The sequence below is a fragment of the Mucilaginibacter sp. UYP27 genome (assembly GCF_040547175.1).
Classification (GTDB): domain Bacteria; phylum Bacteroidota; class Bacteroidia; order Sphingobacteriales; family Sphingobacteriaceae; genus Mucilaginibacter.
Window position 1 is genome coordinate 115,344 of sequence record NZ_JBEPPE010000002.1, and the last position, 57,671, is coordinate 173,014.

The following is a 57,671-nucleotide window of genomic DNA, read 5'->3' on the forward strand; positions in this document are numbered from 1 at the left end:
GAGTTCCCTATCATAGGCTCTATTAAAGTAGGCGGCCTTACAACTTCTCAAGCCCGCGATACCATAAAAAACAGGCTTAAAGTTACCTATCTTAAAGAGCCTACAGTTACTGTAAGATTTTTGAATTATAAGATCTCCATTATGGGTGAAGTAGCCCGTCCGTCGGTATATGTTATACCCAATGAAAAAGTAACCCTGCCCGAAGCTTTATCGATGGCCGGCGACCTTACAATTTATGCTAAACGAGAAAATGTTTTAATAATAAGGGATAACAGCGACGGAAAAAAAGAATTTGGAAGGGTTAACCTTAATAACAGGGAAGTATTTAATTCGCCTTACTACTATCTTCACTCAGGGGATGTGATCTACGTTGAACAGGGTAAAGCAAAAGCCGCGCAAAGTGACCAAGCCTACAGAATTTTACCAATTATTTTGAGCGCGTTAACAGTAATCGGTTTTTTAATCTATCGCTTTAAATAGCATCTATCCTATAAAGAACATTCATTTTTATGGCAAACAATATTGATTTAAATAATCTGGACAATGACGAAGAAAAAGACTTTAGCCTTCGTGAAGCACTACATAAGTATATAAGTAACTGGGGTTGGTTTTTGTTCTCGATAGTGCTTGCCTCTGTTTTAGCATTTACATTTATAAAGCTTACCACTCCACTGTTTCAAATCGAGACAGACCTTTTAATAAAAGACAATAAAGGCAGTTTAGATGGCCAGGCCGATCTTTTAAAAGATCTTGATTTGTTTTCATCTGATAAGATCATTGATAATGAGATGCAGATCTTAAAGTCATACACTATTTTAGATAGGGTAGTGAGTGCTTTAGAATTGCAAACATCTTATTACATGACCGGGGGCGTAAGAAACAGGGCCATTTACGGTAATTTGCCCTATAAAGTACAATTATTAAAACCGGCTAATGCTTTAGATTACTCGCTTATTTATTCCATGCGTTTATTAAACGTAAACCAAGTAGAAATTAACGGCAAAAAGTACCCTGTAAATAAACCATTTAATTTTGAAGCTGGCTCTGCTATAGTAGTGGTTAAATCATTTAACCCGGCTGAAATAAACAATACGATGGATGTGGTATTTAATGATGCTACAAATGTTGTAGAAACCCTTAATAACAAAATTACCATAACACCTGTAAGTAAGCAGGGAACAGTATTAATAATAACACTTGAGGATGCCATACCTAAAAGGGGTAAGGATATATTAGACAGGCTTATTTACGAATATAATAAGGCGGCTGTTGATGATAAAAACAAAGTTACCTCAACTACATTAGCATTCATTGAAGGCCGATTACAAAAACTGCAAGAGGAGCTTGGTACGGCAGAAATGAAAGTGGAGAACTATAAATCAGGTAATAAGATCACTGACATTAGCGCGCAATCACAAATATTCTTACAAAGTGTACAAAGCAATGATGCCGAACTGAGTAAGGTAAATATTCAATTGGGTGTTTTAAGGAATATTGAAAGGTACCTTGCAGGTACAAGTACAGGGCAGGCTCAAATACCATCGATGCTGGGTATTGATGACCCAACCTTGTTAAGCCTTGTAAACCAAATAGGCGAAGCGCAATTGAAAAAAAATAGTCTGTTGCAGACTGTGCCGGCTACAAACCCTATTGTTACCTCTATCAGCGATCAAATAAATTCTTTAAAAGATGCCATAACTTTATCGGTAAAAAACCTGCGTGATGGTTTAGAAACTATAAAGCAGCAATTAGAAAGAAAAAACACAACCTTTCAATCGGTAATTAGCCAGGTTCCATCTAAAGAAAGGGGCTTGCTTGATGTAATGCGCCAGCAGGAGATCAAAAACAATTTATTTACTTACTTGCTGCAAAAAAGGGAAGAATCGGAAATATCATTGGCCTCTACGGCGGCAGACAGCCGTACGATTGATTCTGCAAGAAGTACAAAATCACCTGTTAAACCTGTTAAGCCGCTTATTTTTGGTATATTTTTGGTATTTGGGCTTATTATCCCGGCAGCTGTTATTTACTTGAAAGACATGCTTAACTTTAAAGTATTAAAGCGCCAGGATATTGAAAAAGTTACTAAAGCGCCAATTTTGGCCGAGGTATCTCACTCAACAGATTCATCTGCATTGCTTGTTGCTACCAAACCACGATCTATGGTTGCTGAGCAATTAAGAGCGTTACGTACGAACTTAAATTTTGTTATCCCCGGCAATGCACAGAAAACTTTATTGTTTACCTCAAGTATAAGTGGTGAAGGTAAATCGTTTATATCACTTAACCTGGGGGCAAGTTTAGCCATGTCTGGCAAAAAGGTGGTTATTTTAGAGCTCGATTTGCGTAAACCAAAACTTAGCGCCGGGTTAGAGATTGATAACTTCAAAGGTTTATCTAATTATTTAATAGGTGAAGTTGATTACAAAGATATTGTGACGAAAGTGCCGCAGCAGGAGAATTATTATATTATATCAAGCGGGCCTATACCCCCAAATCCTGCCGAATTGTTACTTAACGGTAAGATAAAAGAATTGATAGAAAAGCTAAGATTGGATTTTGATTACATACTATTAGATGCCCCCCCTATTGGCTTGGTTACTGACGCACAAATTTTAAGCGAATTCTCTGATGCAACAATGTTCATTGTTCGGCATAATTACACGGCAAAGAGTCATATTTATTCTATAGATAATTTCTACAGAACCAAAAAGTTTGCAAACCTTAATATTGTAATGAACTCTATTGATACAAAAGGAGGTTACGGTTACGGTTACGGCTATGGTTATGGCTATGGTTACGGCTATGGTGGTTATTATCAAGAGGGTGATGATTCAGAATCTAAAAAAGGATTGTTTAGTTTTTTAAAGAAGAAGAAATAAAATACGGTCTTTTTTAATAATTCATACTTTATCCAGTAATTAATGTTTGTGCCAACTGAAGATATTGATAGTACCAAACCACTAAAAATTGCCGTGATAGGGTTGGGTTATGTTGGCTTACCCCTGGCTATCGAATTTGGAAAAAAATATCAGGTTACTGGTTACGATATAAATGAGGCAAGGATCCGCGCATTAATTGGAGGGTATGATAGTACGTTAGAAGCCGAAGCTAATATTTTAAATATTATTAATGATAAAGGCTTTAATGAAGGTTTTAGATTAGCCTTTACCAATAACGTTAGTGACATACAGGATTGTAATGTGTTTATTATAACTGTCCCCACGCCATTAGATCAGTTTAAATCTCCGGATCTTACACAGCTAAAAGAGGCGTCAAAAATTGTTGGAAAGGCATTAAAAGCGAACGATCTGGTAATTTATGAATCTACGGTTTATCCGGGATGTACAGAAGATGATTGCGTACCTGTCTTAGTAGAAAATAGTGGTCTTATATATAATCGTGATTTTTTTTGCGGCTATTCGCCCGAGCGTATTAACCCTGGTGATAAGATAAATACTTTAACCAACATTAAAAAAGTGACATCGGGTTCAACGCCAGAGGCAGCAGACATTGTTGATAAGCTATATAACTCGATAATAACTGCCGGTACACATAAGGCCCCAAGTATAAAAGTTGCTGAAGCATCAAAGGCGATAGAAAATGCACAAAGAGATATCAATATATCGTTTATAAATGAGTTGGCACTGATATTTGACAGAATGGGAATTGATACCACTGATGTGCTGGAGGCAGCTGGTACTAAATGGAATTTTTTGAAATATAAGCCAGGTTTGGTTGGTGGGCATTGTATTGGGGTTGATCCCTATTATTTAGCTCACAAGGCAGAATCGTTAGGGTATCATCCACAGGTAATATTATCCGGGCGGCGTATAAATGATAATATGGGCGTATTTATAGCCAACAAGGTTATAAAGCTTTTGATCAAAAAAAATCATAATGTAAAGAACGCCAAAACATTAATATTGGGAATAACATTTAAAGAAAATTGCCCGGATATTAGAAATACCAGAGTTATTGATATATATAACGAGCTGATTCAATTAGGAATGTCTGTTGATGTTTTTGACCCATGGGCAAATGCGCAAGAGGTTAAAGAGCAGTACGATATAAAATTAATTGATAACATTAGCAAAACTTATGATGCCGTTATTTTGGCAGTTGCGCATACCCAGTTTACTAAAATTGATTTTAGTTCGATTAAAAACGCTAATGCTGTCATATTCGATATAAAATCAGTACTGCCCAGAGATATAATTGACGGGAGATTATAACACAGAGTTAAGATAAAAATATAATAACAGCTAAACACAATAAGGTGAAAATTACAAACATATGTTGTATTGGTGCAGGTTACGTTGGTGGCCCTACAATGGCCGTAATGGCTCATAAGTGCCCGCACATAAAAGTAACCGTAGTAGATCTTAATCAAGACAGGATTAATGCCTGGAACGATTCCGATACTAAAAACATCCCTATTTATGAACCTGGTTTAAGCGATATTGTTGCTGAGGCCCGGGGGCGTAATTTGTTTTTTTCAACCGAAGTTGATAAAGCAATTGATGAAGCACAGATGATATTTATATCTGTAAACACCCCAACTAAAACATATGGTTCTGGTAAAGGGATGGCTGCAGATTTGAAATATATAGAGCTTTGTGCAAGGCAAATTGCAAGCGTATCAAAAAATGATAAAATAGTTGTTGAAAAATCAACGCTGCCTGTGCGTACAGCAGAGGCCATAAAAAGTATACTTGATAATACAGGTAATGGTGTTCAGTTTCAGATATTATCAAACCCTGAATTTTTAGCAGAAGGTACCGCAGTTACAGATTTGCTTGATCCCGATCGGGTATTAATTGGTGGCGATACCAATGAGGCAGGCCAGGAAGCTGTAAAGGCTTTAGTTGAAATATATGCGAACTGGGTTAATCCTGAAAACATACTTACTACTAATGTTTGGTCTTCAGAATTGTCAAAACTTACAGCTAATGCGTTTCTTGCTCAACGTATATCATCAATTAACGCTTTGTCTGAACTTTGTGAAAAAACAGGTGCCGATATTAGCGAAGTTGCCAAGGCAATTGGGAAAGATAGCCGTATAGGGCCTAAATTTTTAAATGCGTCAGTAGGATTTGGCGGGTCATGTTTTCAAAAGGACATTCTTAATTTGGTTTACATAGCAGGGTCGTACGGTTTAACAGAGGTTGCGCATTACTGGGAACAGGTTATAACTATGAACGATCACCAAAAAAGAAGATTTAGTAATAAAATTGTTAAAATGCTTTATAATACTGTTTCGGGTAAACGTATAGCATTTTTGGGTTGGGCATTTAAAAAGGATACGAATGATACTCGCGAGTCGGCCGCTATATATGTAGCCGATCACTTGATCCAGGAGCAGGCTAATATTATAGTTTACGACCCGAAGGTAGAAGAAAATCAAATTTATGGCGATTTAAACTATCTGCAAACACGCAACGCCGAGGAAAATAAAAAGGCCGTTCAGATTAGTACAGACCCTTACGAGGCTTGTAAGGGTGCACACGCAGTAGCTATTTTAACAGAATGGGACGAATTTAAAAGCTATGATTGGCAAAAAATATATGACAGCATGCTTAAACCTGCATTTATTTTTGATGGCAGGAATCTTTTATCTGCAGAAACTATGATGGAAATAGGCTTTAATTACACAACAATAGGAAAATAAGGCTATGAAAATATTAGTTACAGGCGCGGCTGGCTTTATAGGGTTTCATTTGGCTAACCAGTTAATAAAGAATGGTGATGAAGTGATAGGGTTTGATAATATTAATGATTATTACGACGTAAATCTAAAATATGGCCGTTTAAATGAAAGCGGTATAGACATTAAATTAATTGAAGAAGGTAAGCTTATACAGAGTTCAAAGTTTAAGACTTACCACTTTATTAAAGCCGACCTTGAAGACAGCGAATTATTAACTAAACTTTTTAAGGAGCAAAACTTTGATGCAGTTGTTAATTTGGCAGCTCAGGCGGGTGTACGCTATTCTATAGAAAACCCTAAAGCCTATATTAAATCAAATATTGAAGGTTTCATAAATATTTTGGAAGCTTGCAGGTATTACCCTGTTAAGCATTTGGTATATGCATCTTCAAGTTCTGTTTATGGTGCAAATACAAAAATGCCATTCCATGTTCAAGATCCGGTAAACCACCCGGTTTCGGTATATGCGGCTACCAAACGGTCAAATGAATTGCTGGCGCATACTTATAGCCATTTGTTTAATATCAATACTACCGGCCTGCGTTTCTTTACCGTTTACGGCCCATGGGGGAGGCCGGATATGGCACCAATGTTATTTGCCGATGCTGTGCTTAATGGCAGGGCTATTAAGGTTTTTAATAACGGAAATATGCAGCGCGATTTTACTTACGTTACAGATATTGTTGACGGGGTTATTGCGGTGCTGGATAAACCTGCTGCACCTAACCCGGAGTGGAATGGCGACAGCCCAGACAGTTCATCTTCTTACGCCCCATTTCGCATATACAACATAGGCAACTCTAAACCGGTTAAGCTTATGGATTTTATAAGTGCTATGGAAAAAGCTTTAGGCGTAACGGCCAATAAAGATTTTATGGACATGCAGCCGGGCGATGTGCTTGCAACCTGGGCAGATGTAGAGAACTTGAAAGAGGACGTTGGTTATAGCCCATCTACCTTAGTTGATGAAGGCGTAAACGAATTTATACTTTGGTACAAAGAATATTATAAATAACCACATGCTGACCAGAAACAGATGTGCAATGTGTTATAAAAGTAAATATGAATCAAAGTAAAAGCCTTTTAAAAAATACTTTTATATACACTATTGGTAATTTAGGGTCAAAGTTATTAACCTTTTCCCTTTTACCTATACTGTCTTTTTACCTTTCAAAAAAAGAACTTGGTGAATATGATGTGGTGCTTACTACCATTAGCATGTTTGTGCCTTTTGTTTCTTTACAAATATCAGATGCCGCTTACAAATGGCTTTTAAACAGGGAGGCCGAAGATTATGATGCGCTAAGAAGCAAAATAATTACAAACGGGCTTTTGATAATAATAGTTACTTCGGTTATATTTTTAGCAGCTTATTTTACCGTAGGCGCGTTTGTGCCGCTTAATTATAAATACCATTTTGCGGCCATACTGTTATCCTCTATATTTCTCCCATATTTTCAGCAGGTTACCAGGGGATTGCAGAAAAACAAGCTGTATGCGATAGCCGGTTTATCAAACGCGGTGTTTGTTCTTGGCTTTAACATTTTGTTTCTTATCGGCTTAAAAATGAAACTGGAAGCGCTGTTCCTGGCGTTGATAATAGCTAATTTTGCTACCTGTATAATTTTGGTGCAGTTTTCGGGAGTTTATAAGTTCATCAATTTCAAACTATATTCGACCGCGCTACAAAAGCAGATGCTTACATATTGTTTGCCACTAATACCTAATAGCATAAGCTGGTGGCTGGTAAACGCTGCCGATAAATTTTTGATACTGTATTACTTAGGAGTAAATTCAAACGGTATATATGCCATTTCATCAAGGTTACCAAGCATCATTACTATTTTAAATACCATATTTATACTGGCTTGGCAGGATCATTCCATGACGTCTAAAGACAGCAGTATAGATAGTAAAACGTTCGATAGGTTCTATACCTTTGAACTATCATTTGTTCTTGTGCTTATTTCTGCCTCAAAAATCATTGTTGAAGGTATTGTTAGCAGCAGCTTTATAGATGCTTATAAATACATGCCCATGTTGTTTATAGGAGCGGCATATTCGGCGTTTTCAGCTTATTTTGGGGCATACTACCTCAAATCGGGTAATACTAAAGGTATATTTGTAACCAGCATTGCGGGTGGTGTTACCAATATTGTTGTTGTTTTACTACTCATCAAACACATAGGCCTGTATTCATCAGCATTGGGGACTTTTTTAAGTTTCATGGTTATGTTTGTATATAGGTATATCGATCTGAAAAAGGAGATCAATTTAAAAGTTAACATGTTAAAGCTTATTTCGTTAACAGTGTTATGTGTGGTTTTTTCATTAGCATTACTAATACACTTCAGATATATAAATTACATCCTTTTGGTTTTAGCAATAGGTATATTCCTATTTTTAAATAGCGAGGTTATTGTCAAATTAAAAAAAATGGTATTTAAATAAATTCTACTCATGCAAAATACAAGTAACTCAGAGCAAAAATTTGGTTTAATGGTTTATCCGGCAAACCCAACATATAACGTGGGCGATTACGTACAAAGCCTTGCAGCAAAACAATACCTGCCTAAAGTAGATGTATTTGTAGAGCGCGAGAAATTAAAAAGCTACAAAGGCGACGATATTAAAATGATCATGAACGGATGGTATATTCTCAACCCAGATGAGTTTCCACCTTCGGCGAAGATCAACCCGCTTTGGGTATCGTTCCATTTAAATGCAAACGCAAAAGACAAGGTTTTAACACCAGAAACTATTGCATATTTAAAAGAGCAGGGGCCGATTGGCTGCCGCGATACCTATACTTTAAGTGTATTGCAGGAAAAAGGCATCGACTCGTACTTTAGTGGGTGTATAACTACCACTTTAGACGTCAAATATAAAACGGATAAAAAATCTGACAAAGTTTATATGGCCGATCCATTGTTTTTACTGCCGCATTGGGGTAAAATGATGTACGGGCCTAACCAATTTATAAAGGCCATTATGAGCGGCGATATTTTTAGGTTTGGTAAAAGAAAACGAATCTTAAAACAACTTATTACCGACGAATTTTTAGAGAACGCCGAATATGTAAAACATAAACTATCAGGCTCGCACAGCGAAGAACGCAGGTTTGAAGAAGCCGAAGCGTTGTTACATAAATTTGCGGCCGCCAAACTTGTTGTTACCTCAAGGATACATTGTGCATTACCTTGCCTTGCATTGGGTACACCCGTAATTTTTATTAATTACGGTTTTAATAACAGTTCAGATATGAGCAGGTTCTCGGGGATATCTGATCTATTCAATACCATTAACATTAACGATAAAGGCGAAATACAAGCCAACTTTGATTTTAATGGTAAAATTGGTGTCGACAGTAAATTTACCAACCCAACCAGGCATGTAGAAATGGCCGTTAAACTTAAAGAAAAGGCCTTCGCATTTGTTAAATAATATGCACGTAATTCAACTGATTACCGGCTTAAGCGGCGGCGGCGCCGAAAACCTGGTTTATAATTTAACTAAAATGAACCTACAGGACGAGAAGGTTACTTGTTCTGTGGTGTACATTACTAATAAGGATAAATTAAGGCCACGGTTTGAAGAAATGGGCGTTTCGCCAATTTCTTTAGGCATAACCTCTAAAGCCAACTTTTTAAGCGGCTTAAAGCAGTATTATCATATTATTAAACAAAATAAAAATACAGTAGTACACGCCCACTTATTCCATGCGTTTTTTTTGAGTTGCTTATTAAAGCCGTTCGTGTCACATAAAATCGTTTTTACGTTGCATAACGACTTTGTTAGAAGTAAGTTAAGACGTTTTTTTTTATTTTTTACCCGGGGTCTTAGAGATACAGATGTAATTTTTTCAAAAAAATCAAGGACCTGGTATCAAAAATCAAATCCGGTTGTAATTGCAAATGGGATAGATTTAAGCTTATACAATGCCCCCATGCAAAAACCGGAGGTTTTTACATGCTTGTTTTTAGGGAGGTTGGAACATCAAAAAAACCCTCTTTATTTGGTCGATCTGGTTAAGAAACTAAAAGATAAGCACAAATTTAAAATAGTTGTAGTTGGCGAAGGCAATATGCGGCAACCGTTGGAGGACTTGATCGCTCAACAATCGTTGCAGGATTATTTTGAATTTTTAGGTTTCAGACAGGACATCCCCCAAATTATGGCGAATGTAAGTTGCCTGATCACGCCATCATTATGGGAAGGGATGCCTATTTCAATATTAGAGGCAGGTGCTTGTGGCCTGCCTATTGTTACTACACCTGTGGGCAGTATCCCAATTTTTTTAAGTGAAGACGCCGCATACCTTACCGAGTTGCCAAATTTCCATTTATCGTTACAGCATATAATGGGGCATTACGATGAGGCGCTTGAAAAAGCTGCGAAATTTAAAAAAGAGGTTTACGAAAAATTCGATATAAATAAATGTTATTTGAACTATAAGTTGATATACCAAAGTGTGCTTAAACATTAAGCAATAAAATAGGTCTATGTTAAAAAGCCGGATCTAACGTTAGATGTCTGGAAAAGTATTGAATCAACCAACAGAAGTTATGAAAACAAAGAAATTGATAAAAACGCTTATACTTCTATTTACTATTACAACATCTGCCGTTTATGGTAATAGGATTGGTAAAACGTTTAATGTGAAAGATTATGGTGCAAATGGCGACGGCGTGACTGATAATTATAATGCATTGATTAAAGTTGCAAAGGCAGTAAACGCAAATGGATCCGGAACGGTTTATTTCCCTGCGGGTAAATATTATATCGCGCAATACAATACTAAAAACAACCCGGTTGCGGATATCCTGTTTTCTGGTTGCAATGGTCTTTCAATAATTGGCGACAAAGCAGTTATCTCTGTAAATGGAAACTTCTTTAGGGCAGCCGATTTGTTAGTGGGTAGATTACAAAAAAGCACTACTGAGGCTGTTATACCTATCTCAATATCTAAGTGCCAAAACGTTACTATCAAAGGTTTAGAAATTAATGGTAATATTAATAGGATGACACGAGACCCTAAAACTACGGAGGGAAGCGGGCACCTTATCCAGCTTTGGGATTGCGAGAATGTAAACATATCTAACGTTTATACCCATCATGGCCAAACAGACGGGATTTATATTGGGGGTATTAAGGGTTGCAGAAATGTTACTATAACTAATTCCATCAGTTCAAATAATGGCAGGCAGGGCATGTCTATAACTCATTTGTATAAAGGCCTTTTTGATAACTGCCAGTTTATAAACACAGGCATAACCGACGGCGCTTATACCCGCCATGCCCCATCGGCAGGCGTTGATATTGAGCCACAGGTAATCCCCGCAGGTGCTAAAATGGGCGGGATAGTATTTAGAAATTGTACATTTGCAAATAATATGGGTGCACAGTTCATGAGCATATCCCCCAAAATTACTGCTAATATTAAACTGGTTAAATGCACTATCAAATCGCAAACAAGCCTATCAAAATATACGATGATATTAGCTGCAGACAGCTTGGTTGTGGATAGCTGCGATATAGACTGCGGAACTAAACAGGGAAGCGTTTACGCCAGTTGGACCGGCCGCACAGGCGGTAATGTCGAAATCAAAAACAGTACCATCAGAAGCGCTTTTAGAGGGATAGTATCTGCTAACCAGGCAAATATGTTTAATAAGGTAAAAATATCCAATAACGATATAATTTGTACCTCTAAAAGTCCTTCTAAAGCATACTTTCCATATCTTACGTCAAAAGATCTTATTTTTGAAAACAATAGAGTGCAAATACCTTCTGCTGTATCAGGTGTAGTTACACCACTTATTAATAATGCTGCGAGATCACAAAAGAATACATTTTCTACCGACAAGTTTGGCATAAAACCCAAGGTTTCATATACCGGTACAAAGTTGATAGCTGATTAATGCTTTTAAAATGATATACTTAGCACAAATAACGTTAGCGTAATTAATAAAGCATGAATAAATCTATAGTTGTAGTATTAGTAGTTGCTTTTTTATTCAGGCTAACGCTGGTAGTTGTAGAAATGAACTTTTTTGAGTTACCTGATAGCGGAAAAGACGACAGGCGTTTTGAACGGTTAGCCTGGGAATGGACCAAGGTGAAAAATCCCCCTGCAGATCAGTTTTCAGAATCGGGTGCTGGTAGTTTTATTAAAATAGGCTCGGCACTATATTCTGTATTTGGCCGCGTGCCCTGGTTATGGAGTTTGATACTGGTTATTTTAAGTACTGCTACGGTTTACAATATATATAAAGCGACCTATCTGTTATGGAATGATAGGACCCAGGCGATAAGGGTAGGTTGGTTCGCAGCGTTATTTCCTGAATTGGCAGAGCTATCTGCGGTTATTTTGAGAGAAGTGCCTATTCACTTTTTCCTTTCGTTAGCTGTAATATCACTTATTAAGTTTTGGAAGTACAAGAAAAAGCCTCATATTGTATTATTTATTATATATACCGGGCTTTGTATCCTGTTCCACTCAGCTTTGATAGCGGTGCTGCTCGGGTTTGGTATGGGGATTTTCTTGATATCACAGGAGGGGAAAAACAAATCGCCGGCTGCTAAGGTGATGATGTTTATATTGGTTGCTGGCGGCTTGATGATTGTAAATTATACTGGATTTGGCTTAAGTAAATTTGGCGGATCGTTTGAGAACGCTTTCGACACTTTTGAAAGTGGCGAAGCCCACTCTGTAATGGGTACGGCCGGGTACCCCGAGTGGATGAAAATACGTAATGGTATAACTGATATTTGGAAACTCCCTCTACGGTATGTTGCATTTTTATTTTCGCCGGTACTGCCATTCATGGTAAAAAAGGCGAGTCACCTGGCTGGTATAATTGATGCCGGGATGTATCTTTTAATGGCTTGGTCTTTTTATAAAAACCGTAAGGTTATCAAGGAAAATAAAACGGCTTACCTCATATTAATCATTAGCATAACTTTGGCTTTCGTATTTTCATTAGGTGTTTCAAACTTCGGTACTGCAATAAGGCACAGGGCAAAATTGTTGCCTTTAATGCTTGTATTAGCAGTCGACTTTAAGGCTCTTCGTAGAAAAAACTATTTGAAGAAGCTTCGCGAACAACAAATAGCAAGCCAGGCTACAGAACAAGATATTGATATAAATAACGTTACCGCTCACTAAACCGAACCTTCTCATATGTTATTCAATTCTTTACACTTTGTTGCATTCTTCATTATTGTTTGCAGCATTTATTTCACCATGGGGCATAAGTACCGATGGCTACTTCTGCTATTAAGCAGTTGTTATTTCTACATGGTTTTTTTGCCTATTTATATACTTATTTTAGGCTTTACAATCGTTATCGACTATTATGCCGGGTTGCTCATAGAAAAAAACGTTGGCAAAAAAAGGAAGCTTTTTTTAATAATGAGCCTGGTTGCCAACATAGGTATATTGGCTGTTTTTAAATATTACAATTTTTTAAACGATAACTTATCGCTGTTGCTAAATAGCATTGGTTATAACAATCATGTACCTAACCTTTCTATATTACTGCCTGTAGGTTTGTCTTTTCACACCTTCCAGGCAATGAGTTACACCATAGAGGTGTATAGAGGCAATCAGAAGGCCGAACGACACTTTGGGATATATGCACTTTATGTAATGTTTTTCCCTCAACTGGTTGCGGGGCCTATCGAGCGCCCTCAAAATGTTATACATCAGTTTTACGAAAAACATAATTTTGACTATAACCGTATTGTTGAAGGTTTAAAAATTGTGTTAGTTGGGTTTGTAAAAAAACTTGTAATAGCTGATAGGCTTGCAATTTATGTAAACGCTGTTTATGATCATCCGGATAAACACAGTGCCGTATCTATCCTGGTTGCTACCGTAATGTTTGCATTTCAAATCTATTGCGATTTCTCGGCCTACTCAGAAATTGCTATAGGTACAGCTAAGATATTGGGGTTTGATTTGATGACCAATTTCCGAAGACCGTATTTTTCAAAAAACATCCAGGAATTTTGGGGCCGATGGCATATTTCATTATCAACGTGGTTTAGAGATTACTTATATATTCCGTTAGGCGGCAGCCGGGTGGCAGTACCAAGATGGTGTTTCAACGTGTTTGTGGTTTTTATGATTAGCGGTTTATGGCACGGTGCCAGCTGGACTTTCATAATATGGGGTGCGTTGCACGGCGTTTACTCTATATTCGGTATTATTTTTAAGAAATTAAAAGTTGATGTATTTCTTCGCAAAACATACGTTACCCGCGTGCTTTCTAACCTTTTTATATTTGGCATTGTTTGTTTTGCCTGGATATTTTTCAGGGCCAGGAATGTTCATGAGGCGCTTTTGATATGTAAAAATTTATACACGTTAAAAGGCGGCGGTTTGTTTTTAGGCGTGCCCGCAAGTTTCTTCTACAGTTTAGCGGCTATTTTTGGGTTGCTATTTTTTGAATATATACAGGAATACTATCCCCAAAAATTCAATGTATTTAGCAATAAAAGCGCTGTGATCAGGTATACAGGGTATTCGCTGTCTATCATCATTATTATATTGTTTGGTGTATTTAACGGAGGCCAGTTCATTTATTTTCAGTTTTAAAAAATGAAGAATCAACTTTATACATTAATAAAGAAGTTTGTACTGCTACTACTTATACTATTTGTTTTAGATTACGTATTCGGCACGTTAATAGAACGGGCGTTTTATAAAGAGAAACAAGGCGATAGTTCTACAACCACCTACGCTTTATCAAAGGCAAATGAAAATCTGTTAATTTTCGGCACATCCAGGGCGTCTCATCATTACATATCGTCGGTAATTGGCGATAGCTTGCAAGTATCTGCTTATAATTTAGGGCGAGATGGTATTAAGTTTGATTATAATTATGCTTTAATAACATCAGTTTTAAAAAGATATAGCCCTAAATATATTATTTTGGATATCAATCAAAACGATTTTACTTATGATACATTAGGCACGCAGAAAGAGATATTTACAAGTACCTTTTTGCCATATACAAGGCGTAATAGCTACATCAAGCAGCTTATTTATCAGATTAACCCCCGCGAAATTTATAAGTCAGAAGTCAGCAAACTGTATGCGTTTAACTCTTTGCCGGGTTCAATACTGCAACATGCGTTAGGTGTTGGGCAAAAAAACGATCATGGGTATGAAGCCTTATTTGGTAGTAAACTTACCGCTACCGATAAAACAATTGTAGGAAATAGTACCAATTACAAAGAGGATACTACCTTGGTTAGAAAATTTGATGAAATGATCGCCACTATAGAAAAAAGGAAGATCAAACTGTTGGTTGTAGTATCGCCTACTTTAAACAAATTTAAAAATAACCCGTTGCCTACGGTAAACAAAACACTAAGTAAATATGGGCTGAAAACTATTGATTTTAGCGATGCATTTGCGGCTGAAGATAATAGTAAATTGTTTCACGACAGAACCCATCTGAATAACAACGGAAGCAAACTCTACACACAGCTAATTATACAAGCCATTAAGAAATAAAGAGCAGATATATGCTCCCTGAATAAAATTATGTTTAAAAAAGCTTGTTTAATAGCTCATTACGGAGAAGATTATATTGCCTACAGGGTTAACTTCTTAAACTACCTAACAAGCTTAGGTGTCGAACAATGCTTTGGTATTGTGCCAAAAGATAAGCATGCCGAAGAGGTTGCTAAAACCCCATATCCTGTTTATTTTTATGAATACAATAGGTCGTGGAAGTTTTTTGCAGACATATTTAAAACATATAAACAATTTAAACAGATCATAGCGGCAGAAAAACCCGACCTCGTTTTTACCTATAAATTCTTTCCTAATTTATTAGGTGTTTATGTAGCAAAAAAGCTAAAGGTAAAAACCGTTGTTGCTACGGTGGCCGGCCTTGGGTTTCTGGATAAACAAGGATCGTCTTTACTTATTAACAAAGTATTTAAAGCATATTTATCTATTTTAAAGAAAGCTGATTTTATTGTTGTACAAAATAGCGACGACCAGATTTTATTACAAAAATTTATAGAACCCTCTAAAATTATTCTTACAAATGGGAGTGGTGTTAACAAAGAGAAATTTATACAGATAACTGCTCCGGACAGGGAAAAATGGGGTATGGCTGTTGATAATAAATATTTTTTGTTTTGCAGCCGTATTGTAAAAGAAAAAGGAATATTGGAACTGGTAGAAGCGTTTAAAAACCTAAAAGATAAATTTCCTAATGCCGTATTGTTAATTGCCGGTTGGTTTGATAGTAAGGGTATCGAAAAAGAAGTGCTGTCAAAAATTGAATCTATCCCGTCAATTAAATACATCGGCTACCAAAAAAATGTAAAAGAGATTGTACAACTTTCGGACTGTGTGGTATTACCAAGTTACTACCCCGAGGGCGTGCCGAGGTCTTTAACAGAGTCGTTGGCTTTATCTAAGCCAATTATTACAACCAACCATAAAGGGTGTAAAGAAACCTGTATAGATACAGTGAATGGTTATTTAGTTGAGCCTGGCAACGTGACCGATTTGCAGCAGAAAATGGAATTTTTTTTAACGCTTACACCCGGGCAGGTAAAAAATATGCAAGAAAGCAGTTTAAATTTATTTAACGATAAATTTGAACAAGGGCAGATTTTTAAAACTATAGCAGACAAAATTTTATATGCCTGATTTATTATATACGGGGGCTTCTGGCTTTTTGGCTGGCAATACGATTCCCAAATTGCAGCAAATCGGCTATAACGTTATTACTTTAGGCGTAAGTAATAACACCTATAATTACAATATAGCCATAGAAATACCTGCTTTTAACGAGGCCTACGATGTCGTTTTTCATGCTGCAGGCAAAGCGCACTCCGAGCCCAAAACAGAGGCTGAAAAACAGTTGTTTTATGATGTTAATTTTGAGGGCACCGTAAACCTGTGTAAAGGGCTCGAAAATTTTGGCATGTTGCCAAAGCAGTTTGTCTTTATAAGTACTGTAGCAGTTTATGGGCTGGATAGTGGTGAACTGATTACAGAAGAGCACGCTTTAAACGGCGAAACCCCCTATGCGAAATCAAAAATACTGGCCGAGGAGTTTTTGATTGAGTGGGCTGGCCGTAATGATATAACCTTAACTATATTGAGGCTTCCATTAGTGGCCGGCATTAACCCGCCGGGTAACCTTGGCGCTATGATCAATGGTATAAAAAGTGGCAGGTATTTAAGTATTGGGAATGCAAATGCCCGCAAAAGCATTATATGGGCGGAAGATATTGCTATTATAATGCCTCAACTCGTAAAGATAGGCGGGATCTTTAATATCACAGATGGCCTGCATCCCATGTTCTCGCATTTAGAGGCGGTGATCTCTAAACAATTAAATAAGAAAAAGCCCCTGAGTTTACCTATCCCTTTAGCTAAACTATTAGGGTGGGCCGGTGATATAATAGGCAGCCGGTTTCCCGTTAATACTAATAAATTAAAAAAAATAACATCAACCTTAACATTCGATGATAAAAAGCTACATGCCGCAATAAAGTGGGTGCCATCCTCTGTGGTTAAAAAGCTTAGCGAAATAACGTTATGATACTATACCCTTTTTTACTGCTTGTTTTTTTTGGTGTGATGCTTTTGTATTTCAAAATAGCAGATCATTATAACATTATTGATAAGCCAAATGAACGCAGTTCGCATACAGAAGTTACTATTCGCGGTGGTGGAGTTATATTTACATTCGCAATTGTTTGTGCGGTAGTATTGCACCCTCAGTACTGGCTACCTGGCTTGGGCCTGCTTGCCATAAGCGTAATAAGTTTTATTGATGACAGAATTACGCTTTCAAGTAAGATTAGGGTTGTTGTACATATTGCTGCTGTAACGCTCATGTTTGCATACTTAAATATTTTTGAAACTCCTTTTTATGTATGTATAGCCTTGTATATTATTAGTATTGGTATTATAAATATGTACAATTTTATGGATGGCATAAACGGTATTACCGGTGCCTATACATTGGTTGTGCTTGCCGGGTTACAATATGTTAATTTAAAAGGCGAGGCATTTATAGAGGCTGATTTGATATGGTTGCCGATGCTGGCGAGTGTGGCTTTTTTATTCTTTAATTTTCGTAAAAGGGCTAAATGCTTTGCCGGCGATGTTGGCAGTGTAGCAATAGCTTTTTGGATAGTTTTCTTACTATTCAGGCTGATACAAGTAAGCGGACACTGGGCCTACATTTTATTTCTTTCGGTTTATGGGGTAGATGCCGTGTTAACTATAGTACACAGGTTAATATTAAAGCAAAATATATTTAAGGCTCATCGCCTGCATTTTTACCAGATACTGGCTAATGAGCGGAAGTTGTTGCATGTAATAGTGGCGGCATGCTATGCGTTTGTACAATTTATTATAATAGCATTTATAGTTTTGTATATAAATGCATCAGAGTGGATAATTTTTATAACAATTACGACCTCCCTGGCAATTATATACATAGTATTCAAACCAAAGTTAATGAAGGGCAAGTCATCGTTTTAACAAATATTACTACGTTATCTTGAAAGTTTAGCATAAAAAACGCCTATAAGTTATAATTAATAATGTTATTTTTTTATATTTGAGCTGCCTTAACAACAAATGTCCCCCAATTGTGTTGTTAATGTGTGCGATGCTTATGTCTTTAAATAAACGGTGTTAATTATGAATTTTAAACTGTTATGTTATTTAAGGCGTTTAATAGTTAATATCTAAAGTTAAGTATCAAGAAAATACATTGGTTATATTTCAATATAATTGTCTTATTTCTCGATAGAATTATTATTCTTTATCTTTGTTTAGATTGGCAAAAATGTACCTATGAAGAAATACTTACTTTTTAGCAAGGTTTTACCCCGTTGGATAATAATGTTATTAGACTTTGTTATTGTTACGTGGTCTTTTTCATCTTCTTATCTTATTGTAAACAGATTTGATTTTGTAAATATATTAAGGGGTTACTTTTTTATTTATACAGGTGTTTATTGTATAGTTGCCGCATTGGTGATGTACGTGATGAGGGTACATATAGGTCTCATCAGGTATTCAAATACGCGTGATGTGTTGCGTATATTTGGGTCGGTGTTTATCAGTAGTTTATTATATATGCTGGTAGTTACATTGTGGGTTAAACCTTACTTGCATGTAAAATCTTCCACCATCGATCTTGTTTTGCTTGTTAACTTCTCAGTATCAAGTACCCTACTCATTCTCTTGAGAAGCGGTGTGAAAAGTGCGTTCAACTACCTTAATAACTATTCAAGTTCAAAAAAAACCACGGTACTTATTTACGGTTCTGATACCAGTGCCGTATTGGTGAAACAAGCTTTAGAAGCCAGCGCGCAAACCAACTTTGTTATAGCAGGTTTTGTGGATGCTGATAACAATAAGATCAATAAAGAAATACAGCAGGTGAGGGTTTATGATATAAATAAACTTGAAAAACTTAAAGAAAAACGTGCCATAGATAAGATGATCATCATGAATCATCATCTTGACGAGCAGTCGAAAAAAACAGCTCTGGAAACATGCCTTGCTTTGGGTATCCAGGTACTTACTGTACCACCATCAGATCAATGGATTTACGGTAAACTTAACATGCAGCAGATTAAAGACCTAAAAATAGAGGACTTGCTTCAGCGTAAAACAATACAAATTGATACTACACGTATATCTGAAGATTTGCAGGGCAAGCGAGTATTGATTACAGGTGCCGCCGGTTCTATCGGTTCAGAGATCGTTCAGCAAGTATTACAATATGATCCGGCAATGGTTATCCTTTGTGACCAGGCCGAATCGCCACTGCACGAGATCCGGTTAGAGGTAGAAGAAAAGTTTGCACAGATACCGATAAAAATATTCATCGGGGATATCAGGAATCACGATCGTATGCAAAAGCTGTTTTTTGATTACAAACCAGAAGTTGTTTATCATGCTGCTGCTTACAAACATGTGCCAATGATGGAAGAGAACCCATCAGAAGCGGTTAGGGCGAATGTCTTAGGTACAAAAAACATTGCGGATCTATCAGTTGCACACGGTGTAAATAAGTTTGTGATGGTGTCTACCGATAAGGCTGTTAATCCTTCAAACATCATGGGGACTACCAAGCGTATTGCCGAGATCTATATCCAATCATTAAAAGATAACCCTATAAATAAAGGCACTTGCTTTATAACTACCCGTTTTGGTAATGTGTTAGGTTCTAACGGTTCGGTGATACCGCGTTTTAGGGCCCAGATCCAAAAAGGCGGCCCTATTACTGTAACCCATCCGGAGATCACACGTTATTTCATGACCATACCCGAGGCGGTACATTTGGTGTTGGAAGCCGGTACAATGGGTACAGGTGGCGAGATATTTATTTTTGATATGGGCGAGCCTGTTAAAATTGTTGACCTGGCACTAAAAATGATTAAGCTTGCGGGTTTACAACCCGAGCGGGATATCAAAATTGTTTACTCAGGCCTTCGCCCGGGCGAAAAGCTTTACGAGGAATTGCTTAACCAGGGCGAGCATACCATGCCAACCCACCACGAGAAGATTAAGATCTCAGAGGTGATAACATACCCGTACAAAAAGGTTACCGATGACATTAACGAGCTTATTTTGCTAAATCAGCAAAATGATGATATGGCAATGGTTAATAAAATGAAGGATATTGTACCTGAGTTTATCAGCAAAAACTCACAGTTTGAACATTTGGATAAAAAAAGCCTAATACATCCGGGACAAATAGAAGTAGAGCCAAAAAAACTACGGGTATTACAGGACTAAGTAATCTTAGTTTAAACTATTAGCGCGGTACGGCCGTTCATTGATCTAATCTGATTTTATTGAGTATTATTGCAATACTAAATAATACCCGAGCTACTACAGCTTATGAAAAGTATTGCCCAAAAAGTATTTGATATAGAAATTGCATCGTTGCAGTATGTGGCATCGATGATAGACGAACAGTTTAACCAGGCAGTTAACGCCATCCTGCAATCCAAAGGTAAATTAGTTGTGTGCGGGATGGGGAAGTCCGGGCATATTAGCAAAAAAATCTCGGCCACTTTCACCAGCACAGGTACCCCAAGCTTTTTTATGCATCCTGCCGAGGCTTTTCACGGCGACCTTGGGATGATAAGTACCGATGACGTGGTTCTACTTGTATCTTACTCCGGCGAAACCGAAGAGGTGTTAAAAATTGTACCTTATCTACAATACAATAAAAATACGTTTATAGCTATAACCGGCAACGCTAAATCTACACTGGCTACCAATGCCACATACCATTTAAATGTTTGCGTTAAGCAGGAGGCTTGTCCGCTTGAGTTAGCGCCCACATCATCCACCACCGCAACGTTAGTTATGGGTGATGCTTTAGCAGTAGCACTAATGACGGCAAGAGATTTTAGTCCCGCTGATTTTGCGCGTTTCCATCCCGGAGGCAGGCTTGGCCGAAAATTATTGGTAAGGGTTAAAGATCTGATGCGTACCGACAAACTTCCTTTTATCAATACCAAAGCTACTTTCACTCAATTGGTTTTGCAAATGAGTGAAGGCAAACTGGGAATGGTTATAGTCGGCTCGCCGGATAAAGTAGAAGGCGTAATAACCGACGGAGATTTGCGCCGCGGATTAGTAAAATATGAAGATATTTATCACCTGCCTATTAGCGATCTGATGAATACTTCACCGCGGATAATTAACGAACACGAGTTGGTTTACGACGCTGAGGAACTTATGATGGAGCGCAAGATAACTACCCTGCTGGTACATAATGATAATAATGTCCTTACCGGCGTTTACCAGATATTTAACCAAGCTTAGCAGATGAAAGTAATTATTGTTATACCTGCAAGGCTAAAATCAACTCGCTTGCCGCGTAAAATGTTGCTTGATCTGGGTGGAAAGCCTATTATTCAGCGTGTGTACGAAGCTTGCCTAAAAGCAACCCTGCATCACGAGATCTGGATAGCGGCCGACAGCACCGAAGTATTTGACGCTTGCAAAACGTTTACTCCAAACGTGCTTATGACAAAAGAGGAGCACCCCAGCGGGACAGATCGTATTGCCGAGGTTATAGAAACAGTACCATGCGATATGGTGGTAAATGTACAGGGCGACGAACCCTTTTTTGATGCCGGCATCATTGACAGGCTGATAATTGCATTACAGCAAAGCGACGCCGGTATGGCCAGTATTTGTGCACCTGTTGCCGATGTAGCGGAACTAAATAACCCAAACCTGGTTAAGGTTGTTACCGATGTAAATGGAAACGCTATCTATTTCTCAAGATTTGCTATACCGTTTTCGAGAGATGGGGAAGTGAAAGATCCGTCCGCTTACAAAAAACATATGGGAGTGTATGCTTACAAAGCATCATTCCTGAAACAGTTTATTACCATGCCGGTTTCGTTTTTAGAAAGCACAGAAAAACTGGAGCAGCTGAGGGCGATTGAGAACGGCTATAAAATTAAAATGATTGAAGTGAAAGGCATCGAGAAGGGGATAGATACACCTGAAGACCTTGAACTTGCACGCAAAAAGATAAAAGACAATGGGATTATATAACGACATCACTCAAAAACCTTTTTTTATTGTTGGCCCATGCGTAATGGAAAACCAGGAATTGCTGTACACCGTAGCCGAAAAAGTTGCCGAGATTGGCGCTAAATACCCGGTTACAGTAGTTTTTAAATCATCGTTTGATAAAGCGAATCGTACCAGTGTAAGCGCTTACCGCGGCCCGGGTTTAGCAAAAGGTATGGAGATGCTGAATAACGTGAAAGAGAAATTTAACTTGCCGATTACAACGGATATCCACGAGCCATTCCAGGCCGCTGCATGCGCCGAGGTGGTAGATATTCTGCAGATCCCGGCGTTCCTTTGTCGCCAAACGGATTTGTTGGTAGCTGCTGCCGAAACGGGCAAAATAGTGAATGTTAAAAAAGCGCAATTCCTATCTGGCCAGGATATGTTTTACCCGGCACAAAAAGTAAAGGAAAGTGGTAACGACCAGATTATACTTACCGAGCGCGGTAACTCATTTGGGTATAATAATTTGGTTGTTGATTTTAGGAATGTTGCCGATATGCTGGAGTTTGGCTATCCTGTTTGTATGGATTGTACCCACTCGGTACAGCGCCCCGGCGGTGCAGGGGGCAAAACCGGCGGCGACCGCAAATTTGTGCCAAACATGGCACATGCAGCAAAGGCATTTGGTGCCAGCGGTTATTTCATAGAAACACACCCCGACCCGGACCACGCCATGAGCGATGGGCCAAATATGCTTTACCTTAAAGATTTGGAAGAACTAATTAAATCGTTGATTGGGTAAGTATTTAATTAGTAATCCTTCTTGCTTTCCGATTCCGTCCATTGTTTAAAAATCTCAAGGGCTTCAGTGTGCATCATTTGTACAAAAGGAAGTTTGCGTTTTTCCATAGGCTGCGCTAATTCATCATAAATAAAATGGTCGTCGAAACCTATATCGGCAGCATCCTTTTTGGTATTGGCATAATAAATTTTGCTGATGCGTGCCCAATAAATGGCGCCCAGGCACATGGGGCAGGGTTCGCAACTGGTATAAATTTCGCAGCCTTCCAAATTGTAAGTTTCCAGCTCCTGGCAGGCCAGGCGGATAACCGATATCTCTGCATGGGCCGTGGGGTCATTAGTAGGGACAACACGGTTTGCACTGCGCGCTATCACCATACCATCCTTTACAATCACCGCACCAAAGGGGCCGCCCTGCGATTGCTTTACGTTATATTCAGACAGGTCGATGGCCATCTGCATAAACTTTTCGTTGCCTTTGTCTTCCATATTGCTCTAAATTAAAAAACCTCAACTGTAAGCTGAGGTTTTAATTAATTATATTTTAATTATTTGCACATCTGATATGCTATTTTTTGTCTTTGGCGTAAGCGTCATTTAATCTCTTAACTACTTCAGTAGTTACGTCAAGGCTTGGGTCGCCGTAAAGAACTGTTGCATTACCTTTTTGGTAAGTAAGGATCATTTTGTAACCTTTTTCTTTAGCGTAAGCTTTAGTAAACTCAACCAGTTTTTCGTAAAGTTTGGTTTGCTCGGTTACTTGCTCATTTTGCACTTGTGCACCTGCATTTTGTTGATATTGTTGAAACTCCTGGCCTTTACGTTGTAAGCGTTGCTCGGTAGCGGCACGTTGGTCTGCCGCCATTGTAGGGGCAGCTTTTTGGTATTCAGCAACCTCGCGTTGGATAGCCTGCTGGCGCGAAGCAACATCAGTCTGTGCAGCTTTACTTTTATCACCAAGGCGCTTGTCCATGTCCTTAATGTAATCGTATTTAGATACTAAAGAATCCTGGTTAATGTAAACAATTTCAGGACCGTCGGCAGTTGTGCCTGCAGTTGTTGCTGCAGCAGGTTTAGCGTCTGGTTTATTTTGGTTACAAGCAGATACACCTGCAGCTATTAGTAATGCTAATACTGATTTTGTAACAATTGAAGCCTTCATTTTCATTGGGTTTATCTTAAAAAAAATTTTGACAAATATAATCTTTCGCCACAAGTTTCCTAACCATTAATTAAGATGTTTATTATCGGTCATATTTATCCACAATCGCATTAATGTTGCACATAATCCGAGTTAATACGAAGCTAAATTCGTAAATTTGGGGGTTATTGTATTAATCAAATATGAGCGAAGAAAATCAGGATAAATCAAATTATTCAGCGGATAATATACAGGTTTTAGAAGGTTTAGAAGCCGTACGTAAAAGGCCTTCGATGTACATTGGTGATACGGGCGTAAAAGGCCTTCACCACTTGGTTTACGAGGTAGTTGATAACTCGATAGATGAGGCGCTTGCCGGGTATTGTGATACCATTAACGTTACTATCCACAAAGGCAATTCTATTACCGTTGTAGATAATGGCCGTGGTATCCCAACGGGTATCAATACTAAAGAACAAAAATCAGCCCTTGAAATAGTAATGACCGTGCTGCACGCAGGCGGTAAGTTTGACAAGGACACCTACAAAGTATCCGGTGGTTTGCACGGTGTGGGTGTAAGTTGTGTTAACGCACTATCTATACACGTTAAAACTGTTGTATACCGCGAGGGTAAAATTTTTACACAAGAATACGAACGTGGTAAACCATTGTTCCCTGTTAAAGAGATTGGCGTATCTGATAAAACAGGTACCACCCAAACTTTCCAGCCGGATGCAGAGATATTTACACTTACAACCGAATATAAGTTTGAAACACTGGCAACCCGTTTACGCGAGCTTGCATTTTTGAACAAAGGCATCCGCTTAACGCTAACAGATGAGCGCGAAACTAACGACGACGGTTCTTTCCCAATGGAGGAATTTTTCTCTGAAGGTGGTTTAAGGGAGTTTATAAAATACCTTGATGGTACCCGCGTTGCTATCATCCCGGAGCCAATTTACCTGGAAGGTATAAAGCAGGGTATCCCGGTTGAACTGGCTTTCCAGTACAACGATACCTATACCGAAAATGTGCACTCATACGTAAATAACATCAACACTATTGAGGGAGGTACACACGTTGCCGGTTTCAGGATGGGTTTAACCCGCACGCTTAAGGCTTATGCGGATAAATCGGGCTTGTTGAAAAATATGAAGATCGAGATTACCGGTGATGACTTTCGTGAGGGGTTAACAGCTGTAATTTCGGTAAAAGTACAAGAGCCGCAATTTGAAGGGCAAACCAAAACCAAATTGGGTAACAGCGAGGTGAGTGGTGCCGTTAACGTGGCCGTAGGCGAAATTTTAGGTAACTACCTTGAAGAAAACCCACGGGAAGCTAAAATGATAGTGCAGAAGGTTATCCTTGCTGCTACAGCCCGTGCAGCTGCACGTAAGGCCCGCGAAATGGTACAGCGTAAAAGTGTGATGACAGGTTCGGGTTTACCGGGCAAGCTATCTGATTGTGCCAATAGCGATCCAACTTTATGTGAACTTTACCTTGTAGAGGGCGACTCAGCGGGTGGTACTGCTAAACAGGGCCGTAACCGCGAGTTCCAGGCCATTCTGCCACTACGTGGTAAGATCCTGAACGTGGAGAAAGCCATGGAGCACAAAATTTACGAGAACGAAGAGATAAAAAATATGTTCACCGGTCTTGGTGTAAGCATCGGTACCCCCGAGGATGCGAAAGCATTAAACTTAACCAAGTTACGTTACCACAAAATTGTGATCATGACGGATGCGGACGTAGATGGTTCGCACATTACCACACTTATTCTTACCTTTTTCTTCCGTTATATGAAGGAATTGGTTGAGTATGGCTATGTGTACATTGCATCGCCACCGCTTTACCAGGTTAAAAAAGGTAAAGAATTTGAATACTGCTGGACAGATGAACAACGCGATACCGCTATACAGCGCCTTAAAGGCCAGGGTAAAGAGGATAGTGTACACGTACAGCGTTATAAAGGTTTGGGTGAGATGAACGCCGAGCAATTATGGGATACAACCATGAATCCGGCTAACCGTACACTTAAAAAAGTAGCTATTGAAAACGCTGCCGAGTGCGATCACACCTTCTCTATGCTGATGGGTGACGAAGTTGCCCCGCGCCGTGAGTTTATCGAGAAAAATGCTCGCTACGCACGTATAGATACCTAAAATATATTTTCAGATACGCAGATCCCAAATCTGCAGATGCTTCTTATTATGAAATATTAGCCCCGCCGAATAAGCGGGGCTAATGTATTTTAAGACAACTTAATTCGCCTTTTTCGATTGTTTTTGACTCTTGACTAAAGCATAAACGTATCAAAATTACAGGATATTTAACCCGAATGGTTTTTAAACGCTGTATATCTAAGGTTGTACACAAATGCCTTTTAAATTATATACATAATTTTCTTATGTATATAAAATTTGTTTACATTTGAAGTATGAGCACTAACCCATTGCTAAAAGGCAGCCTGCAAACTATTATTTTAAAGCTGCTGGAAGATAACGAGCAGATGTACGGATACGAGATAACCCAAAAGGTTAAAGAGGTATCTGAAGGTGAGATAATGCTTACTGAGGGCGCGTTGTACCCGGCACTTCATAAGCTGGAAGCGGATGGCTTCTTGGAAACCTTTACCCAGGTGGTTGATAACCGCGTACGTAAATATTACCGCTTAACCGAGCAGGGTGGCAAAGAGGTTACCAGCAAGCTTACCGAAGCACAGGCTTTTATAGACCAGTTGCAAACTTTGTTAAACCTTAAACCCGCCGCCAAATGAAACCTACGGACAAACAAATAGCAACTTTACAGCAGTACCTTAAAAAAACTTTTAAATACAAGGAGAGTCGTGAAGAGGTGATTGACCACATTATCTGCGCGTTAGCGCATCACCCTGATAACAGTAGTTTTGAAGATGCGGTAAATAACATAATCCGCAATGATTTTGGCGGGCACCATAACCTGGAAAAAGTAGAGAAGGGCATCAAAGAAGCTGTAAGTGCTGATACTTATAAACGCTTCCGTATATACCTTATTGATCTTTTACGTTTACCGGCGCTGCTTTACCTTGCTGGTTTAGCTATTGCTATCTATGCCTTTTATTCTATGGTTAACTTGCCGCCGCTGGTGTTAAAGGCATCTGTTTTAGTGGTGGTGTTTGTACCATCGCTTATAGCATTGTTCAGGTTTTTTTACATGGGTTATATTACCGGTGATAAGTCAAGATCGGTAAGAGATGTATTATTTGGCAGTATGGCCTGGGAGCCTATGGTTGTCTTCGGCTTAATTACTGTAAGCATACCCATGGCTTTTAATCATATCAATGAGATCTGGTCCGGCCATTATCCATCATTGACTACGCTATGTATGATGGCCGCCCTTGTGTACAATATCGGCATAATTAAGCTTTGCAAAAGCGAGGTGAAATTAATGAAAGAGGCGAATTAAGATGATACTCACACCAGAAGAACTGCAATGGGCAACAGATAGGATGAAGATCTATGATATCAAATACCAGGAGATCTACTACGAACTGTTCGACCATGTTATTACCGCTATTAAAGCTAAACGAATAAAAGGCACTGGCCTTTGCCCGCGCTTATGCTGGTATTGGTATTTTTTGCGGTGCTAAACCTAAGCGCTATAAACCTTTGCCACCGGGTTTTGAAGAAGGCGTAAGCTAATTTACTTCAACTTTAACGTCCCTTTGCCAAAATCAATAACGGCCTTATATTTCATTAGAATATCGCTGCCCAGTACTCCCAAAACTTCGGGGTGGCCCAGTTCGCGGTAGGCTACATTTATGGTAGATAGATTTAGTACTGCCACTTCCAGTTCAGGTATCAGCAGGTCGCCTATCCAGATATTCTCGATAACCGCGGTGGCCGACTCCATGGTATTGGTGCCTAAGCCTGTAGATAGCCTGTCACTTACAATAATTGCGGCTTGTTCATTTGCTGCTATCAGCAGTTGGTGGTCAAACGCCGTACGCGACGCTCCAGTATCTAATACCACTTTAAAAGGCTTGCCGAATATCACCACATCCAATAGCGGATGGAACCCATCGCCATGCAGATCAATAATATTAAGTGGAACGGATATCGTGTTTTTAGCCATTGGTTATACGGTAAGTAGGGATTAGACGAATCTAACCTCTTAATATTACAATCACTATCCCATTAGCTATCGGGACAGTAATTGTTTAGAACGGATAACCGATAGCGATATTCAAAATAGCATTTTTAAAACTTGGGCTTATAGACCGTGACCCGGTTACATCAGCATAAGGCCTCATAAGCGGGAAACCAAGATCGGTACGCAGCACCAATATGGTGGCATCAAACCTTAAACCTACACCCGCATCAACCGCTAATTGTGTTAAAAACTTAGGGCCAAATGTACCGCCGGCCTGGTGTGGCTTAGCGTTCCAGATGTTACCTGCATCAGCAAATAAAGCACCGTAAACAATGCTGAATAGCTTTTGGCGATACTCAATATTTGCCTCCAATTTTATGTCGCCGCTTTGGTCGGCAATAAAGCTATCTCCGCTAAGTGGAGTAGGGTCTACACTGCCCGGGCCTATTGACCGTGGCCTGAAGCCCCTTAAACTGTTTGGCCCGCCAATAAAAAATTGCTGGTTGTAAGGCAATATTGTTGAGTTACCGTATGGTAAACCAACGCCCACTAAAAAGCGCGTGGCAATTTTGCTGCCGACGCTTAGTTTGTGGAAAAACCTTATCTCGCTCTCTACCTTGGCGTATTGGTTAAATATGGTACCAAATAGTTTTTTCTCTTTACCAGCCAGCGTATCGGCACCGGTAATAATACCATAAAGGTTGTTGGACAAGCTTACCTTGCCGCGGAAATAAATGCTGTTGGTACGGTAATCTTCTGTGGTGTTATCATAAGTGTAAGCATAGCTTGGGCCTAATGTAAACTGAGGATCGATAACGTGTTTGAGCGACGGGTTGCGGTTGTTTGGGTTATTGATACTATCCCTGTATAAACTATCTACAGTACGTGGTTTTACAAAAGTCGCTTCCAGCAAATTTAACTCGTGCGTCTTATGCACGTTGGTTTTAAACTGATATCCGAATGATCCTGTAAACGAGTTAAGAGAGTATAGCTTTTGCCTCGTAACCGATGTGTATCCTAAAGATAACACCGTACGTGGTATATAAGCGTTTGATGAATTTAACTTGAACGGCGTTATTAGGCGCGGCCACGACAGGCTGGTTTGCACACCATATTGGAATACGTTAAAGCCGTTATTTTGCCCGCCTATCTGCACATCTGTACTACCAAATAAGGTTACGGTAAGCAACTCGCCACCTTTAAAGGCGTTGCGGTTTTTCCAGCTCAGGTTTATTTGTGTACCGGTATAATTTGCTGATGTGGTGCGGCCAATAATTTCTGCCTGTAGCGATTTGCGTTTGTAAGGGGTAAGGAAGTAATAAACATCCAGTTTTGGCGAATCGGGCGTTACATCTTCAAACCTGTTTTTGACATATCGGTATGGGCCTAAATTAATGAACCTGTTAAGTGAGTTATTGTGGGTAGTGCGGCTGTACGCATCGTTAGGGTGCAGTAGCACCGTATTTGCAAAAAGGTATGGCCTTGCTGTGTTACGCGGGTCTACAATGTTATACCAGCGGTAAGGCTTAGCCTGGTCAAGCTTTAAGGAAGTATCCCGCAAAGAGTAGTTCGGGTAAATGTATATATTACGAATGGTGTAAATTTCGCGGGCACGCTCCGGTGTTGTTTCCTTGATCTTAACCAACAGGTCTACCTTGTGGGTATCTACCGTACTATCAACCTTTACTATCAGTTGTTCGGGCGAGAAGAAGAAGAATCCTTCATCCTTCAAACGCGTATCAATACGGATGCGTTCTGATTTAATAACGTCCAGATTATACTTATCGCCTGTTTTTAATAGTGTACCAGCCTGAGCGCCTTTAATAGCGGTATCTAAATTATTATCTGTTGCACCAGGGAAAGTTATATTACGAATGGTATATGAAGGGCCGGGCAACGCTGTGAACACAGCCGAAGCGGTTTTCTTTTTACCAACAGTATCGCCACTAACCGCCGCCTGAAAATAACTTTCGTTTTGCAGGCGGTTAATCATGATCTCGCTATTTTTTGCAAGGTCTAACTGACTTACATACACAGGGGGTTCGCCATATTTGCTCAAGAATTTTTGGATAAAACCATGGCGGGCTTTTGTTTTATAATATAACCAAAGTTTAATGCGCATGCCCAGTAACGACGCATTTGGTTTAGGGCGTATCAGCGTTTTCATTTCGGCACTAAGCGCTTTCGCATCACCTTTTGATATGTTCTTGTCATCAACCTTTACGGTACCGCCGGTGTATAATTTTTCACCCTCGGGTACATATTTGGTGGTACTACAAGCGTTTAAAATTATGGCCAGCGATAGTAAATAAATTATCCGTTTTATCATAAGGTAGTGGTCTGGGTCTTAGTTCTGTCTTCTTTAGCTTTTTCTTGCGAGGCTTTTTCCTGTTCGTCTTTAACTTTCTGCTCCTCTTTGTATTTCTTGCGCATCGCTTTCTCTTCTTCGGTACGTTTACGGAAGATCTCGCGGAAACGGTTATAGTCAACTGTTAATGAGAAGCCTAAACCGGTCTCTACGATCTGGCCCTGTATAACCACAAACTCATCTTTACGGTATGCACGCAAAGTGTAACGGCCGTCTTTACTCAACTTGTAATTTACCGATACGTTACCCGCTATATTAGAGGCTTTTTGCCCCTGTTGCGCGCCCTCGAGGTTAAAGTTATTGCCAATCGATACCGTAAGTCTGTCGTTGAGGAACCTTTTAGATAGCCCCACGTTTAAATCTGTTCGGTTAGTTGCCGTGCCGGATGAATAGTCCTGCCCGGATGTTAAACCGAAGTTCAAATCTACACCAGATATTAAACCGCCTGCAAGGCTGTTTAATTGGTCGGTTAATAAGCTGCTTACGCTGTTGCGGATAGCACCCTGCACACCTGCACTACCGCCCTGGCTTTGCAGCGGGTTATCGCCAATAAAATGGCCCAGTACCAATACGCCAAGCACTTGTTTGTTCAACTCGTTAGGGTCTTGTCTTATTTGCGACAGGCGGGTTTCAACAGTGTTAGTTACTTCGGCAGCAACGTTGTAATTGCTATCCGGCAAGGTAATGTCAAAGCTGATGTTTGGTTTCATCAACTCGTTACGTAAGTTAAGATTTACGTTGAACGGTAGTTTTTGTTTGTATTGGGTAGAATTCTCGTCGCTAAGTTGGTTCGCTACCAGGTCTATCGGCGGCACGTTGGCTACATAGATAGCAGTCAGGTCTATATTCGCGCTGGTTGGGTCGCCCGTCCAGGTAATAGTACTGCCCTGTTTAAAGTTAAACTTACGCGATACGGTGGCGTACGATAAATTGTACGATCCGCGGTTTACAATGTATGTACCAGTTAAACTGGTTTTGCCGCTTGGGTCTATGCCGCCGCTTAAGTGTGCTTCGCCCAAAAGTTCAACCACGTCACCATTACGCTCATCTATCACAATGTTAAATTTGGCATTTTTATCGATGTTAACAGTGGCGTTCACATCAAGCCCGGTAATCTCCGATTTTTTTAACGAATCCAATTGGCGCGCCACTAATATCGAATCCATTTTCGGGTCTCTCGAGTTCCAGAACTCCACAACACCTTTACGGTCTTCAACGCCCGGATCGCTGGTTGGCAGCACAAATACCATATCCGTTTTATCGTTTACGTTAAGGGTTGCATCAACCACCGGCTTAGCCATATCGCCACGGATCTTGATATCGGTATCCATATACAGCTTACCGTAAAATAATTTGTTATCTGCCTTGGTAGAATTTATCGCGCGGAAGTTGTTGGCTTTTATGTTCATGCCAAACTTAAAGTCGGTATAGGTTTTGGTGTACACCGAACCCGATACGATCGCCTTGTTGCCGGTAGAATCCACTAAAGTAAAGTCGTTAAAGCGGATGCCTTCATCATTAAACGTAATACTCTCCTGCGGCATGGTGAAGTAGGAGTTAAGCATGCTCACATTAAACCCAACCTTAGTAAAATTGATGTTCCCCCGCACGGCCGGCGCGGTGGTGGTCCCCGTTATTTTTAAGTTACCGGTGATATTACCGCTCGAGTTTTTGATTGCACCAAAGCTAAAACCTTCAATGCTCTTCACTCCCAGGTTAACGATGTTCAGGTTCATGTCAAACCTGCTTTCGGGCAGGGTATAGTAAAAGCCATTCAGGTCAACCTGGTTGCCACGGCCGGTTATGCTCATTTGGGCGGCATAAGTGTTAGCGGTTTGGTTGTTCACTTTCAGTGCGATATTGCCCACCGTATCGCCTTTAAAGCTAAAGTCGTTAACGTTAAGTGCCGCGGTAAATACCGGTGATTTCTGGAAGTTGCTAACCTCGGCGTTACCGTTAATGGTACCGCCAACCAACAACGAATCTTGCTTAGCCAGTTTGGTTAAGGTTTCGATACGGAAGTTTTTGAAATCGATATTTATTGGCCCATTGTACTGGCCGGATGTTGTATTGGCGCTTAGTACCTGGTTGGTGTTAGATATACTAAAGTTACGCGCCAGGATCCCCTTGCCGCCAAACATCAAAGCGTTGTTTGGGTTAACCGACCATGCTGTATAATCGAGTAGCAAGCCGTTCTCCAAAAAGCTGAACTGGTATTCATTTGGCATGGCGCTGAATTGGCCTGCAATGCGATAACGCTCTTTCTTTGCAGCGTCCCTAACTTGCAGGCTGATACCCATTTTATTATTCAGGGCGCTGCCAGATACGCTGGTGAACAACAAATCGAGAGATGAGCCTACTTTTATTTCGTCAACAGTTAGGTTATAGTTTAAAGCGTTACTGGTATTAATAGCAAGCTTTAGGTTGTTAACCGTATTGGTGCCATAAATTACCTTTGGTGCCAATCCGTTTACGATCAACTCGCCGGTGGTGCTGTTAAAGCGGCCGTTAAATAATACCGGGTCAAGCTGTTTCAGGTCGGGTACAAATTGGGTTACCAACGGTGTTTTAACCAAACGGGCGTCAAAAGTAAATTGCTGCGGTAAATATTTAACTTTAACACGAGGTGTTTTGCTGCCCAGGCTGGTGTTGTAATATTTATCAACCACATCCTGTATGGCCGGCGCAATTTGGGTTAGCTTATACTTGCCCGCCATGTGAGCGTAAAACATAGGCGCTTTTAAATACAATGTGCTGCTATCGGCCGTAGCTGTAGATATCAGGCTTACGGTATCCAATTGGATGCGCTGACCGTTGTTGTTTACAATAAGATCGGTAGCTAATATTTTGGCGTTTAAATAATCCGGGTCGGCAGTTGGCACATCAGCAATAATTTTACCGTGGAAACGCATAGGATTAGCCGTGAAATGCAATTTCTGCAGATCGATGCTATCCACCGAAAGTGTGGCATTAACCGATGGATATTTTTTGTTCATGTTAGCCTTTGCAGCCAAACTAAAGTTGATGTTTGGGTCTTTCATACGGGCCTTGGCTACGTAGCTGCCGTTGCGGGCGGTACCGTTCATCACTAAATTGCGATAGGTATAACCTTTTACATTTGCGCTCACAACATCGCCGCTAAACTTAAGGCTGGCAGTTTTTGGGTCGAGGCCGGTACCGCTGATGTTGGCCTTCATGGTTACAAAGCCAACCATTTGCGGCTGCTTGGTTAAAGCGCCTACGTTGAGGTTATTGGCTTTGATATTAGCCGAGTATGTTTCGCTGCCTTTGCGTTTACCGCTCTTCATGGCGGCCACCAGGTCAACCGCACCATAGCTGCTGCGCAGGGCCATTTTAGTGTTAAAGTTTTTCATGCTGCCTTTAAAGGTGCCTTTCAGGTCCATGTTTTCGGGCACGCTCACATTTGGTGGGATGGTGCCTTTTGGTACCAGGCGGGCAATATCATTACGCGTAGTGCGGAAATCATTAATGGTAACATCAAACACCGAATTTTCTACATTTGGCAAGCCGCGCATGTTGGCAGTTGCTTTCACATAAGTGTTGCCAAAGCCGCTGATCTCGATATTCGGGATATGCAGGTTATCTACCGTGCCGTTAACTTTTCCGTTTATCTTAATGGTCGAATTTGGCGATGATTTAAAAGGCTCCATAGAGGCCCTGGTAGGCATCAACAGCAATACATCGCGTAAACCAAGCTTGCTGCCGTCTAAATTGGCGTTGATGCTTAGTTTGCCCAGGTTATTAGTAAGCGATTCGATAGATGGGTAACCAACCTGCAGGTCCTTCTGAATAACCGAGCGCGGGGTCTGTACCAGCAGGTCTTTCAGATAAGCATTCTTTGGCCCATAGAAGAACGTAGTGTGGAATTTATCTATAGCCAACCCGCTTTTTTCAGTGAACGTAAAAGAGTTGATCCGGCCCGACAAACTATCGGTTGCGTAGGCGATATTCTCGGCATTGGCGTTCAAGTTTTTGATGTTCATGTGCGCAAAATCCAAACCGCGGGGTATCGGTTTTTGCGCGTCATTATCAAACTTGACATTGTTATTGGCAAAGATCACTTTACCCAGATTGGCGCTCCAGCCTTTAGCCTGTGTCCTGGAGGTAAGGGTATCTATTTTTTTGATGGTTTTCTCTATAGCCTTGGTAACGGTGGCCGGCTTAGCAAAGCTTAAACCTGCGTTTGTATTGGCCAACTCGATAGATTTGATGCCCACATGCTGGTTCTTCATGTCTATCTTATCCATGTTTACCAAAAACTTACCCAGATCAACCTTGGCGGCCATTTCGCTGCTTTTGTAATCAACCTTAACTTTGTCTATGTTGATCTCGCCCAGGGCAATGTCCATATTTAATGGCTTGGTAGCGGTGTCAATAGTAGCAGCTTGTTTTATGGATGAACCGGCGGGCGTTTGGATAATCCTGGCATTCACCCCACTTAAGTTAATTTTTGGAATGGTGAACTTCATCTTATCCAGGTCGAAATCCTTAATGCGGGTATCAAAGTGGCCCAGCAAAAATTTAACGTCGTTGCCTGTAGTTACATCTTTGTATTTTATATTTATCCTATCGAGGATGATCTTATCCAGCGAGAACTTCATGGTAGAGGTAGTGTCCTCGGGTTTGACCTCTTTTTTTTGCTCGCCCACAAAGGCTTTAATAATATAATCGAAGTTAAAAAGGCTATCCGGCCCCCGGCTGATATTTGCGGTAATGCCTTCCAAGTTAATCTCATTTATTTCAACTTTGCTTTTCAACAGCTTAAGCATTGAAATATCTACCTTCAGTTTATCACCGGCAATAAGGGTGTCTTTTTTTTGATCCTCAAAGTAAACATCTTCAAGCACCAGCATTTTAGGCAGGCCCAAGCTAATGTGGCCTATCTCGACTTTTGTGTGGATTTTATTTTGCAAAAAAGTCACAGCCTTGTCTTTAGCAAAATTTTGCACGGCGGGTACTTGTATCAAAATAACTACAAGCAATATCAAAAAGATGACACTCGCAATTATCCAAAGAATTGTTTTAAGGGCTATACGTCCAAATCGTTCCAAATTCGTAAAGGTTAGGGTGTCTACTTTTAGTTGTGCAAATTATGTGCTAAAAACTGTACTATACGCGTTTTTAACACATATATCCAGCTATTGTTTTTCTCTTATTACGATAATTTGACTATAAGTACGTTTATTTTAAAGGCAACATTAATGGCTTTGTAAATTAGCACCAATTTATCCACAACACTGCCCTAAGTTTTTGTTTTTTGATAAATTTGTATTCCACAGGATCAGCAGAAAGAGATAATACATGCCCGAATTTTCGCACTTACACGTACACACCCAGTTCTCGTTACTTGACGGTGCCGCCGATATATCAAAACTATATAAAAAGGCAGCAGCTGATGGTATGAAGGCCCTGGCCATTACCGACCACGGCAACATGTTTGGCGCATTCAAATTTGTGGCCGAAGCGGGTAAGCATAACGTAAAACCCATTGTGGGTTGTGAGTTTTATGTGGTTGATGACCGGCACAAAAAGCAATTTACCAAAGAGAAAAAGGATAAGCGTTACCACCAGTTAATGCTGGCTAAAAATGCCGAAGGCTATAAAAACCTCATCAAGCTATGCTCCTTAGGTTATATGGAAGGCCTTTACAGCAAGTGGCCGCGTATTGATAAAGAACTGATCCTGAAATACCATAAAGGCCTTATTGCTACTACTTGCTGCCTTGGTGCATCGGTACCACAAGCTATATTGCGCGATGGCGAAGCCGCTGCCGAAATAGAGTTTAAATGGTGGCTTGACCTGTTTGGCGAAGATTTCTACATAGAGATGCAACGCCACGACATCCCCGAGCAAAACACCGTTAACCTGGTGCTGGCTAAATTTGCCAAGAAATACAATGTAAAAGTTATCTGTTCAAATGATTCGCACTACGTGGATCAGCAGGATAGTAACGCCCACGACATTTTGCTTTGTGTAAACACCGGCGACTTGCAAAGCACACCCATAGCTACAGACGAAGAAGGCGGCAAAGGCTACCGCTTTGGCTTTACCAACGACCAGTTTTATTTTAAAACACAGGCCGAAATGGGCAAGCTGTTCAGCGATATCCCCGAATCGCTTGATAACACGCAGGAGATTGTTGACAAGGTAGATGTACTTAAACTGAAAAGGGACATCTTGCTGCCCAACTTTGTTATCCCCGAAAAATTTAAGATTCACACCACCGCAGATGCCGATACGCTAAATCAGTGGGAATACCTGAAGCACCTTACCTACATGGGTGCCAGGGAAAGATATATAGACATAAGCCCCGAGGCTGAGGAGCGGATAGAATTTGAGTTGTTCACCATCCGTACGATGGGTTTTGCCGGTTACTTTTTAATTGTGGCCGATTTCATCAGGCATGGCCGCGATATTGGCGTGTTCATTGGTCCCGGCCGTGGATCAGCTGCAGGATCTGTGGTGGCTTATTGTACCGGGATCACCAATATCGACCCGTTAAAGTATAACCTACTGTTCGAGCGTTTCCTGAACCCGGACAGGAAGAGCATGCCCGATATAGATACGGATTTTGATGATGCAGGCCGACAAAAGGTTATCGATTATGTGGTTGATAAATATGGTAAGAACCAGGTAGCGCAGATCATCACCTACGGCTCTATGGCCGCCCGTACCAGCATCCAGGATGTGGGCCGTGTATTGGATATGCCACTGAGCGACGTGAATGCCATGAAAAAGCTGGTGCCCGAAACGTTGGGGATCAACCTAAAAACGGCTATTGAGCAGGTGCCCGAATTGCAGGCCATCTACAAATCAACCGATTTGAAGGGAATTGTGCTTCGCGAAGCTGAAAAACTTGAAGGATCGGTACGTAATACCGGTGTACACGCCGCAGGGATCATCATCGCGCCGTACGATCTAACCGAGATCGTCCCGGTTGCTACCGCTAAGGACTCCGACCTGCTGGTTACCCAGTATGATGGTCGCGTAATTGAGGATGCCGGTGTAATTAAGATGGACTTTTTGGGCCTTAAAACCCTTACCATTATTAAAGACGCATTAAGGCTGATCAAGCAAAACCACGATGTACATATCGAGATAGATTACATCCCGCTTGATGATGAGCAAACTTATGAGCTTTACCAACGCGGCGATACAAATGGTACTTTCCAGTTTGAAAGCGATGGGATGCAAATGTACCTGCGTGACCTTAAGCCTGATAAGTTTGAGGATCTGATTGCCATGAACGCCCTGTACCGCCCCGGGCCTATAGAATACATTCCCAACTTTATAAAGCGTAAGCACGGGTTGGAGCCTATTGTGTTTGACCTTGCCGACATGGAAGAGTACCTGGGCGAAACCTATGGTATCACTGTGTACCAGGAGCAGGTGATGCTACTGTCGCAAAAGCTGGCGGGCTTTAGTAAAGGCGACGCCGACGTTTTGCGTAAGGCGATGGGTAAAAAGCAAATTGAGGTTCTTAATAAAATGGAAGCCCAGTTTATGGATGGGGCCATGGCAAAAGGCCACCCCAAAGATAAACTCATCAAAATATGGACCGACTGGAAGGCCTTTGCCCAGTATGCGTTCAATAAATCGCACTCTACCTGTTACGCTTTTGTGGCGTATCAAACGGCTTACTTAAAGGCGCATTACCCTGCAGAATACATGGCCGCGGTATTGAACAACCAAAACAACATGGAGAAGATCACCTTCTTTATGGAGGAGTGCCGCCGCATGGGTGTGGAAGTTTTAGGGCCCGATATTAACGAGAGTGATATGGCCTTTACTGCCAACAGGAAAGGGGTTATCCGTTTTGGTATGGCGGGTGTAAAAGGTGTGGGCGAAAAAGCGGTAGAAAGTATTATTGAGGAACGTGTTGAACGCGGGCCTTACAAAAGCGTGTATGATTTTGCTCAACGCTCCAACACGCGGTCGGTTAACCGTAAGGCTTATGAAAATTTGGTTTACGGCGGCGCGTTTGACGAGTTTGGGTTAAACCGTGCCCAATTCTTCGCCAAAACAGAGAATGGGATCTTGAGCGGGGTAGAACGCCTGATAAAATATGGTAATGATTACCAAAACACGCAAAGCAGTTCGCAATCATCATTGTTTGGTGGTTCGGTTGCATCTTACATCCCGGAACCTGCTATGCCCGAAGCTGAGGAATGGCCGCTGATAGAAAAGCTTAAATACGAGAAGGACGTTATCGGCATATACCTTACCGGCCACCCGCTTGATAACTTTAAGCTGGAGATGGATAAGTATTGCAATACCAGCATTACAGAATTGAAAAACATTCAGAAAGCACGGTCAGGCGAGGGTGGGGAAGAGGTGATGGAGAACCTGGCCAACCTGCGTAAACGTGGCGAGATCTGTATTGGCGGTTTGGTTGCAAATGTGCAGCATAAAACTACCAAAATGGGTAAGCCATTTGGTACGTTTGTTTTGGAGGATTATAACGAAAGCTACGAGTTTGCTTTTTTTGGTGAAGATTATGCGAAGTTCCGTAATATGATGGTGGATGGTTTCTTCCTGCATATTAAGGGCAGTATTGAAGAGAAATTTCGCCAGAAGGATAACTGGGACTTGAGGGTAACGGTGATTAGTTTATTATCCGAAATGAGGGATAAACTTACCAAATCACTTACCGTTTGCCTGGATGTAAAAGCATTGAACAACCAGTTATTGGATAACCTGATGCAGGTGATCACTACCAATAACGAAAAGTACCCGGCCAAGAGCTGCGCGCTTAAGTTTAAAATAAGGGACGGGGAAGAGGCTATGTATGTAGACCTACTCTCCAAATCGCACAAGGTAAGCCCAAGCGACGAGTTGATGGCCGATATTTTTAATTTAACGAACGCGCAGGCGGTGTTGATGTAAACCTAATTATTATGTAATTGCTGATAAAGCTAACATTAAAGCCAAATTATATGAGAACCAAATTTTATTTACTAATTGTGGCAATTGCAATTGTTTTTGTTTGCCAGCCAAAGCTAACCAATGCCCAGGCAATAAAAAAAGGTATGATTAAAGTGGCGATACTTTATCCAAATGGAGAAGGTAAAACGTTTGATATGAGCTATTACACAGGCAAGCACTTTCCATTGCTAAGACAATTATTTGGGAATAGCATGAAAGCAACTGCAATAGACAAAGGTATAGCCGGCGGTGCGCCTGGTGCACCGACCCCATATTTAGCGATAGGCTATTTGTATTTTGACAATATTAAAGCCTTTCATGATGGAATGAAAGCGCATGGTAAAGCGATCAGGGATGATATTCCTAGTTATACGAATGTTACACCGGTTGTTCAGATAAGTGAAGTGGTGGAATAATACTTTTTCCACACAAAAGTAGCCCGCTTAAGCATAAATAAAGTTGCCCTGTCATATCTTAGGATGTTGATAATATAATTGTCACATTGTCATGCTGCTACTTGTGGCAAGCTATTTGAATAGTATATATTTGTATAACATTATTAAAAAATAGAAATCATGGCTTTAGAAATAACTGATGCAAACTTCGACGAACTTGTGCTTAAATCAGATAAACCTGTACTTATAGATTTTTGGGCAGAGTGGTGTGGCCCATGTAGAATGGTAGGCCCTGTTGTGGAAGAACTTGCTAAAGAATATGATGGCAAAGCCATTGTAGGTAAAGTTAACGTAGATAACAATCCCGGCATCTCGATGAAATACGGTATCCGTAACATCCCGGCTTTATTATACTTTAAAGGTGGCGAAATTGTTGATAAACAAATTGGCGCTGTACCAAAATCAGTACTTGCAGAAAAGTTAGCTAAGCAATTAGCATAACCAATTCATATATAATAGAAAAAGCCTCCTGAATGTTCGGGAGGCTTTTTTTGTGCGGTATGGTCTTTATCATTGTTAAAGCAGAATTACATCCTGCTAACGCTGCCGCTTCCGGCTTTTGAGCTTGAAATGTTTTTGGCTGATCCCGTGTAATGTACATCGCCCGAGCCTACAACCGAAGCGTCAATCTTATCATTCGCGTTTACCCTCGCATCACCGCTACCTGCAACTTTAACCTGGGTGTTGGTAGTAACCAAATTTTGCCCTGTAAAATCACCTGAACCTACTACGCTAACTGTCGAATTATCGGCACGGCCTGATAGTGTAATATCGCCTGATCCACCTATGCTGCTTTCCAGGTTTTTAACATCAACCTTGCCGCTGATGTCGCCTGAGCCTGTTAGTTTAATCTTTAATGAAGTAGCCCTTAAACCATCTTTAAATACTACATCGCCAGAGCCTGCAAGGCTAACCGCATTGATATCTTTAATAGACACATAAATGATCATTTTTTTGTTGCCGCTGTTCCAGTTCCAGTTGGTGCCTTCTTTAGTGTAAATTCTTAAAACACCGCCTTGTACTTCGGTGATGATTTTGTCGATGATATTTGAAGGGGCATCAACCTTAACAGATTCTGACGAACCCTGGGTAATGAATACATCGTATGAACCCGCAACGCTTACCGCGCTAAAGCCGGTAAGGTGGCGGTCCTGAGTATCTGCTTTTGCTAAGCCTGCTGTTACCACTAATGCGGCAGCTACTAAAAGTGTTTTTAATGTTCTCATTGGGGTTGGGTTAGTGTTTGTTTAACCATTAGACGCAACCTTGGTAGGGTTAGTTGCATGTTTTTCAATATTTATTTTACTACGCTTCATAGCGAACGTAGTGTGGAAATGACAATTAGGAATAACAAAAAAAGGCCTTTCCACTGGAAAGGCCTTTTAAAAAAGTAAAGACGTTAATGAATTAATCCACCAACACCCCTATGTAATAATTAAAGGTATCTACTTCGATATTGTCTTTAGTAGCGCCCTCTATAGCCACGGGGCTAAACCTCATTTTAGGTGTGATATACTGGTAATCGCCGCCCTTGATTTTTACGCGGACAGGCATGGCAAAACCGGTTACATCCGCTATCCAGCGGCTATATAATTTGCCGTTGATGGTAGCAAACTCCAACGTTGGCAGGTTCTTGTATTTTAAATACTGGTCGAACACCGGTGTTAGGTTTTTACCGCTTTGCTCGTTAATGTAGTTAACGATCTGGTCGTTGGTAACGGTTTGATGATAAAAGGTTTTATTTAAACCGCGCAGGATGCCCCGCCATTTCTCATCATCATTTATCACCGTACGGATCATATTAAGCAAATTTGCACCTTTAGGGTACATATCGCCCGAACCTTCTTTATTCACATTGTATGGGCCGATGATCGGGCCATCATTTTGAATTCCTGAGCGCAAGCCATGCACATATTCCTGCGCGGCCTGTTTGCCCCAATTATCTTCCACAAAAAGCGATTCGCTGTAGCAGGTAAAGCCCTCATGTACCCACATATCGGCAATATCCTTAGTCGTAATGTTATTGGCAAACCACTCGTGGCCGCTCTCGTGCACCACAATGTAATCCCATTTTAAACCCCAGCCGGTGCCGGACATATCGCGACCCAGGTAGCCGTTGCGGAATTTGTTACCATAAGCCGTACCGCTTTGGTGCTCCATCCCAAGGTGGTGGGTTTCTACCAATTTGTAGCCATCCTCGTAAAAAGGGTAGGGGCCAAACCAATGTTCAAAGGCTTTTAACATCGGTTTGGCGTTTGCGCCCCAGTGTTTTTTAGCTTTTTCGAGGTCGTAGCTTAACGGCCAAAAATCCATAGTGAGTTTGCCTTTTTCGCCCATGTAGGTATCACTGTAATGTACATAATCGCCAATGTTGGCCTCTATGTTATAATTGTTAATGGGGTTAGCCACAAACCAATCGAAGCGTGTGTAGCCATCGTTCAATTTGGTAACTTTTCTTAATCGGCCGTTACTTACATCTTTTAAACCGTTGGGCACGCTGATGCTGATGAGTACGCTATCTACCTCATCTGCCTGGTGGTCTTTGGTAGGCCACCATACGCTGGCCCCCATACCCTGGCAAGCGGTAGATACCCACTTATGCCCAAGCGAATCTACATTGTATTCTACGCCACCATCCCATGGGGCATTCTTAGCAATAGTAGGGTTACCAGAATAATAAACGGTAAACTGGTCCTTGCTGCCGCTTTTTATCGTCTGCGGAAAGGTTACAAACACCGCGTTAAACTCGCGGGTGTAAGGCACTTCTTTGCCTTTGTAAACCACCTTTTCAATCTTAAGGTTAGCAAACAGGTCAAATTGCAGTTTGGTGAAATCCTGTGTGGCGGTGTATTTAAAAAGCACGTTGCCGCTAATAGCTTTATTGTCAATATCAAACTTCACATCAAGGTGATAATAATTGATATCGTAACAGGTACGCAAAGGCGTAAGCATCCCGCGCAAGGTATCTGCACGGGTAAAGGCTTCTTTATGCGTGCCGAGTTGGGCATGGGCTAATATTGGGAAAAAGCCTAAAGCTAAAATGCTGAGGATCTTATAATGTATTTTCATTTTGTCTGAACCGGAATTTATGAATTTAAAAATTATCAGAATATTAACTCACTCCAATAACCACTCTTTGATAACTAACCCTACTTCAATACCTCGACATCAATAAAGCTGTCGCTAAATACGGTGTGGGTTGCTTTTTGGTAATCAGTTGCTTCTGCTTTGTACGGGTTCTCTACAAATTTTTGCGGGTTACGAGCATACAGCGGGAACGATGTGCTTTGTACCTGTATCATAATGCGGTGGCCTTTTTTAAAGGTGTGCAACACATCATTAAGGTGAAAATTTACATCTGTTTTTTGGTTGGCAACCATCGGTATGGCTTTCTCAAACCCATCGCGGAAACGTGCGGGCATTATCTGCGAGCGCACCATTTGCTGGTAATTGCTCAGGATAATGTTTTTGTTTGGCATGTATGGGTTATTCGGCTCATCGGCAGGGTAAACGTCAACCAATTTCACTATCCAATCCGCATCGGTGCCGGTGGTAGCTACTTTTAGGTTAGCCATTATCTCGCCGCCAAGGGTTACATCATCAGTTAATACATCGGTTTGGAAAACCAGCACATCAGTACGTCGGCCCGCAAAACGCTGATCCTCACTCATATAGTTGTGCGGGGTAAAGCCCATGGTGGTGGTATTATCTTCGGTGTAAGGGACAGGTTTCATGGGGTCGCTTACAAAAGTGGTGCTGCCTTGTGCAGGCGCTGCATCGGCCAATTTACCATCGGCACTCAGGTAAAATTTAAGGTGGCTTGCTTCGGTAGCAGGCCATTTATTAAATTTGCGCCACTCGTTTTTACCGGTGTTGAACATATAAGCCTCGGGCAGGCCCGAGTTTTTATCGCCCTTACCTTTAAGGAAGTGATTAAAGAATTTCTGCTCTATATTTTTCTGATAGAATGTAGCAATGCTATCGCCAAAGTAAATGTTGCTGTGCATGGTGTGCCCCGTCTCGCGCGACCACCTGCCGTGCCCAAACGGACCCATTACAATGGTGTTATAAGCGCTCGGGTCTTTCTTCTCGATGGTTTTGTAAATAGCCAGCGGGCCTGTCAGATCTTCGGCATCAAACCAGCCGCCAACCAGCATCACCGCAGGTTTTACTTTGTTGTAGTGTTTAAGCAAGCCACGTTTTTGCCAGAACTCGTCATAGCTTGGGTGGTTAACTGTTTCCTGCCAAAAAAAGTTGTCTTTATAGTATTTGTCGGCATTCTTAAGCGGGCCAAGATCCATTAGGAACTGATAGCCATCTTTTGTGCCGGGGCTAAACATAGTATTTGCGTACCAAGCCTTTGAAGTAGTATCCGTTTTTTGCACACCAAACACAGGGAAGGTGAAAAAGTAACTTTCGATAAACGCTCCGTTATGGTGGAAGTCATCAAAGAAAAAGTCCGAGATAGGTGCCTGCGGCGACGAAGCCTTAAGTGCAGGGTGGTTGCTCAGAATGCCGGCGGCAGTGTAAAAACCCGGATAGCTGATGCCCCACTGGCCAACTTTGCCGTTGTTACCGGCCGCGTTTTTGATCAGCCAGTCGATGGTATCATAAGTATCAGAACCTTCGTCAACATCTTTTTTGCTTTTTTTATCGTCGATAACTGGGGTCATGTTGGTCCAGGTGCCTTCGCTTTTGTAGCGGCCGCGCACATCCTGGTAAACAAATATGTAGCCCTCTTGCATAATGTATTTTGAGGGGCCTAAAGAGCCGGGATATTTTGTTTCGCCGTAAGGGGCAATACTGTAGCAGGTACGCTGCATCATAATAGGATACTTTTTATCCTTTGATGCGTCAATTGGCGTGTAGATGGAGGTGAAAAGTTTCACGCCATCACGCATGGTGATGTACACATCCTTTTTAGTAAAATGCTCTTTAACGTAGTTACTTTGTGCAAAAACGCCGCTACAGGTCGCAGCAATAAACAAGATTAATGCGGAGAGTTTTTTCATGATGGTCAGTTATTTTTGATGAGCCTAATTTAGTAAGTAAATGGGGAATATGCTAACGAGTGATGAAGGTGTTACAAAAGAGGTAAATTTAAAATTGTAGTTAAACAATTTATTCAGCATACGGTTATAGTCTTTCAATCACTTGCTCAATATTATGAAAGTTAAATTCTACCTGCTATTTGTAGTGGTTTTAGTTTTATCATGTAAAAAAAAGGATAATCCGCAACCGGAAGCCGCCACCGGCCCTGTATCCGGCAAGATCTACAGTTCAACATTTACTGCACAAAATGCAGTTATTCGGAACGTTAATTTTAGTTATCAGAATTACAATCCCGAAGACTTGTTTGCGATTTATTTATCGGCAAATAAGGGCGACGATTGTGCCGCCGACATCAGTAAATTTTCTGTGCGGTTAAGTGTGCCTAAAAAGATAGGGAAGTTTGAAGAGAACGACATCTATATATTAATAGACGACCCAAATTCTACTGATGGCGCTTTGTTTTCATCGGATAGTGTAATAGAGATAACATCCATTACGGCCGATAAAGTTACCGGTAAGGTTGATGCCAAATTTGATAATAGCTACATCAAAGGCAGTTTCGAAGCGAAAATATGCCAATAATCAATGGTTAAGTTAAGTGCACTCATTTACAGGACCACGTCCACTTTGACATTTGGGTCGACGTTTTAAAAAAGATTGAATTAAAAGCCCCACGAACGTAGCGATAACCTTAAATGTGACATAGTGTAACACACGGGTGTTGCCGCAACTGGTAAAAGTCAAAGTTTTGGCCGATAATTACTCTCTAACCCCCTTTGTCAATCCCCTCACATTTTAATCAATTACCTATTTATAAGCCTGTAAACATTCCTTAACTTTGACCACCAAAATACACTACTATGCAATATGATGTAATCGTTATAGGTTCTGGTCCGGGTGGTTATGTTGCGGCGATACGCTGCGCCCAACTGGCGATGAAAACCGCAATTATTGAAAAATATAACACCCTTGGCGGTACCTGCTTAAACGTGGGCTGTATCCCCTCAAAGGCATTGCTGGATTCGTCGGAAAATTATCATAACGCTGCCCATACCTTCGCTACGCACGGTATTAAATTGGATAACCTGGGCATTGATTTTGGCCAGATGATAAAACGCAAACAGGAAGTTGTTGATGCCAACACCAGCGGTATCACTTACCTTATGAAGAAAAACAAGATTGACGTACACGTGGGTGTGGGGTCTTTTAAAGATAAAAATACCATTATTGTGACTGCGACTGATGGTAAAATTACCGAGCTGACCACAGAAAAGGTGATCATCGCTACCGGTTCTAAACCAGCAAGCCTGCCTTTCCTAAAAATTGACAAGAAACGCATAATCACCTCAACCGAGGCTTTAACACTTACAGAAATCCCTAAACACCTTATACTAATCGGTGGTGGTGTTATTGGATTAGAGCTTGGTTCGGTTTACGCGCGTTTGGGTGCTAAGGTATCGGTAATAGAATATATGGATGGCATTATCCCCACTATGGATAAGGGCCTGGGCCGCGAATTACAGAAGGTACTGAAGAAAATAGGAATGGAGTTTTACCTGGGCCACAAGGTTACAGGCGCTACTGCCAAAGGCAAAGAGGTTACCGTTACGTTTGATAATCCTAAAGGCGAAAAGCAAGAGCTTAAAGGCGATTACTGCATGGTAGCCGTTGGCCGTGTTGCTTATACCGATGGTTTAGGCCTTGATAAAATAGGCATCACCGTTGAAGAGCGTGGCCGCAAAATTACGGTTGACGAGCACCTGGAAACCAGCGTTAAAGGCGTTTATGCTATTGGCGATGTAGTTAAAGGCGCTATGCTTGCCCATAAGGCCGAGGATGAAGGTACATTTGTTGCCGAGTTGATTGCCGGCCAAAAACCACACATTAATTATAACCTGATACCGGGTGTTGTTTATACCTGGCCGGAAGTTGCCGCGGTTGGTTATACCGAAGAGCAATTAAAAGAGGCGGGGACTAAGTATAAATTAGGGTCGTTCCCGTTCAAGGCCAGTGGCCGTGCCCGTGCAAGTGGCGATCTGGATGGTTTTGTAAAGGTATTGGCTGATGCTACTACAGATGAAATACTTGGTGTACACATGATAGGCCCGCGTGCTGCAGATATGATAGCCGAAGCGGTTATTGCCATGGAATTCCGCGCCTCTGCAGAGGACGTGACCCGTGCCAGCCACGCCCACCCGACCTACACCGAAGCCATGCGCGAAGCGTGTTTAGCGGCAACGGAGAACAGGGCGATACATATCTAATTTACGATATTAGATTTAACCAAAGCAGAAACAAACCCATTTGTTTCTGCTTTTATATTTTATGCAGGTATTAATCAACATAGGTATTGTACTATTAACCATTGCCGGGATGGAGTTAATGTCCTGGGCTATGCATAAGTTCCTGTTCCATGGGCCGCTATGGTTTATCCATAAAACGCACCACCAACAACGCCATGGTTGGTTCGAACTTAACGATCTGTTCAGCATAGGTTTTGCTGCAATGGCCTTATGGCTGATGTGGGCGGGGCATGTTACCTTAGACTATCGCTTTTGGATAGGTACCGGTATCAGTACCTATGGCACCATTTATTTTATCTTTCACGATTGGTTTATACATAACCGTTTCAAAGCATTCAAAAGCAGTAATTGGTACCTGTCCGCCATCCGCAGGGCACACAAGATCCACCATAAATCAACAGAAAAAAACCCATCCGAAGAGTTTGGGTTGTTGGTGGTGGGGAAGAAGTGGTTTAGGAGGTAGGTATATAAGTCGATTTAGCGCGTTTAAAGTGATTGTCCCTTTTCGCAACGTGATTTTATAACATCAAGTAATCTGCCTTGAAAATCACTCAGCATGCTATTACCCCACACAGACGCATATGAATTTATGCGGGTATCCAGCCGGTACGATGATGTTAAAGTTAGTTGTGTTTGCGAATCGTTTATGCGGGCAAGGTTGTAAGAGGCTGTTAAAAATTCAAAGTGTTTACCTGTTAACAAATGCTGGTCAAATACCGTATTTCGTAAAGTTGAGGGAATAACCTTGATATTAAAGGAGATCTTATTATTCCTATCCCAATAACTTACTGTTTCTTTAAAAAGCAACCCGCCCTCAAAGTGCCCTATTCGTGTGGCCCCGATAGTGTCTTTATCAAGTTCGGCAAATATTGGTTTCGGAATGCCGGCATAATTAAAAAAGCCCTTATTATATTCATCGTCGGTTATTTTTTTGACCCGGATAACGTTTTTCCAGATATTATCCTGGTTGGTATTTATGATCCTGACCGTTTTTATTTCAAAATCTTGGGAAGGCGTTGCGAACTGCTCTTCTGCAATGCCGGCAAGTATTGGCAGGAATAATATAGAATATACAATGCCCTTGCGCTCACGATATTTTAAAATGAAACGCCCAAAAAATAACCCGCCGATTATAGCGCAAAGTATAAACGGTAATGCAATAATAACGATGCAAATGATATCTTCTATCCTTGTCATAAAACAAATTACGGCAAATAAAAGAACGCTAAACACTGGTACCAATACAGTGTAACTCACATGTCGTAAATATCTTTTTTTGGCGAAGATCAAAGGGGCCACTCCCATTATAAAGGGTACAACCCAAATAAAAGTTATCGAAAAAAGATCAGTGAAACTAAAACTGCTGCCGTATGGAATATTAAACAACAAGCGCAAAGCCAAACCGTACAAAGCGCCGGGTAATATTGGGGCGTATTTAATAAAAAATTGTTTCACGAGGCCTGGAGTTTGTTACGTAAAGGTATTGAAATTTGAAATGCAAATGCCGGTTCTTTTAATTTGCCAAGTCTTCATAAAATCCCGAAATTCGCCCCATTCCAAAATCATCAACCATGCTGCAAATACAGGAAAACGTATCGCTAAAAAAACTCAACACTTTTGGTATCGATGTTAATGCCCACTACTTTGCAGAGATAAGCCACGAGGACGAATTGGAAGAACTATTTGCCGACCCGCAATGGTTGCAAATGCACCGCCTTGTTTTAGGCGGCGGCAGCAATATGCTGATGGTGAAAGATTTTGACGGGCTGGTTATCCGCATGAACATCCGCGGGATAGAGCACCGCATTAGCCACGATGATGTATTTGTGGAAGTGGGCGCAGGCGAGGTATGGAACGATCTGGTGAACTTTTGTGTTGATCGAAATTATGCCGGTATGGAAAACCTGAGCCTTATTCCCGGTTCGGTTGGTGCATCGCCCATCCAAAATATTGGCGCGTATGGTGTGGAGCTAAAGGATGTGTTTGCAAGTTGCCGCGCTTTTGAGATAGCTACTGGTACTTTCCGCACATTTACTAAAGCGGATTGTAAGTTTGGCTATCGCGAAAGTGTATTTAAAACCGAACTGGCGGGGCAGTATATTATAGTAGGGGTGAAATTCCATTTATCGCTTAAGCCGAACATCAACCTAAAATATGGCGCGATAGAGCAAGAGTTGGCCAACCGTGGTATTCCACAGCCTACGATTGAGGATGTATCAAAAGTGGTATCGCACATTCGTGTATCTAAACTTCCGGATCCATCTACTATCGGAAACGCGGGGAGCTTCTTTAAAAATCCGGTGATTCCCGCAGCGCAATTTGAAACCTTGCATCAAAATTTCCCGGAGATAGTTAACTATCCAACAACAGACGGACAAGTAAAACTTGCCGCGGGCTGGCTGATTGAGCAGTGTGGCTGGAAAGGCAAAACCGTTGGTAACACAGGTACGTGGAAGAACCAGGCGCTGGTTTTAGTGAACCACGGAAGCGCAACGGGCAAAGAAGTGTACAGTCTGTCGTCGCAAATCATAGACAGTGTGTACACTAAATTTGGCGTTACACTTCAACGCGAGGTTAATATTATTGATTAATTAAATTAATTATAATTTAATTTTACACCCTACTCATCTACAGTAGGTTAAACAACTAATTGTTTTAACTATTTACTAATAATCTGTTAATAATACAAATTGGTGATAAATGATTGTAAATAGCTTATTTATAGGTAATTGTCTGCTGTTTGTAAATTTTAAGATGGTTTTGAGCGACAGATTCCATTAAAACAGGCATCATTGCAATTTCATACTCTTTCCATAAACTGGTATCATGTTTGTTTAACACTCAATACAAAACATTAACAGAATGACAAAGATTGAGTTTAACACCCTGGTATTACGTCAAGCAAGTTCACTAAGGTCATATGCCTTACACTTTACACACGATGCTGACGACGCAAACGACCTTGTTCAGGATACAATGTTGAAAGCTATAACTTACTACAACAAGTTTAAAGAAGGTACCAACCTTAAAGGCTGGTTGTACACCATCATGAAAAACACTTTCATCAACAACTACCGCCGTTTTGTTAAAATGAGCACTTTTGTTACTAAAAGCGATGAGATCTCTTCACCTAACCTGGTATTTAGTTCAACTAAAAATCAGGGTGAAGCAAAATTTGTAATGGATGATATTAAACGTGCTTTAGATCGTTTACCATCAGATTACTATGTGCCATTCACTATGTATTTTGAAGGCCATAAATATCACGAGATAGCTGATCATTTAACTATCCCTATAGGTACTGTTAAAACCCGTATCCACGTAGCGCGTAAGTTACTGAAAAAGAACTTAAAGGCTTATGATAACGGCGTTGCAAAACCTATCTACGCAGAAATTTAAGATAATAAACTCAACATATATATAAAAACCTGCCTTAAAAGGCAGGTTTTTTTGTTTTAATGAAAATTCATATTGAATTATAAATGGCGATAGAAATATCGCTAAGTTCAGCGCTTTAAGCTTTAATCTTATTTCTTAATTCTTTTTTTAGACTACTTCCCCAACCTGCCTAAAATACTAAATTTCTCAAAAACGGTTTCGGTATGCGGTGCGTCAGCGAGTTCGTCGGTAAGATCCTGCCCTGCCCAATGCTCATAGTGTTTGCCGTTGTGCCACAGGCGGCTTTCGGTCACATCGTATATATCGCCTTTATAGGCTACCCAGACCTGCGGCTTATCCTGCCCGTTGCGGAGGGCTAATTGCGATTTGGTATATATGGGTAAGTCGGCCATTACGCAGCAAGCTTTTTACGGTCCTTAAAATACTCAAAAAAGCCAACATTCATCAGTAGTAAGGCCATACTGTAAAAATGATCTTCGAATGGGATAGTTCCAACGCGGAGGCCAAGGTTTTGATCATCATTATAAAGCACAACGGGAATAGATGTGAGCAATCCGTTTACCAAATAGAACGGAATAAGCGATATCAGGTAAGCCATGTAGAATCTGCCCAACCAATCAGCTTTAAACGCAAATAACAAAAGCAATAGTACAATGGCAAGTAAGCTAAAGGTAACTGCCGTATAAAGCTTATTAAAATTATCCATCAGTATAAAAGCTGATGCCAAAGCTAACAAGCCGGATACGCTGCGCGATACATCAGTGCTCAGCTGCCATTTCACATAGTAATTTAAACATGCGTAAATAAATATACAGGCAAACGGAACAGTTAAAAAGAAGAGCACTTCCTCCAATGGCAAACCAAAAAATTTGATCCCAATGATATATTTATCGTTAAAAGACCACACGCCGTGAATGGTGAAAAGCACATCCCAAAACAAAAACAATAAACCTGTGAGCGCCATGCCCGGCCAAATAAAACGCCAGGTTTTAGCAAATGCCACCCGCTTATCAAACGACAATGCAACCGGGAAAAAGATGGTGGCTAGGTTAATAAGCAGGTAGGTGTATTTCACTCTTATAAGGTGGCTAAATGTTGCGAAAGGTTCCTGTTCTCGGTGGGTGTACAGCGTTTAGAATCTATCAGGAATGTAATGATGGTTTTAACCAGTGCCGTATCTGCTGACGAATAATGCTTGCGATCGATCTGTTTGATGATCTCGGTACGGTCGGCAACGAGGTTTTTGGTATAGCCTAAAAAGCCCGGCACATTATGCTCTACCGAAAAGCGCATAAAGCGGATCTCGATGTTTGCGGGGTCGCGGGTTACCGCGCTTTTAAACGTTCTTTCAGCGTCGTTCAGGTATTTTATCTTAAAATATGGATTCCAGGTGTGCTTGGCTTTTAAAGCTTGCAGTGTGCCTATGTAGCCGTTAACAAGTCCTGTGCGGTTTTTTATCAACTCAAGGTTACGGTAAAGCGAGTCGGTAGTTTTACTGCTGTTGATCGCTGTAACGAGTTGTCTGCGGATCACATGCAGGTTGGGCTCTACAATATCATCGGGCATGGCAGTGGCGTTACCCTTGTTAGCGGGTACAAACAGCAACAAAACGGCTACAAACAATAAGTATCTGAATTTAAAAAGCATCGGTAATATCTAACGGTACTGCTTGTTCTAAATTATATTAAGTTTTTGATGAAGCCTAGCCTTAAAATAAAGGCTTAGCTTTTGCGTATCAGAAACCCTTATCCTTTTTTGCATAATGGTAAATGCCGTGGTTGCCTTTATTTTTTTAAATAACTGCAGGTAATAAACATACGCTACATAAACGCCAAGTCGGCTTCCTTTTGGCAATAGTTTAATGCCTTCGAATGCGTCATCAAAATCTTGTTTGATATCAATCTCAATGATTTTTTTATCCGTTTCGGTAAAGTTTGTAAAATCGACCTCGGGGAAATAAGTACGACCACGGTCTTCATAATCTGACTTAATATCCCTCAAAAAGTTTATTTTCTGAAATGCTGAACCCAAGCTTTTTGCCTTTGGGACTAACTGATCATACAGCGATACATCGTTCTCGCAAAAGATTTGCAGGCACATTAAACCAACAACCTCGGCCGAGCCATAGATATATGTTTTATAGCCATCGTTGTCATAAGCCGTTTTATCCAGGTCCATTTTCATGGAACTGAGGAAGGCTTCGATCAGGTCTTTATTAATGTTGTACTGATTGACAACCTGCTGAAAAGATTGCAATACCGGATTGGTGCTGATGCCACGGTTGATAGCCTTAAAAGTTTCTTCTTTAAACTCGTCTATCAGTAGGCGCTGATCGTGGTCGTAAAAAGTGTCGACTATCTCGTCCGCGTAGCGCACAAACCCATAAATGGCATAAATGGGGTACCTAAAACGCTGGTCGAACGCTTTAATACCCGTACTAAAAGAAGTACTGTATTTGGTGGTTATCAGCTTGCTGCATTCAAAGCACGTTTCGTCAAACAGGTTCATTACCCAAAAGTACAAAATGTAAGCTGTATTGTTTTTTACTTGCTTACAAGTATTTGCTTAATTTGGCTGCTGATGGATGCGAAAAAGCAAATTATTGTAATTGGGGCGGGTTTTGCAGGATTGGCCTCGGCTTGTGTACTGGCAAAAGAGGGTTATAAAGTTACCGTTTTGGAAAAGAATGACCAGCCCGGCGGCCGCGCGCGTATTTGGGAGAAAGGTGGTTTTAAGTTTGACATGGGCCCAAGCTGGTATTGGATGCCCGATGTGTTCGAGAACTTCTTCGCCATATTCGGTAAAAAGCCATCTGATTTTTACGATTTGAAACGCCTTGATCCCGGTTACCGTGTTTATTATGATAAGGATGATGTACTGGATGTACCCGCAAACATGGGCGAACTGGAAAAACTCTTCAACGAGATTGAACCCGGCAGCAGTGCGGGCTTGCGCAAGTTTTTAGAGCAGGCCGCCTACAAATATAAAGTAGGCATGGGCGAGTACGTTTTCCGCCCATCGCATTCTATTACAGAGTTTATCGACTTTAACCTCATCCGTAAAAGTTTCAGCATGCAGTTGCTTACTAACATGAGTAGCCACGTACGCCAATATTTTAAAAACCCTAAGCTGATAAAATTGCTGGAGTTCCCTGTATTATTTTTGGGTGCTACACCGCAGGATACCCCGGCAATGTACAGCATGATGAACCACGCCGACCTTGCCCTTGGTACATGGTACCCCATGGGGGGCATGAATGAAATTGTTAAAGCCATGGTAAGCGTTGCCGAAAGCTATGGTGTCGACATCAGACTAAACACGGAGGTAACCAAAATTGATGTTGCCGATGGCCAGGCAAAAACCATCCAAACCAAAAACGGCGACTACCAGGCAGATTTTGTAATCGCCGGAGCAGATTATGAGCATATCGACCAGCATGTTTTAAATAAATCAGATAGAAACTACAGCGAAAAATACTGGGACAAGCGCACCATGTCGCCCTCCAGCCTGTTGTTTTATATTGGCACAAATAAAAAAGTACCGGGCATCCAACATCATAATCTTTTTTTTGATGAGGACTTTGAACTACATGCAAAAGAAATCTATAAAGACCCGCAATGGCCAAGTAAACCATTGTTTTACGTTTGTTGTACATCTAAAACAGACCACGAGGCCGCGCCCGAAGGAGGGGAGAACCTTTTCTTTTTAATGCCAATAGCTCCCGGCCTGGATGATGACGAAACTACCCGCGAAAAATATTTTAAGGTGATGATTGATAGGTTTGAAGCTATTACCGGCCAAAGTATCCGCGATAATATTGTAGTCAACCGCAGTTATGCACTTAAGGATTTTAAAGCAGATTACAATTCTTTTAAAGGGAACGCCTACGGGTTGGCTAACACCCTTGCCCAAACCGCGTTTTTTAAACCAAGCATGCGTGCAAAGCATATTAAAAACCTATTGTTTACGGGCCAGCTAACTGTTCCCGGGCCGGGTGTACCGCCTGCTTTGATCTCGGGGCAGATAGCTGCATTGGAGGCGATGAAAGTATTGGAGGGGAAGTAAGTGAACATTTCGTCATTGCGAGGTACGAAGCAATCTCTTTAAGACAATTATACACTTTGCATGCGGATTTGCTTAAAGAGATTGCTTCGTACCTTTACAGCAATAACGCGTGGGATCATAAAAACAAACGCCAGGCTTGAACCCGGCGTTTATTGTTATAATCAATGTTTGAATTACACCAAATATTCAAACAAAGTCTTATCCCTGTTCAGTTCTATCACTTCAAAACGGTGCTCTGCCATGCGCTCTAAAAGGGCGGGGTAGTCCTCCGCATTTTTTAGTTCGATGCCTACCAGGGCGGGGCCGTTCTCTTTGGAGTTTTTCTTAATAAATTCGAAACGGGTAATGTCATCACCGGGGGCAAGCACGCTGTTTACGAATAACTTAAGCGCACCCGGGCGTTGTGGGAACCGCACAATAAAGTAATGCTTGAGGCCTTCGTAAAGCAACGATTTCTCTTTGATCTCCTGCATGCGGTCAATATCGTTATTGCCACCGCTTATTACGCAAACCACAGTTTTACCTTTTATCTGATCCTTTACAGCATCAAGCGCGGTAACCGATAGGGCACCGGCCGGTTCAACCACTATGGCATCCTCGTTGTATAATTTTAATATGGTGGTACAAACTTTCCCTTCGGGGACGGTGAGCATGTGATCCAGTATCTCGCGGCAAATAGCAAAGGTTTTATCACCCACGCGTTTAACGGCTGCACCATCCACAAAACGGTCAATGTTGCCAAGTGCAGTATTTTCGCCATTGTTTATAGATGTTAGCATTGATGGCGCACCTTCGGGCTCAACACCTATTAACGTAATATTTGGGAGTTGTTGCTTTAAATATGTACCCATACCCGCAGCTAAACCACCACCACCAATGGGCATAATGGCTACGTCGAAATGCGGCAAGTCCTGCAGTATCTCCACGCCAACAGTTCCCTGGCCTTCGATAGTCCGGTAATCATCAAACGGGGGGATAAACTCTACATCGTGCTCTTTGGTGTAGATCAAAGCTTCACGCAGGCAGTCGTCGAAAGTATCGCCGGTTAAAACCAGCTCCACGTTTCCGTTACCAAACATTTCTGTTTGCTTAACTTTTTGTTTTGGGGTTATCTCGGGCATGTAAATGATGCCTTTAATGTTTTTCTTTTTACAGGAATAAGCCACGCCTTGCGCATGGTTACCCGCGCTTGCGCATACCACGCCTTTATCTAATTGTTGCTGGCTTAGTTGCGCGATAAGATTGTACGCCCCGCGTAATTTGTAAGAGCGTACTATCTGCAGGTCTTCGCGTTTTAAATATATTTTGCATTCGTATTTTGCCGACAGCCCCTCGTTATACTCCAAAGGGGTATGCTTTACCACATCTTTAAGACGCTCGTAGGCCGCTTCAAAATCCAAATGTACTTCCGTTGCTGTATCCATCACTTAGTTCTTTACCAACCTGTGCGCCATAAGGCCTTGCAGGTCGTCATCATTTATATCCAACTTGGCATCAGCAAGCGTTAAAAAGGTTTTGTAAACCTCGTATAGTTCGTCTTTATCTAATTTATGGCCTAATCTTTCCAAATGGAATTTAAGCGCATGGCGTCCACTACGTGCAGTCAACACAATGCTCGCGCTTGGAAAACCAACATCCTCCGGGCGAATGATCTCATAGTTCTCACGGTTCTTCAAAAAGCCATCCTGGTGAATTCCACTGCTGTGTGCAAATGCATTGCTACCCACAATAGCCTTGTTTGGCTGCACCGGCATACGCATTTGGCTGCTGATCATGCGGCTCATTTCAAAAAAGTTTTTGCTGTTTACATTGGTATGCAAGCCAAGTATCGCATGTGTTTTCAGGATCATTACCACCTCTTCGATAGAGGTATTACCTGCACGCTCACCAATGCCGTTGATGGTGCCTTCTATCTGGCGGGCACCGTTTTGTAGGCCGGCAATAGAATTAGCCGTTGCCAGGCCAAGGTCATTATGGCAATGTACCGAGATAATGGCCTGGTCGATATTTTTAACATGCTCTTTCAGATATTTGATCTTAGCGCCGTACTGGTCTGGCAGGCAGTAGCCGTTGGTATCGGGGATGTTTACCACGGTTGCACCCGCGGCAATTACCGCTTCAACCATTTGGGCTAAAAATGCAGAATCGGCACGGCCGGCATCTTCTGCATAGAACTCGATATCCTCTACAGATTTTTTGGCGTACCTAACAGCTTCAACCGCACGCTCTAAAATTTCTTCGCGGGTGCTGTTGAATTTGTGTTTAATGTGCTGGTCTGACGACCCAATTCCTGTGTGGATTCGCGGGCGTTTCGCATATTTCAAGGACTCTACTGCTACATCAATATCTGTTTTGTTGGCCCTGGTAAGCGCGCAAACAACGGGCTCTTTTACGGCTTTAGAGATCTCTACGACACTCATAAAATCGCCCGGGCTTGACACGGGGAAACCTGCTTCTATAATATCTACGCCCAGTGTTTCCAGTTCGCGGGCTATATCGATCTTTTCGGGGGTTGTTAATTGGCACCCCGGTACCTGTTCGCCATCGCGAAGCGTAGTATCAAAAACGTAAACGCGGTTAGGATCGTGTAACATAATTTTCTTTTTTAGTATCAAGTAGTTAGTATCAAGTATCAAGATTTTGGTATCATGTGCCGAGTTTTAGGTCTCGATACTTGATACTATGTACTTGCTACTCTTTAATTGCTGTAAATCTTAATCTCTTATAATCCGAGTACCATTGCCC

The 57,671-nt window shown here is 41.1% G+C and carries 48 protein-coding genes (2 of these 48 cut by a window edge); 32 read left to right on the forward strand and 16 right to left on the reverse strand.

The genetic code is table 11. The features are described from left to right. From ABIB39_RS08360 to kdsA, 19 genes are all read left to right on the forward strand, one after another. Nucleotides 1-480, forward strand: the 3' portion of a protein-coding gene (locus tag ABIB39_RS08360; RefSeq protein ID WP_354428974.1) for a polysaccharide biosynthesis/export family protein. Its footprint begins 324 nt before the window's first position; the window shows 480 of its 804 coding nt (coding positions 325-804); its start codon lies beyond the left edge, outside the window; the stop codon is at nt 478-480. A gap of 29 nt (nt 481-509) precedes the next feature. Continuing rightward, nucleotides 510-2,882 carry a GumC family protein gene (locus ABIB39_RS08365; RefSeq protein WP_354428976.1) on the forward strand — a complete coding sequence of 791 codons (2,373 nt, stop codon included), beginning with the start codon at nt 510-512 and terminating at the stop codon, nt 2,880-2,882. A 42-nt stretch (nt 2,883-2,924) separates the two neighbouring features. Further along, on the forward strand, nt 2,925-4,235 hold the full coding sequence (locus ABIB39_RS08370) for a nucleotide sugar dehydrogenase (RefSeq protein ID WP_354428977.1): 1,311 nt from the start codon (nt 2,925-2,927) through the stop codon (nt 4,233-4,235). Nucleotides 4,236-4,279: 44 nt separating this feature from the next. After that, nucleotides 4,280-5,671 (forward strand): UDP-glucose 6-dehydrogenase, encoded by a 1,392-nt coding sequence (locus ABIB39_RS08375; protein ID WP_354428978.1) that lies wholly within the window; start codon nt 4,280-4,282, stop codon nt 5,669-5,671. A gap of 4 nt (nt 5,672-5,675) precedes the next feature. After that, nucleotides 5,676-6,725, forward strand: coding sequence for an NAD-dependent epimerase (locus ABIB39_RS08380; RefSeq protein ID WP_354428980.1), 1,050 nt, complete (start codon nt 5,676-5,678; stop codon nt 6,723-6,725). A 47-nt stretch (nt 6,726-6,772) separates the two neighbouring features. Further along, on the forward strand, nt 6,773-8,161 hold the full coding sequence (locus ABIB39_RS08385) for a lipopolysaccharide biosynthesis protein (RefSeq protein ID WP_354428982.1): 1,389 nt from the start codon (nt 6,773-6,775) through the stop codon (nt 8,159-8,161). Between the two features lie 9 nt (nt 8,162-8,170). After that, nucleotides 8,171-9,154 (forward strand): polysaccharide pyruvyl transferase family protein, encoded by a 984-nt coding sequence (locus ABIB39_RS08390; protein ID WP_354428984.1) that lies wholly within the window; start codon nt 8,171-8,173, stop codon nt 9,152-9,154. Nucleotide 9,155: 1 nt separating this feature from the next. Continuing rightward, on the forward strand, nt 9,156-10,196 hold the full coding sequence (locus tag ABIB39_RS23290) for a glycosyltransferase (protein WP_354457379.1): 1,041 nt from the start codon (nt 9,156-9,158) through the stop codon (nt 10,194-10,196). 79 nt (nt 10,197-10,275) lie between these two features. Beyond that, complete coding sequence (locus tag ABIB39_RS08405) at nt 10,276-11,631, forward strand: right-handed parallel beta-helix repeat-containing protein (RefSeq protein WP_354428985.1); 1,356 nt, start codon at nt 10,276-10,278, stop codon at nt 11,629-11,631. 53 nt (nt 11,632-11,684) lie between these two features. After that, nucleotides 11,685-12,878 carry an ArnT family glycosyltransferase gene (locus ABIB39_RS08410; protein ID WP_354428987.1) on the forward strand — a complete coding sequence of 398 codons (1,194 nt, stop codon included), beginning with the start codon at nt 11,685-11,687 and terminating at the stop codon, nt 12,876-12,878. A gap of 132 nt (nt 12,879-13,010) precedes the next feature. Continuing rightward, a complete protein-coding gene (locus ABIB39_RS08415) occupies nt 13,011-14,312 on the forward strand; it encodes an MBOAT family O-acyltransferase (protein ID WP_354428989.1) in 1,302 nt (433 codons plus the stop codon). Nucleotides 14,313-14,315: 3 nt separating this feature from the next. Continuing rightward, nucleotides 14,316-15,236 (forward strand): alginate O-acetyltransferase AlgX-related protein, encoded by a 921-nt coding sequence (locus tag ABIB39_RS08420; RefSeq protein WP_354428991.1) that lies wholly within the window; start codon nt 14,316-14,318, stop codon nt 15,234-15,236. A gap of 30 nt (nt 15,237-15,266) precedes the next feature. Further along, nucleotides 15,267-16,391 (forward strand): glycosyltransferase, encoded by a 1,125-nt coding sequence (locus tag ABIB39_RS08425; protein ID WP_354428993.1) that lies wholly within the window; start codon nt 15,267-15,269, stop codon nt 16,389-16,391. Beyond that, nucleotides 16,384-17,292, forward strand: a complete 909-nt coding sequence (locus ABIB39_RS08430) for an NAD-dependent epimerase/dehydratase family protein (RefSeq protein WP_354428995.1) — start codon at nt 16,384-16,386, stop codon at nt 17,290-17,292. Before ABIB39_RS08425 ends, ABIB39_RS08430 begins: the two co-directional genes overlap by 8 nt. After that, complete coding sequence (locus ABIB39_RS08435; protein ID WP_354428997.1) at nt 17,289-18,242, forward strand: MraY family glycosyltransferase; 954 nt, start codon at nt 17,289-17,291, stop codon at nt 18,240-18,242. Before ABIB39_RS08430 ends, ABIB39_RS08435 begins: the two co-directional genes overlap by 4 nt. A 318-nt stretch (nt 18,243-18,560) precedes the next feature. Further along, complete coding sequence (locus ABIB39_RS08440) at nt 18,561-20,516, forward strand: polysaccharide biosynthesis protein (RefSeq protein WP_354428999.1); 1,956 nt, start codon at nt 18,561-18,563, stop codon at nt 20,514-20,516. Nucleotides 20,517-20,621: 105 nt separating this feature from the next. Further along, nucleotides 20,622-21,557, forward strand: a complete 936-nt coding sequence (locus ABIB39_RS08445) for a KpsF/GutQ family sugar-phosphate isomerase (protein ID WP_354429001.1) — start codon at nt 20,622-20,624, stop codon at nt 21,555-21,557. Between the two features lie 3 nt (nt 21,558-21,560). After that, nucleotides 21,561-22,301, forward strand: coding sequence for a 3-deoxy-manno-octulosonate cytidylyltransferase (gene kdsB, locus ABIB39_RS08450; protein ID WP_354429003.1), 741 nt, complete (start codon nt 21,561-21,563; stop codon nt 22,299-22,301). Beyond that, nucleotides 22,288-23,067 (forward strand): 3-deoxy-8-phosphooctulonate synthase, encoded by a 780-nt coding sequence (gene kdsA, locus ABIB39_RS08455; RefSeq protein WP_354429005.1) that lies wholly within the window; start codon nt 22,288-22,290, stop codon nt 23,065-23,067. The genes kdsB and kdsA overlap by 14 nt, the downstream gene beginning before the upstream one ends. Before the next feature lie 8 nt (nt 23,068-23,075). Here kdsA and ABIB39_RS08460 read toward each other — a convergent pair whose 3' ends face one another. Continuing rightward, nucleotides 23,076-23,555 carry a nucleoside deaminase gene (locus ABIB39_RS08460; protein WP_354429007.1) on the reverse strand — a complete coding sequence of 160 codons (480 nt, stop codon included), beginning with the start codon at nt 23,553-23,555 and terminating at the stop codon, nt 23,076-23,078. A gap of 79 nt (nt 23,556-23,634) precedes the next feature. Further along, nucleotides 23,635-24,228 (reverse strand): OmpH/Skp family outer membrane protein, encoded by a 594-nt coding sequence (locus tag ABIB39_RS08465; protein ID WP_354429009.1) that lies wholly within the window; start codon nt 24,226-24,228, stop codon nt 23,635-23,637. A 182-nt stretch (nt 24,229-24,410) separates the two neighbouring features. On the opposite strand from ABIB39_RS08465, the gene gyrB reads away from it, so the two are divergent. From gyrB to ABIB39_RS08485, 4 genes are all read left to right on the forward strand, one after another. Beyond that, entirely contained in the window at nt 24,411-26,369 is a 1,959-nt protein-coding gene (gene gyrB / locus ABIB39_RS08470; RefSeq protein ID WP_354429011.1) for a DNA topoisomerase (ATP-hydrolyzing) subunit B, read from the forward strand. A 275-nt stretch (nt 26,370-26,644) separates the two neighbouring features. Further along, a complete protein-coding gene (locus ABIB39_RS08475; protein WP_354429012.1) occupies nt 26,645-26,983 on the forward strand; it encodes a PadR family transcriptional regulator in 339 nt (112 codons plus the stop codon). After that, on the forward strand, nt 26,980-27,651 hold the full coding sequence (locus ABIB39_RS08480; protein WP_354429013.1) for a hypothetical protein: 672 nt from the start codon (nt 26,980-26,982) through the stop codon (nt 27,649-27,651). The genes ABIB39_RS08475 and ABIB39_RS08480 overlap by 4 nt, the downstream gene beginning before the upstream one ends. Before the next feature lies 1 nt (nt 27,652). Then, nucleotides 27,653-27,835, forward strand: coding sequence for a hypothetical protein (locus ABIB39_RS08485; protein WP_354429014.1), 183 nt, complete (start codon nt 27,653-27,655; stop codon nt 27,833-27,835). Nucleotides 27,836-27,888: 53 nt separating this feature from the next. On the opposite strand, the gene ABIB39_RS08490 is transcribed toward ABIB39_RS08485, so the two are convergent. The 3 genes from ABIB39_RS08490 to ABIB39_RS08500 all read right to left on the reverse strand — a co-directional run bounded on the left by ABIB39_RS08490 (nt 27,889) and on the right by ABIB39_RS08500 (nt 35,778). Further along, nucleotides 27,889-28,320 (reverse strand): aspartyl protease family protein, encoded by a 432-nt coding sequence (locus ABIB39_RS08490; RefSeq protein WP_354429016.1) that lies wholly within the window; start codon nt 28,318-28,320, stop codon nt 27,889-27,891. Nucleotides 28,321-28,405: 85 nt separating this feature from the next. Then, complete coding sequence (gene tamL, locus ABIB39_RS08495) at nt 28,406-30,667, reverse strand: translocation and assembly module lipoprotein TamL (RefSeq protein WP_354429017.1); 2,262 nt, start codon at nt 30,665-30,667, stop codon at nt 28,406-28,408. Then, on the reverse strand, nt 30,664-35,778 hold the full coding sequence (locus tag ABIB39_RS08500) for a translocation/assembly module TamB domain-containing protein (protein ID WP_354429019.1): 5,115 nt from the start codon (nt 35,776-35,778) through the stop codon (nt 30,664-30,666). The genes tamL and ABIB39_RS08500 overlap by 4 nt, the downstream gene beginning before the upstream one ends. Before the next feature lie 250 nt (nt 35,779-36,028). Here ABIB39_RS08500 and dnaE point away from each other — a divergent pair, with 250 nt between their 5' ends. From dnaE to trxA, 3 genes are all read left to right on the forward strand, one after another. After that, nucleotides 36,029-39,613 (forward strand): DNA polymerase III subunit alpha, encoded by a 3,585-nt coding sequence (dnaE, locus tag ABIB39_RS08505; protein ID WP_354429021.1) that lies wholly within the window; start codon nt 36,029-36,031, stop codon nt 39,611-39,613. A gap of 50 nt (nt 39,614-39,663) precedes the next feature. Beyond that, a complete protein-coding gene (locus ABIB39_RS08510) occupies nt 39,664-40,068 on the forward strand; it encodes an EthD family reductase (protein WP_354429022.1) in 405 nt (134 codons plus the stop codon). 159 nt (nt 40,069-40,227) lie between these two features. Beyond that, nucleotides 40,228-40,548 (forward strand): thioredoxin, encoded by a 321-nt coding sequence (gene trxA / locus ABIB39_RS08515; RefSeq protein WP_354429024.1) that lies wholly within the window; start codon nt 40,228-40,230, stop codon nt 40,546-40,548. A gap of 86 nt (nt 40,549-40,634) precedes the next feature. Here the strand turns inward: trxA and ABIB39_RS08520 are convergent, their stop codons facing one another. From ABIB39_RS08520 to ABIB39_RS08530, 3 genes are all read right to left on the reverse strand, one after another. Then, nucleotides 40,635-41,333 carry a head GIN domain-containing protein gene (locus tag ABIB39_RS08520; RefSeq protein ID WP_354429026.1) on the reverse strand — a complete coding sequence of 233 codons (699 nt, stop codon included), beginning with the start codon at nt 41,331-41,333 and terminating at the stop codon, nt 40,635-40,637. A gap of 181 nt (nt 41,334-41,514) precedes the next feature. Continuing rightward, nucleotides 41,515-43,176, reverse strand: a complete 1,662-nt coding sequence (locus ABIB39_RS08525; RefSeq protein ID WP_354429028.1) for a M1 family metallopeptidase — start codon at nt 43,174-43,176, stop codon at nt 41,515-41,517. A gap of 80 nt (nt 43,177-43,256) precedes the next feature. Beyond that, nucleotides 43,257-45,119, reverse strand: a complete 1,863-nt coding sequence (locus ABIB39_RS08530) for a CocE/NonD family hydrolase (RefSeq protein WP_354429030.1) — start codon at nt 45,117-45,119, stop codon at nt 43,257-43,259. A gap of 154 nt (nt 45,120-45,273) precedes the next feature. Between ABIB39_RS08530 and ABIB39_RS08535 the strand changes: the two genes are divergently transcribed. The 3 genes from ABIB39_RS08535 to ABIB39_RS08545 all read left to right on the forward strand — a co-directional run bounded on the left by ABIB39_RS08535 (nt 45,274) and on the right by ABIB39_RS08545 (nt 47,925). After that, nucleotides 45,274-45,741: a hypothetical protein gene (locus tag ABIB39_RS08535; RefSeq protein WP_354429032.1), complete on the forward strand. Its 468-nt coding sequence runs from the start codon at nt 45,274-45,276 to the stop codon at nt 45,739-45,741. A gap of 278 nt (nt 45,742-46,019) precedes the next feature. Further along, nucleotides 46,020-47,423, forward strand: coding sequence for a dihydrolipoyl dehydrogenase (lpdA, locus tag ABIB39_RS08540; protein ID WP_354429034.1), 1,404 nt, complete (start codon nt 46,020-46,022; stop codon nt 47,421-47,423). A 61-nt stretch (nt 47,424-47,484) separates the two neighbouring features. Next, nucleotides 47,485-47,925: a sterol desaturase family protein gene (locus tag ABIB39_RS08545; RefSeq protein ID WP_354429036.1), complete on the forward strand. Its 441-nt coding sequence runs from the start codon at nt 47,485-47,487 to the stop codon at nt 47,923-47,925. A 23-nt stretch (nt 47,926-47,948) separates the two neighbouring features. On the opposite strand, the gene ABIB39_RS08550 is transcribed toward ABIB39_RS08545, so the two are convergent. Beyond that, nucleotides 47,949-48,659: a hypothetical protein gene (locus ABIB39_RS08550; protein WP_354429037.1), complete on the reverse strand. Its 711-nt coding sequence runs from the start codon at nt 48,657-48,659 to the stop codon at nt 47,949-47,951. Between the two features lie 374 nt (nt 48,660-49,033). Between ABIB39_RS08550 and murB the strand changes: the two genes are divergently transcribed. Together murB and ABIB39_RS08560 are read left to right on the forward strand one after the other, a co-directional pair. Beyond that, entirely contained in the window at nt 49,034-50,053 is a 1,020-nt protein-coding gene (murB, locus tag ABIB39_RS08555) for a UDP-N-acetylmuramate dehydrogenase (RefSeq protein ID WP_354429038.1), read from the forward strand. Between the two features lie 271 nt (nt 50,054-50,324). Continuing rightward, nucleotides 50,325-50,861: an RNA polymerase sigma factor gene (locus tag ABIB39_RS08560; protein ID WP_354429040.1), complete on the forward strand. Its 537-nt coding sequence runs from the start codon at nt 50,325-50,327 to the stop codon at nt 50,859-50,861. Nucleotides 50,862-51,013: 152 nt separating this feature from the next. On the opposite strand, the gene ABIB39_RS08565 is transcribed toward ABIB39_RS08560, so the two are convergent. The 4 genes from ABIB39_RS08565 to ABIB39_RS08580 are packed head-to-tail and all read right to left on the reverse strand — an operon-like array spanning nt 51,014 to nt 53,369. Further along, nucleotides 51,014-51,253: a cytochrome b5 domain-containing protein gene (locus ABIB39_RS08565; protein WP_354429042.1), complete on the reverse strand. Its 240-nt coding sequence runs from the start codon at nt 51,251-51,253 to the stop codon at nt 51,014-51,016. Beyond that, complete coding sequence (locus ABIB39_RS08570) at nt 51,253-51,936, reverse strand: lycopene cyclase domain-containing protein (protein ID WP_354429044.1); 684 nt, start codon at nt 51,934-51,936, stop codon at nt 51,253-51,255. Before ABIB39_RS08570 ends, ABIB39_RS08565 begins: the two co-directional genes overlap by 1 nt. Nucleotides 51,937-51,938: 2 nt before the next feature. Beyond that, nucleotides 51,939-52,508, reverse strand: coding sequence for a hypothetical protein (locus ABIB39_RS08575; protein ID WP_354429046.1), 570 nt, complete (start codon nt 52,506-52,508; stop codon nt 51,939-51,941). 27 nt (nt 52,509-52,535) lie between these two features. Next, on the reverse strand, nt 52,536-53,369 hold the full coding sequence (locus tag ABIB39_RS08580; protein ID WP_354429047.1) for a phytoene/squalene synthase family protein: 834 nt from the start codon (nt 53,367-53,369) through the stop codon (nt 52,536-52,538). A gap of 72 nt (nt 53,370-53,441) precedes the next feature. On the opposite strand from ABIB39_RS08580, the gene crtID reads away from it, so the two are divergent. Further along, nucleotides 53,442-54,926: a bifunctional phytoene desaturase/3,4-desaturase gene (gene crtID, locus ABIB39_RS08585; protein ID WP_354429049.1), complete on the forward strand. Its 1,485-nt coding sequence runs from the start codon at nt 53,442-53,444 to the stop codon at nt 54,924-54,926. A gap of 173 nt (nt 54,927-55,099) precedes the next feature. Here crtID and ilvA read toward each other — a convergent pair whose 3' ends face one another. The 3 genes from ilvA to ABIB39_RS08600 form a co-directional block, all read right to left on the reverse strand. Beyond that, the gene (gene ilvA / locus ABIB39_RS08590; RefSeq protein ID WP_354429051.1) at nt 55,100-56,350 is read right to left on the reverse strand and encodes a threonine ammonia-lyase IlvA; all 1,251 of its coding nucleotides are present in this window, start codon (nt 56,348-56,350) and stop codon (nt 55,100-55,102) included. Nucleotides 56,351-56,353: 3 nt separating this feature from the next. Next, the gene (locus tag ABIB39_RS08595) at nt 56,354-57,520 is read right to left on the reverse strand and encodes a 2-isopropylmalate synthase (RefSeq protein ID WP_354429053.1); all 1,167 of its coding nucleotides are present in this window, start codon (nt 57,518-57,520) and stop codon (nt 56,354-56,356) included. Nucleotides 57,521-57,617: 97 nt separating this feature from the next. Next, nucleotides 57,618-57,671, reverse strand: partial view of a class I SAM-dependent methyltransferase gene (locus tag ABIB39_RS08600; protein ID WP_354429055.1) — the end only. The gene runs 702 nt beyond the window's last position; 54 of the gene's 756 nt are visible here — the last part of the coding sequence; its start codon lies off the right edge, out of view; the stop codon is at nt 57,618-57,620.

What these genes read in the sequence shown, in the direction of transcription:
- dnaE (WP_354429021.1), top strand. Translation starts at nt 36,029, where the DNA reads ATGCCCGAATTTTCGCACTTACACGTACACACCCAGTTCTCGTTACTT.
- ABIB39_RS08560 (WP_354429040.1), top strand. Translation starts at nt 50,325, where the DNA reads ATGACAAAGATTGAGTTTAACACCCTGGTATTACGTCAAGCAAGTTCA.
- ABIB39_RS08465 (WP_354429009.1), bottom strand. Translation starts at nt 24,228, where the DNA reads ATGAAGGCTTCAATTGTTACAAAATCAGTATTAGCATTACTAATAGCT.
- ABIB39_RS08550 (WP_354429037.1), bottom strand. Translation starts at nt 48,659, where the DNA reads ATGACAAGGATAGAAGATATCATTTGCATCGTTATTATTGCATTACCG.
- ABIB39_RS08480 (WP_354429013.1), top strand. Translation starts at nt 26,980, where the DNA reads ATGAAACCTACGGACAAACAAATAGCAACTTTACAGCAGTACCTTAAA.
- gyrB (WP_354429011.1), top strand. Translation starts at nt 24,411, where the DNA reads ATGAGCGAAGAAAATCAGGATAAATCAAATTATTCAGCGGATAATATA.
- ABIB39_RS08525 (WP_354429028.1), bottom strand. Translation starts at nt 43,176, where the DNA reads ATGAAAATACATTATAAGATCCTCAGCATTTTAGCTTTAGGCTTTTTC.
- ABIB39_RS08485 (WP_354429014.1), top strand. Translation starts at nt 27,653, where the DNA reads ATGATACTCACACCAGAAGAACTGCAATGGGCAACAGATAGGATGAAG.
- tamL (WP_354429017.1), bottom strand. Translation starts at nt 30,667, where the DNA reads ATGATAAAACGGATAATTTATTTACTATCGCTGGCCATAATTTTAAAC.
- ABIB39_RS08545 (WP_354429036.1), top strand. Translation starts at nt 47,485, where the DNA reads ATGCAGGTATTAATCAACATAGGTATTGTACTATTAACCATTGCCGGG.
- lpdA (WP_354429034.1), top strand. Translation starts at nt 46,020, where the DNA reads ATGCAATATGATGTAATCGTTATAGGTTCTGGTCCGGGTGGTTATGTT.
- ABIB39_RS08430 (WP_354428995.1), top strand. Translation starts at nt 16,384, where the DNA reads ATGCCTGATTTATTATATACGGGGGCTTCTGGCTTTTTGGCTGGCAAT.
- ABIB39_RS08410 (WP_354428987.1), top strand. Translation starts at nt 11,685, where the DNA reads ATGAATAAATCTATAGTTGTAGTATTAGTAGTTGCTTTTTTATTCAGG.
- ABIB39_RS08405 (WP_354428985.1), top strand. Translation starts at nt 10,276, where the DNA reads ATGAAAACAAAGAAATTGATAAAAACGCTTATACTTCTATTTACTATT.
- kdsB (WP_354429003.1), top strand. Translation starts at nt 21,561, where the DNA reads ATGAAAGTAATTATTGTTATACCTGCAAGGCTAAAATCAACTCGCTTG.
- trxA (WP_354429024.1), top strand. Translation starts at nt 40,228, where the DNA reads ATGGCTTTAGAAATAACTGATGCAAACTTCGACGAACTTGTGCTTAAA.
- ABIB39_RS23290 (WP_354457379.1), top strand. Translation starts at nt 9,156, where the DNA reads ATGCACGTAATTCAACTGATTACCGGCTTAAGCGGCGGCGGCGCCGAA.
- ABIB39_RS08490 (WP_354429016.1), bottom strand. Translation starts at nt 28,320, where the DNA reads ATGGCTAAAAACACGATATCCGTTCCACTTAATATTATTGATCTGCAT.
- ABIB39_RS08460 (WP_354429007.1), bottom strand. Translation starts at nt 23,555, where the DNA reads ATGGAAGACAAAGGCAACGAAAAGTTTATGCAGATGGCCATCGACCTG.
- ABIB39_RS08440 (WP_354428999.1), top strand. Translation starts at nt 18,561, where the DNA reads ATGAAGAAATACTTACTTTTTAGCAAGGTTTTACCCCGTTGGATAATA.
- ABIB39_RS08370 (WP_354428977.1), top strand. Translation starts at nt 2,925, where the DNA reads ATGTTTGTGCCAACTGAAGATATTGATAGTACCAAACCACTAAAAATT.
- ABIB39_RS08415 (WP_354428989.1), top strand. Translation starts at nt 13,011, where the DNA reads ATGGTTTTTTTGCCTATTTATATACTTATTTTAGGCTTTACAATCGTT.
- ABIB39_RS08420 (WP_354428991.1), top strand. Translation starts at nt 14,316, where the DNA reads ATGAAGAATCAACTTTATACATTAATAAAGAAGTTTGTACTGCTACTA.
- crtID (WP_354429049.1), top strand. Translation starts at nt 53,442, where the DNA reads ATGGATGCGAAAAAGCAAATTATTGTAATTGGGGCGGGTTTTGCAGGA.
- ABIB39_RS08380 (WP_354428980.1), top strand. Translation starts at nt 5,676, where the DNA reads ATGAAAATATTAGTTACAGGCGCGGCTGGCTTTATAGGGTTTCATTTG.
- ABIB39_RS08475 (WP_354429012.1), top strand. Translation starts at nt 26,645, where the DNA reads ATGAGCACTAACCCATTGCTAAAAGGCAGCCTGCAAACTATTATTTTA.
- ABIB39_RS08425 (WP_354428993.1), top strand. Translation starts at nt 15,267, where the DNA reads ATGTTTAAAAAAGCTTGTTTAATAGCTCATTACGGAGAAGATTATATT.
- ABIB39_RS08580 (WP_354429047.1), bottom strand. Translation starts at nt 53,369, where the DNA reads ATGAACCTGTTTGACGAAACGTGCTTTGAATGCAGCAAGCTGATAACC.
- ABIB39_RS08435 (WP_354428997.1), top strand. Translation starts at nt 17,289, where the DNA reads ATGATACTATACCCTTTTTTACTGCTTGTTTTTTTTGGTGTGATGCTT.
- murB (WP_354429038.1), top strand. Translation starts at nt 49,034, where the DNA reads ATGCTGCAAATACAGGAAAACGTATCGCTAAAAAAACTCAACACTTTT.
- ABIB39_RS08530 (WP_354429030.1), bottom strand. Translation starts at nt 45,119, where the DNA reads ATGAAAAAACTCTCCGCATTAATCTTGTTTATTGCTGCGACCTGTAGC.
- ABIB39_RS08445 (WP_354429001.1), top strand. Translation starts at nt 20,622, where the DNA reads ATGAAAAGTATTGCCCAAAAAGTATTTGATATAGAAATTGCATCGTTG.
- ABIB39_RS08385 (WP_354428982.1), top strand. Translation starts at nt 6,773, where the DNA reads ATGAATCAAAGTAAAAGCCTTTTAAAAAATACTTTTATATACACTATT.
- ABIB39_RS08365 (WP_354428976.1), top strand. Translation starts at nt 510, where the DNA reads ATGGCAAACAATATTGATTTAAATAATCTGGACAATGACGAAGAAAAA.
- ABIB39_RS08520 (WP_354429026.1), bottom strand. Translation starts at nt 41,333, where the DNA reads ATGAGAACATTAAAAACACTTTTAGTAGCTGCCGCATTAGTGGTAACA.
- ABIB39_RS08575 (WP_354429046.1), bottom strand. Translation starts at nt 52,508, where the DNA reads ATGCTTTTTAAATTCAGATACTTATTGTTTGTAGCCGTTTTGTTGCTG.
- ABIB39_RS08595 (WP_354429053.1), bottom strand. Translation starts at nt 57,520, where the DNA reads ATGTTACACGATCCTAACCGCGTTTACGTTTTTGATACTACGCTTCGC.
- ABIB39_RS08535 (WP_354429032.1), top strand. Translation starts at nt 45,274, where the DNA reads ATGAAAGTTAAATTCTACCTGCTATTTGTAGTGGTTTTAGTTTTATCA.
- ABIB39_RS08390 (WP_354428984.1), top strand. Translation starts at nt 8,171, where the DNA reads ATGCAAAATACAAGTAACTCAGAGCAAAAATTTGGTTTAATGGTTTAT.
- ABIB39_RS08565 (WP_354429042.1), bottom strand. Translation starts at nt 51,253, where the DNA reads ATGGCCGACTTACCCATATATACCAAATCGCAATTAGCCCTCCGCAAC.
- kdsA (WP_354429005.1), top strand. Translation starts at nt 22,288, where the DNA reads ATGGGATTATATAACGACATCACTCAAAAACCTTTTTTTATTGTTGGC.
- ABIB39_RS08510 (WP_354429022.1), top strand. Translation starts at nt 39,664, where the DNA reads ATGAGAACCAAATTTTATTTACTAATTGTGGCAATTGCAATTGTTTTT.
- ilvA (WP_354429051.1), bottom strand. Translation starts at nt 56,350, where the DNA reads ATGGATACAGCAACGGAAGTACATTTGGATTTTGAAGCGGCCTACGAG.